The organism is Streptomyces liliifuscus (assembly GCF_016598615.1).
In the GTDB taxonomy this organism is placed as follows: Bacteria; Actinomycetota; Actinomycetes; order Streptomycetales; family Streptomycetaceae; genus Streptomyces; species Streptomyces liliifuscus.
Map to the genome: position 1 here is coordinate 286,538 of NZ_CP066831.1, position 56,924 is coordinate 343,461.

A 56,924-nucleotide genomic window follows, 5' to 3' on the forward strand; every position below is an offset into this window, starting at 1 on the left:
CGGCGCTCGCCACCCAGCTCAGCCTCGCCGCCTACCGTCTGGCCCCGACCACCGAGGCCCGCAGCAGCCTGCTCAGCACCTTCGCGACCCCCTACGCGACACGGCTCACGGGTCACACCGACAACGTGAACGCCGTGGCCTATCGCGCCGACAGCCGCACGCTGGTCACCGGCAGCAGCGACAACACCGCCCGGCTGTGGAACATCACCGACCCCTATCGCCCTCGCCCGTCGGCCACCTTGACCGGGCACACCGAGAAGGTCAGTCATGCCGCCTTCAGCTCCGACGGCCGCACCCTGGCCACGGCGAGCTGGGACGACACCGCCCGGCTGTGGGACGTCGCCGATCCGCGCAAGCCGCACCGCACGACCGTGCTGCGCGGCCACACCGGCGACGTCAACGCCGTCGCGTTCAGCCCGGACGGCACCGCCCTCGCCACAGCGAGCAGCGACAGCACCGTGCGGCTCTGGGATGTCTCCGATCCGCGTCGCCCCCGCACCACGGCCACGCTGCGCGCCGACAACAAGTCAAGCGCCGCGCTCGTTTCCGTGGCCTTCAGCCCCGACGGCCACACCCTGGCCGCGGCCGGCTTCGATCGCACCGTACAGCTGTGGACTCTCAACGCCTCCGGGGGCGCCCGCAGGTCGGCCACCCTGACCGGCCATACCGCCGCTGTCAGTTGGGTGGTGTTCAGCCCGGACGGGAAGACGCTGGCCAGCGCGAGCTGGGACCGGACCGTGCGGCTCTGGAATCTGGCCTCCCCCGGACGCCCGGTCCGGTCGGCGACCCTGACCGGCCACACCGACGGAATGCGTTCCGTCGCGATCAGCCCGGACGGACGCACGCTCGCCGGCGCAAGCCTGGACCGCACCGTGGGGGTGTGGGACATCAGCGACACACGCCGACCGAGGCGCCTGACCGTGCTGACCGGGCACACCGACGCCGCCGTCTTCGTGGCCTTCAGCCCCGACGGGCGCACCCTGGCCAGCGCCGGCGACGACCAGACGGCCCGCCTGTGGGACCTTGCCACCCCTACCGCCTACGGTCACACCGACACCGTCTGCGCGGTGGCGATCAGTCCCGACGGCCGCACCCTGGCCACCGGAAGTCACGATCGCACCGCCCGCCTGTGGGACATCACCACACCTCGCCGCCCCCGCGAACTCGCCACCCTCACCAGGCACAAGGACGCGGTGTGCGGGCTGGCGATCAGTCCTGACGGCCGTACCTTGGCGACCGGCAGTCACGATCGCACCGCCCGGCTGTGGGACATCACCGCACCCCGCCGCCCCCGCGAACTCTCCGCCCTCACCGGACACGGCAACCACGTGAACACAGTGGCCTTCAGCCCCGGCGGCACCACCGTGGCCACCTCCAGCTTGGACGGCACCGTGCGGCTCTGGGACGTCAAAGACCCACGTCGACCCCGCGAGTCGACCTCCGCGATCGAACATGCCAGGGGCGCCAACGCCGCCGCCTTCGGCCCGGACGGCGCCGTCCTCGTCACCGGGGGTTGGGACCGCAAAGTACAACTGTGGAACGTCAGCGACCCCCGCCACCCAAAGTGGCTGGACACCTCCCCGGCACTCTCCGAGGGGGTCAGCGCCGTCGCCTTCAGCCCGAATGGCGACGCCCTGGCCACCACGGAATTCGGTGGCAAGACGCGCCTGTGGAGTGTCACCGGCCGCCGCCTGCATCAGACAGCGGCTCTCGACGGCCACGTCGGCGCCGCCTACTCCCCCGCCTTCAGTCCCGACGGGAACACCCTGGCCACCATGGGCTCGGACGGGACGGCCCGCCTGTGGGACACAAGAGATCCGAGCCGCCCGCACGCGCTGGCCTCTCTCAGCAGCGAAAACTCCTACATCGCGGCAGCGTTCGGGCCCGACGGTCACACCCTGGTCACCGCAGGCGCAGACCGCACCACCCGCCTGTGGGAGACCGCCCCGAAACGCGTCGCCGAGCGCGTATGCCGACTCAGCCACCCCACCGTCACCCGCTCCGAGTGGAAGGAGCACTTCGGAAACCTGGCCTACCGGCCCCCATGCCTGTAACAGCCGGGGAGCCGAATCACGATGGTGCGCGGCAGGATGCGACATCCCGAGCAACGAGCTGGCGCATGAACAAGTTGGTGCGCCAGTAGTCAACGATCGGTCGCACGCGATCTGACAGGTCCAATGCCCACTGGCGCCGCCCTGCTCGACCAGGCCGCCGAAGGGTGCGGAATGCGCCTGGAGAAGGCCTTGGTGGACCAGGGCCTTCTCCAGGCGACTGTGAGTGGGAAGAGGCGGCGGCCTGCACCTACACCGAGGATCCGGACCGCGTCGGGGTGCTGCGGGCGGAGGCCGAGGCTGCCCGGGAGGCGGATCTGCCGACCGCGAGGTCAGGAAGGAGCTGATCGGGCGGGATCTGTGGTTGTGGCCGGGTGCGTGCCCTCCTCCCCCTGCGCGGCAATCAGCGGTCCCAATAGCCACGTGCCCGGCCCTGCCCGTCCGCCGGGGCCGGGCAGTTGTGTCGTGTCGGCCACCGTGAGCGGCTCCTGGCAGGCGTCGCAGGCCACGACCGGCGTGGTGACGTGCCCGCAGGCGTCGTGGCGGATCCGGGCGGGCGGCCCCGCGGGCCCCGCGTACCACTTGTCGCCCCAGGTCATCAGCGCCAGCAGGACGGGGTAGAGCTCCTGCCCCTTCTCCGTGGCCACGTACTCCTCGCGCGGCGGGCTGTTCTGGTACCGCTCGCGGGTCAACACGCCTTCCTCGACCAGTCGGGCCAGCCGCGCGGCGAGAACCTTGCGGGACAGGCCGAGGTCCTCCGCCAGTTCGTCGAAGCGGCGGATGCCGACGAGGACGTCGCGCATGATCAGGGCCGTCCAGGCGTCGCCGAACAGGTCGATCGAGCGGGCGATCGAGCACGCGACATCAGAGAGGGAGGTACGGGTCACCCTTCGATGGTATCGAGTGTGGGTTCCCTGAGGGAACTCACCAATGCTAGGTTCCCTCAGGGAACCTGACCCAGAACGTCGAGGGAGCCTGCCATCTCCGCCGCCCCGCACATTGCACTCGACTCGGTCGGGCCCGCGGCTGTCGACGGCCGCCACATCCGGGCCCTGACCTTCCAGTCCGTACGGATGGAGTACCTTCGGCACGTGCTGTCGGAGCTGAGCCTCGCGGCGGCTGACAGCCGGGCGCTCGTCGTCGGCAGCGGGCGCGGCCTTCTGGCCCGCGGCCTCACGCAGCTCGGTTTCGAGGTCGTCGCCGCCGATCCGTCCCCCGCCGCGACGGCCCTCGCCCTGGATGCGGACGACGGTCTGGGCGTCACGTACCTGACGACACCCGCGGAGGAACTCGACCTGCCGGACGACTCCTTCGACCTCGTCTACTGCGCCGACACCCTTGAGATCACCGAACGGCCGGACGCGGTCCTCGCACAGGCGGCGCGTGTGCTGCGCCCTGGTGGGGCCTTCGTCTACGACACGGTGAACCGCACCCCCGCGTCCCGCCTCGTCTACCTCGGCGCCTTCCAAACCCTCCCCAGCACACGGATCATGCCCCGCGGCCGTTACGCCGCACACCGGCTGCGCCGACCGGTGGAGCTCGCCGAGTCCCTCGACCGAGCGGGGCTGTCCGCGCAGGACGTCTCGGCGTTCAAGCCGCGCAACGTACGCAGCCTGGTGCGCGCGACGCGCGGGCGCAGGCGTGGCCCGCTGACCGACGATCAGCTGCCGGCGCTGGTCGACATGGTGCTCGAGCCGGAGGGCAGCCCGGTGGTGACCTATCTGGGGTATGCGGTCCACCGGGCATGAGCCACACCGCCGACCCCGGACCGGCCATCCCGGGCGCACCCCAAAATGGCATCGCCAGTTCCTACCCGGCCGAGCCCCGCTGTCAGGCCGTATCGCAATCTTGTTGAGGTGCGCTGGTCGAGCGGTGACCAGTACGACGATTGTGCCGTTCGTCAGGTGTGGGGGAATCGCTGTGGATCGTGGATGACGAACTGTGGGCGCTGATGGAGCCGTTGCAGCCCACCCGTGCAGGAGCTGCTGCACGCCCTGGATGACGCGGACGACAGCATCAACGCCTCTGCTGTGATGACCGGGTATCCGCGGGTCGCTGGGCTCCTCCCTCGTACCTGTGCCACTCCTCGGTGTGTAGTGGCGAGCCCGCTCGTCGTGGAGTGCACAGCGGGCGACTTGGAGCTCGCGGGAAATTAAGGCTTGAGTCGTCTCGGGACGTCTCCTGGGGCCGTCGCAGGCTCGTCGGCACGGCTGACAGTCGTTGTGACCGTGCAGGAGTTTCAGGCGAGGCCCTCGATGAAGCCCGAGAGCATGGTGAGCAGGATCCCAGGCTGTTCCAGGTGCAGGTCGTGGCCGGTGCCGGGGATGCTCAACGCCATGGTGGCGGGTCGCTGCCGAAGCATTTCGTCGCCTTCCTGTGCAGGGATGAAGCTGGATTGCGCCAGGACGACCAGGGTCGGGCAGGCGACCTGCCTCCACTCGTGCAGGAAGGAACGCTGGGCGTTCTCCGCCAGCGAGCGGACCATTACGTCCCGGTCGAAGCGAGGCCACCATCCGCCGTCGCCTTCTTCCAGTCCGGCCGCCCAGCCCGCTCCGACCGGTCCGCCGCCGAGGAAGGCGGCTACCGCCTCGCGTGAGGGGAACGGTGTCGGCCACGAGTCGAGCCATCTGCCGATGTCCCCGGGGCTGTTCGGATTTGGACCGCCGGAGCCGGCCTCGACGAGCACGAGCGCGCGGACAAGTCCGGGATGCGCGGCGGCGGCGAGCATGGCCGTGTGCCCGCCCAGCGACTGGCCGACCAGGACAGGCCGCTGCAGCGCCAGCTGATCGACAACGGCGATGACATCGGCGACGTAGGCGGCGCGGGAGACGTCCCGCGGGTGGCGCTCGCTGGCGCCGTGCCCGCGCTGGTCGAGGGCGACGACCCGATATCGGGGGCTCAACTTCCGTGCCAGCACGTCCCATTCACCCGCGTGACCGGCCAGGCCGTGCAGAAACACGATGGGCTGTCCCGTCCCGCCCCAGTCCCGGAAGGCAAGCCGGACGCCGTCTCGCACCACCACGTGTTCAGACCATGCCACGTCGGCTCCCAGGAAATCGGCTGGCTTTGATCATGCCGCAACCGCCTCGGGGCGTTCGACGAGCCAGCCACGTCCGAAGCGGACTCCGGCGCCCGCGAGAGCGACGAGGTGGGGTGCGTCCACAGCCCTCCACCGTTGCTGGGCGGACTCGACGAGTTTGAAGACCATGGCCAGGGCGGCTGTGAGGGAGCCGGCCCCGCAGGTGGATCGGTGAAGGCTCGATCGCCGAGCGCATGCTGATCGACTCGCGGCGCCCAGCCCTGTCCATGACTTCGTCGACCAGCCCTCTCGGGACCAGTTCCGTGGGCACCCCGATCGCCACGTGATCAGTCAACCTGCCATCGACTACGGCTCGTTGACGCTGCGAATCCCCACCAGCCATATCCAGTGGGCCAGCCCGCCCGGCCTCGCCGACTCAGCGGCATTGCCATCTGACCCGGCTCGCCTGACGGTGTCACCGCGGAATCCAGCCATCCCGCGCAGAACCCTTCGCCCCACGGGGCCGCACCCATGATCGTCCGTCCGTCCGGCCAGAGGACGACCGATACAGTGCGCGAGACAGCAGCCTGGTCAGAGGGGAAGCATGACCGACACCAGCAACACCCGACCCGCCGACAGCGAAGCGCAAGCGCCACGGCAGAGCCGACTGCTCCGCCTGATGCGCTACATCCCCCTGATCGCCCCTGTCCTGCTGTGGGCCGTGCCCTGCTGGGTGCTCCTGCACGCCGGTCAGCACTGGCCGCTTCCCGTCGCGCTGGTCGGCACCGCGCTGTTCGCCCTCGGCCTCGTTGGTATGCCGCTCGCGATGGGGCGCGGCCACGGCCGACGCCAGCAGGACCGGGCGGCGATCGTCGGTGACACCCTGCTGGGCGCCAGCTGGGTTCTGTTCACCTGGTCCGTTCTGCTCGGCGTCCTCTTGCGGCTCGCCCTGACCGTGGCCGGCGTCGGCGAAGGCCAGGACCGGGCCCGAATCGTCACGTGGGCTGTTCTCGGCGTAACGGCTGTACTGCTCGCCTGGGGGTACGCCGAAGCCCGCCGCGTGCCACGCGTGCGCCGCCTCGACGTACAACTCCCGCGGCTGGGTGCCGGGTTGGACGGCACCCGCGTCGTCCTCATCACCGACACCCACTACGGCCCGCTCGATCGCGCCCGCTGGTCGGCACGGGTATGCGAGACCGTGAACACCCTCGAAGCCGACCTGGTCTGCCACACCGGCGACATCGCGGACGGCACGGCCGAACGCCGCCGCGCCCAAGCCACCCCGCTCGGCACCGTGCGAGCCACCCGGGCCCGGGTCTACGTCACCGGAAACCACGAGTACTACAGCGAGGCCCAGGGCTGGGTCGACCTGATGGGCGAACTGGGCTGGGAGCCGCTGCGCAACCGCCATCTGCTGCTCGAACGCGAAGGCGACACCCTCGTGGTCGCCGGCGTGGACGACGTCACCGCCGAGGCCTCCGGACTGGCGGGCCACCGCGCCCACCTCGCCGGAGCCCTGGACGGCGCCGACCCCGACCTACCCGTCCTGCTCCTGGCACACCAGCCCAAGTTCGTCGACCGGGCGACAGACGCAGGCATCGACCTTCAACTCTCCGGCCATACCCACGGCGGCCAGATATGGCCCTTCCACCACCTGGTCCGCATCGACCAGCCCGCCCTCGCCGGCATGAGCCACCACGGCACCCGCACCCTCCTCTACACCAGCCGCGGCACCGGCTTCTGGGGCCCGCCGTTCCGCATCTTCGCCCCCAGCGAGATCACCCTGCTCGTGCTCCGCTCTCCGCACCTGCCCACCTCGCCCTAGCACCGGACAGGCCGATGCATCCCCTTTGAGCAATCCACGAGCCGAGGGCCGCGGCATCGACAGACGACCAGGCCCGTCTCACCGGGGACAAGATCCAAACCATCCCCGGGCCGACGGCTCCAACGAGCCGTACGTGGCCACGTTTTACGCAGGTCAGCGACACGCGACGCCTGTACCACCAGCAGACGAAGAACATTCGGCGATGTGAAATCTCAGACACTAGGCTTCCACTCGTCGTCGAGCATCGAGTGCACGACCGAGTCACGCCACCGGCCCGCCTTCTGGATGTGGGCACGAATGATGCCTTCCTGGACCATGCCTGCCGCCGTCATGGTCTTCGCCGACGCTTCGTTGAGCGGGGAGCGTGCGCCCCAGATGCGATGCAGGCCGAGGTCTTCGAACCCGAGGCCCAGGAGTAGGCGGACGGTCTCCAGGCCATAGCCGACACCCCAGGCCTCCTGGCGCAGCCCGAAGCCGAACGTGGCTGCGCGCTGCTGGTGGGGGTCCATGGCGAGTCGGCCGTACCCGATCAGCGTGTTCGTGTCCCGCTCGATGACGGCGAGCGCGTACTCGCTACGCGGCTCCGCCGTGGCCGAGGCGATGGATCGGGCGACGATCTGGCTGACCTGGTCGCGGGTACGCGGCTCGAACGACAGGTGTCCCGTTGCCTCTTGGTCGCCGTAGATGGTGAGCACCGCATCGACGTCATCGATGGTGAGCTCGCGGAGGCTGAGACGCTGGCTGAACCCACGTCCTTCTCCGCGCGGGCGGCAAGATCCTGCTCTCGCAGAGAGGCGGCTCCTACGGCTACCGGCGGTGGCATCTGCCGTCCGGCAAGCTCGACCAGGGCAAACCCTTCACCGTCGGGGCGGCCCGCGAACTGTTCGAGGAGACCGACGTCAGGGCCGACCCTGACCGCCTGGAGCTCCTGCACGTCGTACACCACCGAGCCAAGGACATCACGGACGAGCTTGCGGCCGATTTTGGCTGTGGACGGCTCGCACGGGAAGGTCTGACTGTAGGCGGGGTGGCCGGTGGGGGCGGCCGGACATCCAGGCCGGATGGGAGCAGCTGACCGCGACCGTGAAGTCACTGGTGCGGCGGGCACAACTCGGCGGCTCTCTCCGTGCGGACCTGAACAGACAGGACGTGATGCTGCTCGCTGGACCGCGTCGGGCGGGACGGCCTGGACGCGAGGCGTGATGCCAGACATCAGCTCGACTGCGTCGGCATGCTGAGCCCCGCTCAATGTGGTGCGCAGATGGAGGTGGGCAATCTGCCGCTGGCGGGTGGTCATCCCGCACTCCCAGGGTTCCCCAGACGCATCAGAGTGTCTCGCCAACGGCGTCTGGCGTAGGGCCTCGGCACCGGGATCGGATGCTCATGGCATGGCGCCCACCTCCAGTCCAGGGCCCACTCGGGGCCTGGAGGTGGTCAGCTTTTCGCGTTCATGGGTGTCGGCTTCGTTGTCGACTTCCTTGTCGCCTGGCCGGCGTGCGTGCGGTGCTCACGGATCTCGTCGTGATGGGTCGAGACCCAGTCGATCAGGGCACCGACGATGTCGAGGAGGCTGATCCCGAGGGGGGTGAGGGCGTACTCGACGCGTGGGGGGACTTCGGCGTATGCGGTTCGGGTGACGAGGCCGTCCTGGACGAGCTGCCGCAGCGTGAGGGTGAGCATGCGCTGGGAGATCCCCGGCACGGTGTGGTGCAGATCGGAGTACCGACGCACGCCCTGTTGCAGAGTGGCGATCACGAGCAGTGTCCACTTGTCGCCGACACGCTCGAGGATCTCGCGGACGAAGGCGGACTGCCCTTCCGGAATGCGGGCGCACGGCCCTGTCGGCATCGTGTCGGCGGCTACGCCGGCGGTGTCCATGACGCACATACTCCTTCGGTACAGACATGAATGTGCCTTTTGTAGAGGTCCCCATACTGCCGCATGATGGCGCTGCGCACAAAAGATAAGTTTCGCTTTCGGAGGCACCTTCATGTCCTATCTGCTGCACATCGATTCCTCCTCCCTGGGCGCCGACTCGGTGTCCCGGCAGGTCGCCCAGTCTTTTCGGGATTCCTGGCAGGGGCCGGTCGTGCACCGTGACCTCGGAGCCGCGCCGGTGCCTCACCTCAGTGCCGTCGGCATCGCCGCGCGCAGCGCGGACCAGGCCGCTCGCACCCCGGAGCAAGCCGCGGCCGCGGCGATCCAGGAAGAGCTGATCGAGGAGTTCCTCGGCGCGAGCGCCTACCTGTTCACGGTGCCGATGTACGACTACTCGATGCCCTCGGTGTTCAAGGCATGGCTGGACCAGGTCATGACCGTGGGTGCCACGGTGGCGCTTCCCGACGGGCCGCCGGCCGCGGGCCGTCCTGCCCTGGTCGTATCGGCCCGTGGCGGCGGCTACGGCCCCGGCACCCCCAACCACGGCATGGACCATGTGGTCCCCACCCTGGAAACCGTCCTGGGACACCAGCAGTCGCTCGGCCTCGACGTGAGCGTCCTGACCCCCGAGCTCACCCTCGCCCCGGTCGTCCCCTACATGTCCGAACTCATACCGCTGCACGAGGCATCCCTGGCGAACTCCCATGAGCAGGCCCGCAAGCTCGCCGAAGCCTTCCAGGCCGCCCTGTAGGCCCTGAAAGGGTCGCTCTCGGCTGCACACACGCCCGGCGCGGGACGGCCTTCCGGATTGCCCCAAGGCTGTCCGGCGCCGAGACCCGCCGTCATCCGCGGCGCCTGGCTCCCGACCCGGACCAGCCCACAGTCCCGCCTGCGGTGACGGGACGAAACCCACGCTCGCGGGCAGATCGCGCACAGGAATGAGGCTTCCATGACCACGTCCACCGCGCCGGAATCACCGACACCGGACACCAGCTCTCCTCTGGTCATCGAGTTGTGGACCGACCTGGGCTGCCCCTGGTGCTACATCGGCAAGCACCGGCTTGAGCAGGCCCTCACCACAGCTGCAGCCGGGCAGGTACAGGTGGTCCTTCGTTCCTTCCAACTGGATCAGAACATGGCCTCAACACCGGTATCGGTGCCGGAAGTGTTCGTCGCCAAGCACGGAGGCACGGCCGAGCACGCCCGCCGGATGGAATCGCAGATGGCCGCACTGGCCCGCGCCGAGGGCCTGCCGTACAGCGTGGACCGCCCGGCCGCGAACACATTCGACGTCCACCGGGTTCTGCATCTCGCCCGCGCTCACGGCGTGGCCACGCCGATGTTCTCGGCGTTGCAGCGCGGCTACTTCGCCGGCGAGCTCGACCCGTTCGACGACGACGCACTGTTGCAGGTCGCCGCCGACGCCGGAGTTCCGGCCGAGGAGACCCGCGCGCTGCTGTCCGGGGACACCTACGCACAGGCCGTCCGCGACGAACGAGCGGCAGGCCAGGCGCTCGGCATCACGGGTGTTCCGTTCGCGGTCTTCAACGGCACTCACGCCGTTGCCGGCGCCACCCATGTCCAGGGCTACGCAGCCGCCATCGCGCAGGCATGGGGAGCGTCCGCATGACTGCACCCACCACGCGCCGCACCGAGTCGGCCGACTGCGACACCCTCGTCGCGGCCGGCGACGGCGACTCCCACGACACGCCTCCACCCGCGCTCACGCTCATCAGCGCTCCGGAAGGCGCGTTCTGCGACGCTCAAGGCCACTGCTCGGATGGAGTTACAGAGATGAACCCTGCTCTGTGGCCCGGTCCCGTAGAGGTGAACCCATGCGCATAACCGTTTTCGGCGGTACCGGCCCCACCGGTCTGCTCCTGATCAACCAGGCCCTGGCCGAGGGCCACGAGGTCGTCGCCTACGCCCGTATGCCCGCGAAACTGCCCTCCCACCAGCGGCTCACGGCGATCCGGGGACAACTCGACGACGCATTGGCCACCGGTGAGGCGGTACGCGGCAGCGACGCCGTGCTCAGCGTCCTGGGCCCGGGCACCAACAAGGCGGAGATTCCCCCGCTGATCTCCGGCTACCGCAGCATCATCGCGGCGATGCGGGAACACGGGGTCGACCGTCTCGTCGCGCTGGGCACCCCGAGCATCACCGACCCGGCCGACCGCAGGGAGCTCAAAGTCGGGCTCATGGTCACTGGCATCCGGAAGTTCCAGCCCATGGCCTACGACGCCATCGTCCGCATCGGACAGACCGTCCGCGACTCCGGGCTGAAGTGGACCATCGTCCGCGTCCCGCTGCTGACCAACGGCCCGAAGACCGCCGCGATCAACGTCCGCGCCGTCGGCGACAAGGGCGGTGTCCGCCTCTCGCGGACCAACGCGGCCGCTTTCCTCCTCCAGCAGGCCGCCGACTCCACTCATATCGGCGCAGCACCGTTCATCACCGACAAATAAAGGAGCCGCACGAGCGCCAAATGAGCGTTACGAGCGTCATTTCAGCGTCAAGATATCACCCGTAACACCCACACCGCACATAACGCGCACGCGCAAAACAGCAGTTCAGAAGCCCTTTGCGGCCGGTTCAAGGATCGCAACACACTCCACATGGTGGGTCATCGGGAAGAGGTCAACGAGACTCAGCAAGGTGACTGGAGCCGGTTACCAAAAAACAGCAGGACTGCGTGACTACGACTTCGCGATCGGCACGGCCACCTGAGTACACCTCATGCCAGCGAGGAGGCCGACCGCAGCGAGGTCTCATACGTCACGAAGTCGGTGGAGGGCATTCTCGGAAGCAGTGAAGACATTCGACGGCGCCGCGGTTCAGCGAGGGAAGGCGGGCGGCGGCACGGTCCGCGTCCGGAGCGGTCCGGTGCGCGACCCGTCCCGCTCCCCTCTGTTTGGTACCTTTCACTGGACACGCAAATCGATCGGATGTTCGTTTACTGGGATCTCCGAGACGTCCGTTGTCGGCAGTAGACGCTCACGTTCTCCGACGTGCGGCGTGCCACACAATCGGACCGGGTGAAAGCTCATGGCAGGAACCGACCACGAAAAGGCGCTGGACACCGCGCTCGCGCAGATTGAGCGGAAATTTGGCAGGGGCGCGGTCATGCGCCTCGGCGAGCGGCCCAATGAGCCCATCGAGGTGATCCCTACAGGATCGACCGCGCTGGACGTGGCGCTCGGCGTAGGCGGTCTGCCCCGCGGCCGTGTGGTGGAGGTATACGGGCCGGAGTCCTCCGGCAAGACGACCCTGACCCTGCACGCAGTAGCGAACGCACAGAAGGCCGGCGGCCAGGTCGCCTTCATCGACGCGGAGCACGCCCTCGACCCCGAGTACGCAAAGAAGCTCGGCGTCGACACCGACCACCTCATCCTGTCCCAGCCGGACAACGGTGAACAGGCGCTGGAGATCGTCGACATCCTGATCCGCTCCGGCGCGATCGACTTGATCGTGATCGACTCCGTCGCGGCCCTGGTGCCACGCGCCGAGATCGAGGGCGAGATGGGCGACTCCCACATGGGTCTGCAGGCCCGGCTGATGAGCCAGGCCCTGCGGAAGATCACCAGCGCGCTCAACCAGTCGAAGACCACGGCGATCTTCATCAACCAGCTGCGCGAGAAGATCGGCGTGATGTTCGGCTCCCCGGAGACCACGACCGGTGGCCGGGCGCTCAAGTTCTACGCCTCGGTGCGGCTCGACATCCGCCGTATCGAGACGCTGAAGGATGGCACGGACGCGGTCGGCAACCGCACCCGCGTGAAGGTCGTCAAGAACAAGGTCGCCCCGCCCTTCAAGCAGGCCGAGTTCGACATCCTCTACGGGCAGGGCATCAGCCGCGAGGGCGGCCTGATCGACATGGGCGTGGAGAACGGCTTCGTCCGCAAGGCCGGCGCCTGGTACACGTACGAGGGCGACCAGCTCGGTCAGGGCAAGGAGAACGCGCGCAACTTCCTCAAGGACAACCCCGACCTCGCCAACGAGATCGAGAAGAAGATCCTCGAGAAGCTCGGAATCGGGGCGCCGGCAAAGGCCGCAGTCGCCGAGGACACGGGCGCCGTCCCGGTCCCTGGTACCGCCCGGACCTCGGCGGGAAACGCCGCCTGACAGGCACGGACGCGGCCTGGCCGGGGCAGGCTTCCGACATGTTCAGCATCTCGGCGTGCTCCACGGCCCAGATCCGCTCGCCCCCCTATTCCATGCCGAGAACCTGCTCGTGCGCGTCCGGGCGATACCAGACCATAAGCGAGGCGCAGAGGACACCGCGCTCGGCAAGGAATCGATGACCGCGTCAGGATCCGGCTGGTCGGGGGCGGCCGGATGTGTCGGGGATGCCGGGCACTTCGGGCATGGCTCTCTCCTCGTGGGGGTCGGCTGGAGGCACAGGTGACTGGGGAGCACGGGGAGTTGTGCATCCCGCGCAAGCGGAGGTGTTCCGTCGCGCAAGATCCGGACCATTCCCGGACCAAGTTGGCGGCAACACCGACAGCACTCTCGTTTTCGCAGATCAACGCAGCCGCCACGCGTGTACCAGCAGCAAACGAAGAATCTGCTGGGTAGGACAAGCACGTCGTCATGTGTCGCTACCCGCAAGGGGGCACGGCGGGCAGGCTTGCACCCTCCCGGGGATTGCCCTCAGTTCGGCGGCACACGGTCGCCACAGCGTCGGCGCTGCCCTACCGACGCTCGCCAGATCTGGCCCACATGCAGGATTTTGACGCAGCGTAGACAGCATCCGCCGGACTGCTACTAGCAGCCACTGGTGCCGACGACGCAACCGCCTACGTGTGGAGCGCCGTCACCGGGGAAAGGCTCCAGGGGCCTTGACCGGACACTGGCGCGATTTGGGGCATCGCCTTTCCATCGCAGGGTCTTCTGGCCACCACCAGCCTCGATGGCCGTACGCGTCTTGGATCCTGCCACCGGCCAGTCGGTCGGCGAGCCACCCACGGGCCATGCGGACGGCACCACCCACGCAGCGTTTCACCCCAACGGACAACTGCTCCCCACATCCAGCGACGACTGCACAACGCGCCTCTGGGGCCCACCCAGGACTGCCGGCCGGCCACTCGCGTCGCGTGGCGGCGTGAGCGTGACCGTCCAGACAGGTCAGCGCCGGACGACTGCTTGTGGCCAGTTGTGATTCGCCGCCGGCGGCCAGTCGACAGGGAGCTGTCTGGCCGTCGGCGGTGACACGCGTCGATGTTCCGGGGGGCCGGCCCGATGGTCGCCTCGGCCGGCCGGGGCTACGGGCGGAGCACGATCTTGCCGTGGGTGTGCCCCGTTTCCAGCTCACGGAACGCGTCTCGCACCTGTTCCAGCGGGTAGGTGCGAGCGATCGGTACCTCCAGCTCGCCGCGTGCGGCAAGCCGGGCCAGCTCGCCGAGCACGACCGCGCATGCCGCCGCGCCTTCACCGTAGGTTCGCGCCCCAACCTTGGCCGCGGCCTGCCAATCGCGGATCGTGTTGATCCGCTCGGACCGCACACCCAGCTCCACTGCCAGCTCCACGTAGCCGTCGCCGAACGTGTCGATGAACGCGTCGACGTTCCCGCCGGCAGCCTCCCGGATCCGTTCGGCCACGCCCTCGCCGTACACGACCGGGACGACACCGCGCTGCCTCAACCAGGCATGATTCCCCTCGCTCGCCAGCCCGATCACTGTGGCTCCCCGCCGCCGCGCGAGCTGCACGACAAAAGACCCGACGCCACCCGCCGCACCGGACACCACGACGGTGTCCGCCGGCCCGGGGTCCACCGCGAACACGCAGGCGTATGCGGTCGTGCCGGCCACGTACAACGACCCGGCCACGTCCCAGGACAGCCCCGGTGGACGCGAGACCACGTCCACGTCGTCGACCGCGACGAACTGCGCATGGCTCGCCCGGTCATGGGTGAAGCCCAAGACCTCATCGCCCACCGCGAAGCCGCGCACCTGCGGGCCGACCTCCACCACGACGCCGGCCAGATCGCTGCCCTGCCCGGAGGGGAACACGGCCGGCCAGCGTCCGTGCCGCGCGCCCTCGCGGATCATCACCTCGCCGGGCTGAATCCCGGCCGCGCGGACCTCGACCAGCACCTGTCCGGGGCCGGGAGTCGGCCGCTCCACCTCCTCCACCCGCAGCACATCGATCCCGCCGTACTCGTGGAACCGCACCGCCTGCATCGCGTGATCACCGCATTCCCTCGTTCGGACAAGCCTTGGACGGGCCAAGCCGGATGCCACGTACCGACCGCGCCATCGCATTCAACGCCTCAGGGACGAGGTTGTCTTCCCAGCGCTGTCGATGGAGAGCGTGGACACCAACCATGCGTTTCGCCCTGGGTCATTCCGATGTCTCCCGTCTCCTCGTGACGCGGACGGCAGCATCACAGGTGGTGTGACCTTCCGTCTGTCCGGGTGCGAGGGCGCCGTGTGCCGGGCGGGTCGTGGGCGCAACCCGCTTCGAAGATCACGAACTGCCGGTGATCTTCGAATGATCTGTCGCACTCTGCCGGTCCGCGAGGCCCTTGTGTCTCGCACCGTTCAGGAGGAGAGCCGGGTCGGTCACACGCGCAACAGTGCAGCCGTCAGGGCCTGACTTCGTTGGGGGCATCAGTCGCATCCATTGCGTGCCGGATGGTGTGGGCTTCGGCGAGGAAGAGGTAGCTGGCGGCGGTCCAGGTGTAGGCACGGTCGCGCAGGCCGGTGCCGGTGAGGGCGTCGAAGTTCTCTGCGAAGCCGTGGGTTTCGCACAGAGTTCGGAAACGGGCGCTGATCTCGTCGGCCAGGCGGTCGTGGCCGCTGCGGCGCAGGCCGTCCTCGACGAGAACGGTGGCAGGGGCCCAGATGGGTCCGCGCCAGTATCCGTCGGAGCGGTAGTGGGGTGAGGTCGGCAGTTCGGTGGCCAGTCCGTACGGGGTCAGGTGTGCCTCGATCCGGGTGGCCAGCGTCTTTGCGATGTTCTCGGGCAGACGCTCGCCCAGCGCGATGGGCATCAGGTCGAGGAGACTGGAGCTGTGCCGGGTGTCGCCGCTTTCGGCGCCCCGTGCGACGAACCCCTCCCCCGTCCACAGTTCGTCGAGCATGGCCGCCTGGGTCGCCTCCGCTGTGCTTGTCCAGCCGCGGGCGTCGTCATGACGGCCGAGCTCGGTGGCCAGAGCGGCGAGTTCGTGCAGTTGGAGGACGAGGAACGCGGCCAGGTCGGCGGTGACGACCACGCGTTCGGCGTCGAAGGTGGTGGCGTTGTCCCAGCCGCTGTCGTTGCCGTGCTGGTAGTGGGGAAGGGCGGTGTCCGGTGCACGACGGGCGGTGAGCCAGAAGTCCGTCCAGCGTCCCAACCGGTCGTAGGTGGCGGCGAGTTCGGTCCTGTCGAGGGGTTCGGGGAGGCGCTTGCGCAGTCGGCCCAGGGTCCAGCCGTGGATGGGCGGCTTGACGAAGTTGCGCAGGATCTCCGAGTGGGTCACCGAGTCGGGCAGGGCCCCGCTCTCGTCCTGGTGGTCGAAGGGCAGTGAGAACTGGTCCCACGCGAGCGCGGGTGCTCCGGGCGCCAGGGCGAGGGCGTTGAAGCAGTGGTCCCAGCTCCAGACCTTGTCCATCCAGTGCTTGGACATCAGCACCGCGGGCCGGGTGACGAGCCCGGCCGGGTCGACCGTGGCCGACCAGAGGACGTACACGGCGAGTTCGGCGGCCGGAGTGTCGGACGAGCGCCAGGGAGCCACGGCGTCGACGAAGGCACGAAAGGCCCGCTCGACCGCGCTGACGATCTGGCTGAACGTCGCCGAGGAGGCGTAGGGGCGGCGGGCGCTGTCCAGCTCCTCGACGGCGGCCTCCCAGACTCCGCCCGCCTCGGCGGTGATCGTGAGGCCGCGGTCCGCGGCGTTCAGGGCCTGGCTGCCGGAGGCCCCGGCCACGAGGCCCGACAGTACGGTGACCCGGTAGCGGCGTCCGGTCTCGTACGAGGTGAACACGTACGCCCCGTCCGCCGGGTCTCGGAAGAAGTAGGTGCCGGTAAAGGGTGTCAGGGTCTGTGCCGCGGCGCTGATGCGCAGGCCCGGGCCCTGCCCGCGCAGGCGCACGGTGTCCGGTGTCTCGTAGGCGAGGTCGATGCGCCCGCCCTCGTGAGTCCAGCTGAGCCGGCCAGGCGTCGCCTCCACGCGGGTCTCGACGCGGTCACCCGTCGTGGCGTCGACGGGGACGAAGCGCAGCACGCCGTGCATGCCGTTCTGGTGGGAGACCAGGTGGAGGTCTTCGGCGTAGGTCCGCTCGGCCAGTACCGGGGAGATGTCGAACCAGGAGCCGCGCGTACTGAAGGGGATGTCGTGGAGGGCGAAGGCCGGGCCGGGGCGGGCGGCGGTCATGAAAGGGCAACTCGTTTCTTCTGCGGTACCGACTCTTCTGCGAGAACGGCGGCGGTCGGTCAGTCCTTCACGGCTCCGGCAGTCACTCCGGCGGCGACATAGCGCTGGGCGAGGACGAGGATCACCGCGGCGGGCAGCGAGGCCACGACGGCGGTGGCCATGATGGCGTTCCACTCCTGGTTGTTGTTGCCGATGTACTGGTAGATGCCGAGGGTGATCGGCTGGTGGGCGCCGCCGCTCGCGAGCGTGCTGGCGAAGACGAAGTCGGACCAGGACCACAGGAACGCGAACAGCGAGACGGTGACGACGGCGTTGCGGCTCATGGGCAGCACGATCGACCAGAAGGTGCGCAGAGGGCCGGCGCCGTCCGTCTTCGCGGCCTGGAGCAGTTCCTCGGGGATGCCCGACATGAACGCGGTGAAGATCAGGACGGCGAACGGGACGGCCAGGGTGGAGTCGGCGACGATCAGGCCGGGCACGGACTGAAGGAGTCCGAGGCTGAGGTAGATGGCGTAGAAGCCCATCGCCATGATGATGCCGGGGATCATCTGGGCGACCAGGAAGAGGAAGCTGAGCACGCCGCCGCCGCGTGGACGCAGCTTGGCCAGCGCGTAGCCGGCGGGTGCGGCCAGCGCCACGGTGAGCGCGACGGTGCCCAGGCCGACGACGAGACTGGTGCCGAGGTAGGGCAACTGCTGGTCCACGACGGCGCGATAGCCCTCCAGCGTGCCGTGGACGGGGAACAGGCCGGGCGGGCTCTTGCGCATGTCCTGTTCGCGGGTGAAGGACACGTTGAGCATCCAGTAGACCGGGAAGAGCATGACGGCCGTGAGGACGAGACCGGTCACGGTCTTCCACCAGGTGCCGCGTACCCGGTGTGCGGGGCGGGGCGTGATAGCGGTCGTCATGAGGCGTACTGCTTTCGCTGGACCCTCAGGTACACCAGGCCGAAGGCCAGGGCGGCGACGACGAGCAGGTTGCCGACGGCCGCGCCGGGGCCGAAGGCGGGCAGCAGGTTGCCGAAGCCGAGTTGGTAGGACCAGGTGGCGAAGGTGGTGGACGAGTCCGCCGGGCCGCCCTTGGTCATGATCCAGATGATGTCGAAGACCTTGAGCGTGTAGACGAGGCCCAGCAGCAGGGTGATGGCGGACACCGGGCGCAGGAGCGGGAAGGTGATGTTCCAGAAGCGCCGCCAGGCACCCGCGCCGTCGAGGGCGGCCGCCTCGTACAGGCTGCCGGGAATCGACTGCAGTCCGCTGTAGAGCACGACGAGGTTGAACGGGACGCCGATCCAGATGTTGGCGATGATCACCGAGGTCAGCGACCATTCCGGTGACGTCAGCCAGTTCACGGAGTCGATGCCGACGGCGTTCAGGACGGAGTTGACGATGCCCGAGTCGCTGTTGAGCATCCACGACCAGGTGGAGGCCGACACGATGAGTGGCAGCAGCCAGGGCACCAGGAACAGGGCGCGCAGGGTCGCGGAGAGCCGGAAGTGCTGGTGGAAGAAGACCGCGAGGGCCAGGCCGATGGCGTACTGGAAGAGCAGGCAGACGGCGGTGAACGTCACGGTGTGTGCCAGGGCGGGGCCGAAGGTCGGGTCCTGGAAGACGGTTTCGTAGTTCTTGAGGCCGGTGAAGGGCGCGTCGCCCTGGACGAAGGAGCGGACGGTGTAGTTGCGCAGGCTCAGGTCGAGGTTGCGGTAGAGGGGATAGGCGTAGAAGAGGACGAGGTAGAGGGTGACCGGGGCGAGGAAGGCCCAGGCGGCCCACTGCTGGGAGGTCGGGCGGCGGCGTGGCGCGGTGCGGTCCGTGGGTGGGGCGGCGGTGGCCGCCCCGGTCCGGTCGAGCGTGGCCCGGCGGTCCGGCGGGTGTGTCGTGCGGTTCATCAACAGCCCCTGGGCTTCGGCTACTTGACGGCGTCCTGGGCCGCGGAGAGCGCGTCCTTGGGTGACTTGGCTCCGCTGAGCGCGGACTGGACGGCCTTCCACATCTGCTCGGAGATCTTGGGGTACTTGGTGCCGAGGTCGTCACTGGTGCGGCCCCTGGCGGCCTTGACCGCCTCGACCCAGGGCTTGAGCTTGGCGTCGGCGGCGACCTGCTTGTCCTGGACCTCGGTGGTGGGGGCCACGTAGGAGAGGGTGGTGTCGGTGGCGTACAGGTTGTCGGTGCTGGTCAGGCAGGTCACCAGCTTCTGGGCGGTGGTGTAGCGGCCGGTGTCGCCCTGGACGGGGAGGGTGACGAACTCGCCGCCGGTAGGTGCCGCGGCATTGCCACCCGCGGAGGCCGGGATGGGGAGGACGCCGTAGTCGAAGCCGGACTTCTCGGCGTTGGCGAGCTGCCAGGTGCCGTTCTCGGCGAAGGCGTAGTCGCCGGTGGCGAACTCCTGCCAGCTGGTGGTCTGGGTGTTGTTGATGACCGAGTTGGGCGCGTAGCCCTTCTTCAGCCAGTCGCTCCACAGGGCCAGCGCCGACTCGCCCTGGGCGGAGTCGAGTTCGGTGAGCTTGGCTCCCGATCCCCAGAACCAGGGCAGGAACTGGAAGCTGCCTTCCTCGGTGCCGATCGCGGAGAAGGTGATGCCTTTCTTGCCGGCCTTCTTCACCTTGTCCAGCGCTGCCGTCAGCGACTTCCAGTCCTTGATGGAGGAGACGTCGACGCCCGCCGCTTTGAGGACGTCCTTGTTGTAGTAGAGGGCCAGGGTGTTGGCACCGATGGGCGTGCCGTACGTCTTCCCGCCGGACTGGCCGGCCGCGAGCAGGTTGGGGTCGGCCTTCGAGGTGTCCAGCTTGTTGTCGTCGGTGGTGGTCAGGACACCGGCCTCGGCCAGGGTCGACACCACGGGGTTGTCGACGATGAGCACGTCCGGGGAGTTGTCCTGCTGGGCGGCCAGGAGCACCTTGTTCGTCAGGTCGCTGGTGTCGAAGGCGGTCCGCTTGATCTTGACGCCCGCCTTGCTGCCGCAACTGTCGAGCAGCTTCGCCCACGCCGAGCCCTTGGCGAACTGCGGGTACGGGTCCCAGATCGTGTAGGTGCCGTTGTCCTCGCCCTTCGCGGACGAACTGCCGCCGGACGAACAGGCGGCGGTGCCCGTGGTGAGGGCGACGACGGTCAGGGCCGCGGCCGTGAGCCGCCGTCCGGTGAATCCGTTCATGGCACGTTCCTTTGTGTTTTCGGCAAGGGCATGCCGAAGAAGCAGTCGAGGAGCAGCCGGCCGGGCAGGGCCGGTGAAGGGCGGCGGATGGTCTGCAAAGGCCGCTGAGATAAGGGGAGTCGGGGTGTCAGTCGTCGGAGCCGGAAGCGGGCTCCGTGCGCAGGTGGGCGGGCCCGGTGCTGGCCCGAAGGGAGATGGGCGGCGCGAGCAGGTGGTGGCGGGGCGGGGCGTCGGGCCGGCCGAGCCGTTCGACGAGCAGTTCGACGGCGAGGCGTCCCATCTCCTCCGCTGGCACGTCCGCCGCCGTGAGCTGCGGGGTTACGGTCTCCGCCCACCGGCCGGCCACGACACCGGTGACGGAGAAGTCGCGCGGAACATGGCGGCCCGCCACGGACAGGCCCCGGTACAGACCGCCGAGAGCGGCCTCGTTCAGGGTGACCAGTGCGGTGGTGGCCGGGTCGTCGTGCAGGATCCGCTCCAGACAGCCCTGACCCGAGGGAGCGTCGTCGCCGCAGCAGTACGAGCGTACGGTGAGCCCTCGCTCGGCGGCCGCCTTCGTGAAGCCGTCGAAGCCGCGGTGCGCCGACTCGTATCCGGCCCGTAGCAGGTGTTCGGGCCGGTTCACGAAGGCGATCCTGCGATGGCCCAGGTCGGCGAGATGGTGGACACAGGCCTCCACCAGCCGGGCGTGGTCCAGGCCGACCCACCAGTCACCGTCAGGGTGCGCGGTCCGGCCGATGCAGACCGCGGGGAAGTTCTCGGCGACCAGGTGATCGACCCGGTCGTCCTGGAGCCTGATCTCCATCAGGATCGCGCCGTCGACCCGCCGTTCGGCCAGCAGGCGCTGGAACGAGCGGTCGCTGTCCACGCCGCTCGGGGAGAGCAGCACGTCGTAGTCCCGGGCGGCCGCAGCCTCCACCACACTGCCGATGAAGTCGAGCTGCATTCCGGTGTAGTGGTTGCCGGCCGGCGGGAAGACCAGGCCGATGGTGCTGGTGCGGCCGTTGGCCAGGGCACGCGCGCTGGCGTTGGGCCGGTAGCCCAGTTCGTCGATGACCCGCTGGATCTTCCGCCGGGTCTCGTCCGACACCTGGCGCTTTCCGCTCAGTGCGTACGAGACGGTGCTCCGCGAGACACCGGCCCGCCGGGCGATCTCACCGATGTTCACGGCACTCCTTCTTCGAACCGGTTCGAAAGCGGACCGTTCTGTCGAACCGGTTCGCGTGATGGGAAGTTAAGAGGACTCCGCGCGGGTGTCAATGCCCCGCGCACACTTCGTGAAGTCCGTTGTCCAATGTGCGTCGGAGGTATTGCTGGGCCGATTCCGGCGGTGTTAGCTTCCGGCGAACCGGTTCGACAGAGCCGCACGGGACCACCAGATCCCCTCACTCCAGGCCGCACCGTTCCAGGTCCGCCCTGCTCCACAGCCGTCGAACCGGTTCACATCACGTACGGGACGGATCCACCACACGGAGACCTCAGTGCGACGCAGACGCAACAGACGAACAGCCGGCGCGGGTGCCACAGCCGTGGCAGCCCTCGCCGCCCTCCTCGCCGTGCCCACGGCCGGCACGGCCCGCGCCGCGGAACCGGAACAACTCACCATCGACCTCGCCACCGACACGGGCGCCTTCCACGGCGGCGCCTCCGGATCGCTCTACGGCGTCTACGGCGACGGCGTGCCCAGCCGCAACGTCCTCGAGGGCATGCACGTCCGCACAGTGTCGACCAAGGCACAGGACGGGCCCCAGCACCCGGGCGCGGACGCCCTGGAGATGCTGCCGCCGTTCGTGGACTCCGGCGGCAAGGACGTCTACATCTACATGACCGACATCTACCGCGGCTTCCCGTACCAGTGGCCGGGGGCCGACGGTCCGGCGCGGCTCGCCGACTTCAAGGAGAAGATCAAGAAGCAGGTCCAGCAGGTCCTGACCATGGACGACTACAAGGACCACGTCGTCTACGTCCCCTTCAACGAACCCGAAGGGAACATGTTCGGCACCGGCGAGTGGAGCTACGACAAGGTCTCCTGGCTGAACGACCCGAAGGAGTACTTCGCGGCCTGGAAGGAGGTCTACCACCTCATCAAGGGCCTCGACCCGGACGCCCGCATCGCCGGCCCCAACACCAGCATCCTCTACGACCAGGTCAAGGGCTTCCTCCAGTACGCCAAGGCCAACGACGTGGTCCCGGACGTGATGACCTGGCACGAGCTGTCGTCGCCCGCCGCGGTCCGCACGAACGTGGCGAAGTACCGGCAGATGGAGAAGGACGTCGGTGTCGGCCCGCTGCCGATCAACGTCAACGAGTACGGCCACAACTACCACCTCTCCGTCCCCGGCCAGGTCGTCCAATGGGTCTCCGCGATCGAGGAATCCAAGATCGACGCCGACCTGGCGTACTGGAACATCGACGGCAACCTCAACGACTCGGCCGTCGAGGCCAACAAGGGCAACGGCCAGTGGTGGCTGTTCAACGCCTACGGGCAGATGTCCGGCCACACGGTGCAGGTGACCGCCCCTCACCCCAACCAGCAGTACACGCTCCAGGGTGTCGCCACCCTCGACAAGGACAAGAGGCAGTCCCGGGCGATCTTCGGCGGCAAGAGCGGTGACGCGGACGTCGTCTTCAAGAACATCGATCGCAAGCTGTTCGGCAGGACCGTGCACGCCACCGTCCAGGAGATCCCGTGGACCGGGCAGGTCGGCGACTCGGCCCAGCCGCTGCGACTGGCCGACCGGGAACTCGTGGTCGGCACGGACGGTGCCGTGACTCTGCCGATGGCCGGCATGAACGAGATGTCGGCGTACCAGGTCATCCTCTCCCCCGGCGGGAAGGGCGGCACGCAGGCCGAACCCTCCGCCGGCTGGCGCAAGACCTACGAGGCGGAGAACGCCTCCTACACCGGCGGCGGTTACTCGAAGAACGGCCCCGAGGGAACGCCCTCCAACGTGGGCGGTTTCGCGACCTCCGGCGCGTACAACGTCGGCGGTCTGCGCACCGGCTCCGACGGTGTCCTCGCCTTCGACGTGGAAGTGCCGCAGGACGGTACGTACGACCTGAGCGTGTTCGCCAACTCCTACAACCTGTACGACCTGGTGAAGGAGCAGGGGCCCACCAACGTCTTCCTGCGTGTCGACGGCGAGGACCCGCAGGAACTGCGGCTGCCGCTCGGCTACAAGTGGGTGGTCTGGGGGCACACCGACACCACGGTGAAGCTCACCGCGGGCAAGCACCGGATCACGCTCGCCGCGAAGGACCCTGATCTGGGTGTCACCAAGGGCGACGCCATCATCGACAAGGTCGACCTCGCGCTGCGGGACAAGAACGTGACCGCTCCTGCGGTCTACGAGGCCGAGTACGCCACACTCTCCGGAACCCGGCCCAGCTACACGCGCCCCGGTGCCTCGGGCCCCGGCGCGGTGCCGCTGGCCAAGGGCGACACCGCCACCTTCTGGGTCCACTCCCCCACCGACGGTGAATCGACCGTGTCCGTCGACCACTTGGGCGGCGGCAGGGCGAACCTCTCCCTCAACGGCGAGAAGCTCGACGTCCCCAAGGTCGGAGGGGACAAGAAGGGCACCGACCGGGTCCGGATGTTCCTGTCCGGCGGCATCAACAAAATCACCGTCACCGGTGCCTCGGGCCAACTGACCCTCGACCGGCTCCGGGTCGCCCCGTCCAGCGGCACCCTGCCGACCAAGGTGTACCAGGCGGAGGAAGGCACCCTTACAGGCGCCGCCAAAGTGACCGACGCCTACACCTTCGCCTCCGGAGGCAAGGCGGTCACGGCAGTCGGCGACGGCAAAGCCAACGCCCTCACCGTCGACGTCGACGCCAAGCGGGCGGGACGGCATGCCGTGACCATCCGCTACTCCAACGCCGAACAGGCGCCCGCCACCCACTACAACCCCGACCCGATCGCCCGCCACACCGACCTCTCCGTCAACGGCGGACCGGCCCGCAGGGTGCTCTTCCCGACCACCTTCCACTTCAACAACTTCTGGGAGCTGACCGTCCCGGTAACGCTGAAGAAGGGCACGAACCGGCTCACGTTCACGGCGGAGGAGCTGCCCGACTTCAACGGCGACACCTACAACCAGTACGACCAGCGTTCCCCGTACGCGCCGGTCATCGACAGGATCCGCGTCACCCCGCTCGCAGAGAAGTAGCCCGGCGACGGCCCGGGCCGCCGGTGGCCCGGGCCCCTCCTTCGCCCGGGCCACGGACGGCCCGGGAACACCCCCGAGACCCGGGAGAGCCGCTCATGCACCTGCGTTCACCACGCCTGCTGACCAGAACCGCCGTCCTCCTTGCGACCGTTGCCGCGAGCCTGCTGCCCGCCACCACCGCGCACGCCGCCGACACCAGCGTCACGGTGGACTTCGCCACCGCAGGCGGCGCCCCCGCCCACCGTGCCTCCGGAATCATCTACGGGATGAGCCCGGACGGCTCGCTCCCCCAGGACCACTTCTTCAAGGACATCAAGTGGCACTACATGCGAGCCGGTGGTGCCCAGCTCGACAACGGCGGCTACGCCACCAGCCTCGCCGCCTACCAGACCCGCTGGAACGCCACCCTGGCCCAGTACAAACGCACCGTCGCCCTCGGCGGCACGTTCGTCCTGCTCCCCCACGACCTGTGGGGCGCCGACGGCACCACCAGCCAGGGCTGGCCCGGTGACAACGGTGACTGGACCAAGTTCGACAACTTCGTCACCCAACTCATCAGCGACGTACGCGCCAACAACATGACCGTCCAGTGGGACCTGTGGAACGAACCCGACCTCAGCATCTTCTGGGGCGCCCCGCAGAGCCAGTACCTGCAGATGTGGTCACGGTTCCACGCCCGAGTGCGGGCCGCATTCCCCAACCAGCTCATCGTCGGCCCCAGCACCGCGAGGCAGCCGAACTCCTCCAACGGTTGGTGGACGACCTTCCTCACCCACGCGAGGACCAACAACGTCGCCCCGGACATCTGGAGTTGGCACGACCTGCCGGGCGACCCGGTCGCCGACGTCGGCCGAGCCGACTCGACCCTCGCCGCGGCCGGGTTGACCAACACCCGCCCCTACCAGATCAACGAGTACGCCCCTCTCGACATGCAGCACCCGGGCGGAGGCGCCTGGTACATCGGCCGCCTGGAACGAGCCGGAGCCGACGGACTGCGCGCCAACTGGGCATCGGGCCGCAACCTGCACGACTACGCGGCCAACCTCCTGACCAGGAACAGCGCCGGCCAGTACGTGCCGCTCGGCGAGTGGTTCATGTACCGCTACTACGGCTCCCAGACGGGCAGCATCGTCAACCTGGTCCCGGGCACCGGCACCGACGGCCTGGCCACCAAGGACAACTCGGCCAGGAACGCCAAGCTGCTGCTCGGCAGCAACGGCAACACCGGCACGGTCACGGTCAACCTCACCGGGCTCAACACCACTTCGGTGGTGGAGAACAGTCGAGTGCGCGTGGTCGTCCAGCGCGTCCCGTACAACAACGGGACGGCGGTGTCGGGTCCGGAGACCGTCACCGATACCGCCCTTTCAGTGAACGGGAACTCCGCCTCACTGTCCATCCCCTGGTCGAACGCCAAGGATGGCTACACCGTCACCTTGCTGCCGCCGTCCAACACCACCGTGTCCACGGTCGCCGTCAGCCAGAACAGTGGCCAGTGCCTGGACGACACCGACCTCAGCACCGCCAACGGCACCCAGTACCAGCAGTACTACTGCGAGGGCGGCTACCAGCAGATGCTCGACCTCAAGCCGGTCGCCGGCCGGCCGAACACCTACGCCGTCGTCAACGAGCACAGCGGCAAGTGCCTGGACGTCGCTGCCGCCTCCACGGCCGACGGCGCCGCGATCACCCAGTACACGTGCAACGGCCAGACCAACCAGATGTTCACCCTCAATCCGGTCAGCGCGCTCGGCAACAGCCACGACTACCAACTCGTCGCCGCGCACAGCGGCAAGTGCGTCGACGTCTCCAACGTCTCCACCCAGCCACGGGCCCTGATCCACCAGTGGACCTGCGACCCCGCGAGCGCCCTCGGCACCAAGAAGAACCAGATCTGGCGACTCCACGGCAAAGCCTGAGACTTCGCCTGCCCCTGCTCACCGACGCACCCGGTGAGCAGACGGCAGGCATCGGGCATCTCGCCGCCGCTGCTCGGATCCAGATGGATCCCCGACGGCAACGCCGCAGACGGGCGTACCCACTGATCTCTTCGGAGTGTTGTCGGGGGTGAGGTGTGCTGATCCCTGCTCAGGCCGGTGTTGTGCGGTACGCACAGGGTGCCGGACCGACCGCCGAGCGGCGGCGGTTGCGCAAGCGGATTCGGTACGAGGCGAGCGAGCGGTTCGCCCGCGTGGGAGATCCGCGGTGATCGCGAAGGATCTGCGGGTCAGTGAGCGTTCGCTGGAACGCCTCCGGCGTGCCTGACGGGAGGCCAGAGAGATGCTCTCGCCTCCACGGATCCGCCGAGACTTCCGAAACTGTGCGACGGTCAGTTCGCCGAGCTGGAGAAAGAGCTCCGGCCGCCCTCACCCAATTATGTAACGTCGGGGACGTGGTGGAACACCGGATGCCCCTCAACGACCGTACTGCCCCGCCTTTGTGGGCTACGCAAAGTTTTCGGTGGCTTGCCGCGAAGGTGACCGCAGGCACTCATTGCGGATTGCTCGGTGGAACCGAGCGGTGGATGGCAGGGCCGCGCCGCTGCCAGGGGCCTACCGCACCGCCCGCTCTCATGTCTGACCCACCCCCTCAGCGCCAACGGCTGTACCAGTACCGAGACCGCCGGTTCATACACTGACAAGGGTGGAGGACCATACGACCATCAGGAGCGAGGCACGTCCGGCGCCCGCCTTGCGGCGGTACGTCAGCTCGTATGTCGGTTTCGACCTTCGCGGGTTCCCGGCGGGGGTGCACTGCGGTCCGCCGGGCCACGTGCTCACTGCGGTGATCACCCTGTCCGGCCCTTTGGAGGTGGCGGCGGGCGTTGACGACGGGTCACCGGTCACCCGATTCAGCAGCGTGGCCGGCGGTCTGATGTGCCGGTCCGTCGCGATCCACCACGACGGACGCCAGCAAGGCGTGCAGGTGTCGCTGACACCGCTCGGGGCTCGGGCCGTCTACGGCATGCCCGCCGCCGAGCTCGCCCACCGGCTGGTCCCACTTGACGAGCTTCTCGGTGCGCTTGGCATCGAGCTGGTCGACCGGCTCCGCGCGGTGACGACCTGGGCCGCGCGGTTCGCCGTGCTGGACGAGTTGCTCCTGCGAGCCGTCGGCCGCGGCGCCGGCGTCGACCGCATGCCCCGGGTGCGCCCCGAGGTGGCCGAGGCCTGGCGCCGCCTCGTCGCCGCGCGGGGCCGCGTCCAGGTTGGGGCGGTGGCCGCAGAACTGGGCTGGAGCCGTCGGTACCTCACCGAGCGGTTTCGCGGTGAGGTGGGCCTGTCGCCGAAGACCTTCGCCCGAGTTCTGCGCTTCGAGCACGCGCACGAACTGGCGACGGCGCACGACCCGCTCCCGTGGGCCGATGTGGCGACCGTCTCCGGCTACGCCGACCAGGCCCATCTCGTTCGGGACTGGCGCGAGTTCACGGGCCGATCACCGACGGTCTGGCGTCGCGGCGAAGTCCTTCTCGGGACCGGGTAGTCGCCGCCCGGCTGTCCGTCGCGTCGGCTTCCGTTCCCTTTCCTTCAAGACCACCCGGTCGCTGTCCTGTGACGATCGTCGGCATGAGACTCGTCAACCACGAACGCAACGCCATCGACCTGCGGACCACCCCCGTGCACCTCGGGCTGGGATCGAGAGCGAACCCCGTCGAGGGCTTCGCCTGGGACCCGGAGGTGCTCCAGGCCTACAGCGACGCGGTCGCGGCGGACGGCGTCGAGGGCCGGATGGTGACGATCTTCGATGGCGACGGCCTCGGCGACCATTGGGAGCGCCACCCCGCCGGCGACGAACTGGTCGTCTGCCTCAGCGGGTCGGTGACGGTCACCCGCGACGTGGACGGGGTGCCCGACCGCGTTGTGCTCGGGCCGGGCGAAGCCACAGTCAACCCGGCCGGGGCATGGCACGCGGTCGACATGGCGGGGCCGGCGTCCATCCTGACCATCACCGCCGGCCTCGGCACCGACCACCGTCCCCGGACCGACACCCGCCCGACCGAGCACGTCGGCACGTCCGGCCCCCAAGCACCGTGACGACACGCGTCGCGTGCCTCGGCGACAGCCTCACCCGCGCACAGCTCAGCGTCGACTACCTGGACCTTCTCGAACGACGCCACCCTCCCGGCGATGTACGGCTCGCCCGCTTCGGCGCCAACGGCGACTTCGCCTACAACCTCTCGCGGCGCCTCGATGCCGTCGTCGCGGACCCACCCGACGTGATCACCGTGTTGATCGGGACCAACGACGCCCGAGCGAGCCTCGCCGGCTACCCCATCGAGCGGGCCATGAAGCGCAAACAACTCCCCGAGCGCCCATCGGCCGGCTGGTTCCAGCAGTGCCTGGGAACCATCGTCGAACGGCTGCGAACGGAGACCGGCGCAACGATCGGTCTGCTGTCGCTCCCGGTCCTCGGCCAACAACTCGACGGAGCAGCGGCGCAGGCATCGCAGGCGTACAGCCGGATGATCGCCGAGATTGCCACCACCAACGCGGCGACCTACCTTCCGCTCCACGAACGCCAGATCGAGGAACTACGCCAAGCGGACCCGCCCCCGATCCCGTACCGGGAGCTGACGCCCGTGGCGGGCGCCAGCGTCCTCGCCCGGCACGTCGTGCTGCGCCGCAGCCTCGACACGATCTCGCGGCGCCGAGGTCTTGTGCTCACGACCGACCACATCCACCAGAACAGCCGCGGCGCCGCCCTTGTCGCCGAGGTCATCGACACCTTTCTGCCGGCCCGGAGCACGTAGCCGGTTCCGGCGGCGGCCCCTTTCCTGCGTATTCGGTTCCCACCCCTACCGGGGGGGCGACGACGACCGCACCATCTCGAACGCTCTCGGCTACCACGACAAAACCACTACCCGCCTGCTCAACGAGACCGGCGGGACCTGGAGCCGATACGCCGCTGGGGATCGCTCAAGACCACCGGCAGGTTGGGTTCCACGGGGAACTGGCGACAGTTGATTACGAGAGTCCACCAGTAGGCACAGTCCAAGTACTTCAACACCCGGCAGTTGAACCGGCCCGCTCTCGCCGCCGAAGTCCGCTACCGCTACGAACAACACCACAGCGCCTCAATCAGCGAACTCGCCCGGCAACTGCACTTTCCCGCGGAGTCATCCGGGACCTCCTGATCGAGGCAGGTGCTTCCCTGCGCCCCCCGATCCGTCAAAGCCGCCTCAGCCCACAGGAGAGAGATCGCCACAATCATCGACGCCTACTCGAACGGCGCCACCACCCCTCAGCCGGCCAAGCGTTTCAACATCAGCGCCACCCACGTCACCCGTCTGCTTGACGCAGCGGGCATCACCATCCGCAGTCGAACGGGCCGATGACACAGAACAACCCGCAATCGCCTATCCGCGCGATCTCTTAGGAGCGGGATCTGCCGCACCCGCGATTTCCGCGACCTGCAGGATCCAGGGGATCTACCGCAGCGCCAGCGCGTCAAGCAGCTGCGCGAGCGCGCCAGCGACCTGCGCCGCGAAGCCCTCGAACTGATGGGGATCGCCCGGAAGATCGAGCAGCAGATGGAGGGTCGCCGACAGCGACGACGACCTGCAACCCCTGCCCTGACGGCGGGGGTCAAGGTCGTGGGCGGCTGCGGGGCCGTCCCGTAGAACACCGCCCGCAAGCCCCTGATGGTCTCCTGCACCGCCGCCTCGCTCTGGTCCTCCAGGCACGCATCCATCAACTTCTGTGCGGCCGCCGCGAGGTCCGGATCGGGCACCATGCCCAGCGGCAGACCGACCGCGGCGGCCCGGGCAGCATGTGGGGCGAGCGCGGCGACTTCCTCGACGCTGCGCTGCTGCCACAGGTCGATGCCCCGGGCCGACGGGGCCAGCGGAACACCGCGCACTCCCAGCTGCCGCCGTGGGCACGCCAGTCAGAGAGCCTCTTCTGCCGGGTCGGCACGGCCCGGCCCGCCCGGCAGGCAGACCGCTGTACAGCCGCCCTCGTACTCGTTGCGCCCGCCCACCTCGCGGTCGTACAGGGCGTAGGTCCAGGATCCGCGACTCCGTTGGCAACAAAGGGAGTTCGTCGGCAGTGGCTTGGCACATCCGCGCTTCTGTTGGCAATGGATCTCGTGACCTGCGCATTCGCCAGTCACGGCGGCTGCGACAGCAGGTTCCGTTGAGATTGCGCAGCGGATGGGCACGTCCGGGTTTGGATGGGCACGATCACGCTTCGGGCAGCGAGCTGGATCACGGGAGCGTGATGAGGGCGATGCTTTCTGCCTGTGCGATGGCCAGCCGGGTGCCGTCGGGGTGGAGGGCGGCCACGGGAGAGGGGATGTGGGTGACGCCGAAGCATGTGGCCTTGACGGGTACGCCGACCTCGGGCCATTCCGCAACGAGGCGCCCGGTAGCCGTGTCGAGCAGTCGCGGGTGGCCGAGGAGTGAGATCACGTGATCGCCGCGGGGCAGGAGCAGGACACCCGGCTCGGCATCGGCGATCAGGTTGCGGTGGAGCCACCGTCCCTCGGACACCGACCACACACCGAGGTGGCGAGCCGGAAGCGTGGAATCCTCTTCGCCGCTTCGCCCTTCGCCCCCCGTCGCCAGTACCAGCCGATCGCCGTCGAGCCAGCAGCCCGCTGTCACCTCGCCGTTCATGACCGCCTCTGTCGGCAGCAGACCCTCGCCGTCCAGAGTTGCGGGGTCGGTGAGCGCGAGCGCCGTGTCGTAGACCATGGCGACCCCGAAGGGATGCCAAAACCATCCGACCGCGAGCAGGTACCGGCCGTCCGGGCTCAGGCTGAGCCTGGAGTGGAAGACGTCCCTCGGCTCACGCGTGCCGGCGGTCAGCCGCTCGCCACTCGCCGCATCCTCGATCTCGAGCATGTTGTACTCGTCGGGGCAGTGCACGACGACCTCGCGCCCGTCACCCAATGCGCCCAGGGCGAGCGGGTAGTCGTAGTTCTCCGCCTGGTAGTCGCTGCGGTTCAGCTCCCGCACGACCCGTTCTCGTTCGAGCAACACCCCCTCGATGCCACGTTCCTGGTACACCGCGGAGTACGGCCCTGAGACCGAGGTGATCCCGGCGTCGAACGGAAAGCTCCACGCGGAGGCCACCGTCCGCTCCACCCCGTCGCGGCCCCAGCGCCGACCGCATCCGGAGACCAGTTCGTCGCCTTGCCATACCAGCGCTTTCGGCTCAGCCTCTACCGGTATCGACTCCACGGTCATGGACGACCACCCCATTCCAAGAACCCTGGACAGGCCCCTCGCCAGGAATTTACGGGACTCCCGCGGCGGGACAGCGGCCGGGGCCACACGGATGGCTCACTTGCAAAGTGTCGCTGCTGTCGCTGCTGTCGCTGCTGTCGAGGACATGCTCATGGTCCGAGTGACAGGTCACGGACAGAGAGCCGTGAACTGGCCACGCCATCACGGGAATTACCCCAGTGGGCCGGATGGGGTTCGCCTTGAGAGTCGTCCGGCCGAGTCGGGTGACAACAGGTCGGTGGTTGCGGTTCAGATCGACTTGAGGACCCGGACCCGATCGGCGATGGCACGCCGCGCGACGTCGGAGTCGAAGGCGATGGAGTCGAACTCGTGCGGGGCGCCGGGGTGGAGGTGGAACTCCACCGGCACGCCGGCGCGGCTGAGCTTGGTCGCGTAGGCGGTGTCCTCGTCGCGGAAGACGTCGAGCTGGCCGACCTCTATGTAGGCCGGAGGCAGGCCGGTCGCGTCCCCGAGCCGGGCCGGGGCCGCCGTGGCCGGGACGTCGGGCCCGCCTGCGGCCTCGCCGAGCAGGGCCGGCCATGCGGTGAGGCTGTCGTCGTAGGACCACAGCGCGTAGGACGCGATGTGCGGATCGGGGGTGGTGGTGCGGTCGTCGAGCATCGGCATGAGCAGGATCTGCCGGGCGATCCGCGGGCCGCCGCGCTCGCGGGCGAGGATCGTCAGTGCCGCGGCCATACCGCCTCCGGCGCTGTCGCCCATCACGCCGATGCGGTTGGCGTCGACGCCGAGTTCGGCTGCGTGCTCGTGCAGCCAGCGCAGTGCGGTGTAGGCGTCTTCGAGCGGAGTCGGGAAGGGGTGCTCGGGGGCGCGGCGGTACTCGACCGACAGCATCGGCACGCCGCTGGAGGACACGTAGCGGGAGACCGGGCCGTCGAACAGGTCGATGTGCCCGAAGATGTATCCGCCGCCGTGGAAGAACAGCACGGCCGGGCCGGGCTTGGCGCCGTCCTTGACGTACCAGCGCATTCTGATGTGTGTGCCGTCGTCGGCGGTCGTGTGGTGCTCGCTGGTCTTCACGTCGGCCGGGATCGGTTGGGCCGTTCCCGCAGCGCCGATGATGGGCTCCCACATGGCGCGCCGCGCCGGGATGTCCCCCACTGCCGGTGGTGTGGCGTCCGCCATCGCGCCGGCCATCGGGGCCAGCGCCTCGGCGATTTCGGGATCCAGACTGAGTGCCATGGCCTGTTCCTTTCGGTGGAGGATCGGCGTCAGGCAACAGGCGGGACGACGATGACCTTGCCGTGCACCGCGCCTTCGGCGGCCCGGGCGTGGAGCGCCGAGAGCTCGGCCAGCGGCACCCGCTCGGCAACGTCGACGCGCAGCTCCCCGCGGTCGATCAGCGCTACGAGCCGCGACAGCTGGTTGGCGTCGCTGCGGACGAACAGGTCGATGCCGCGTACGCCGCGCTCCTCGTCGGTGGGCGCGGGCATCCACACCGTCGTGTTCACCACGACGCCGCCCGGACGGACCAGCGTGACGAGCGCGGCCAGCTCGGCCGGGTCGACCGGTGCGAGGTTGAGCACGACGTCGACCGGCTCGGTCACCGCCGCGGTCACCCCGGTGGTGGTGTGGTCGATGATCTCGTCGGCGCCGGCCGACTCGACCGCCTCGCGGCTGCGCGGGCCGACCGTGGCGATCACATGGGCATCGGCTCCCTTGGCCAGTTGCACGGCGTAGCCGCCGACCGCTCCACCGGCGCCGTTGATCAGCACGCGTTGCCCGGCCGTCAGCTTGGCGTGGTCGAACAGCGCCTGCCACGCGGTGAGGCCCACGATCGGCAGGGCGGCGGCGTCGGGCAGGGGGACGCTCTTGGGAGCCGGCGTCAGGACCTCGGCCGGCGCGAGGACGTACTCCGCGGCAGCACCGTTCCCGTCCATCGGCAGGAAGCCGATGACGTCGTCGCCGACCGCTATGCCGTCCACGCCCTCGCCCAGCGCGTCGACCGTGCCGGCGACGTCGATGCCGGGAGTGTGCGGCAGCACCACCGGGATGGGGCCACGCATGAAGCCGCCGCGGATGTTGCCGTCGACGGGGTTGAACGACGTCGCCGCGACGCGGATCCGGACCTCACCGGCCCCGGGGACGGGCTGCTCCACGTCCTCGTAGCGCAGGACGCCGGGGTCGCCGTACTCGTGGAAACGTACTGCCTTCATTTCGGTTCTCACCTTCACTGCGATCCGATGTACTTCGAATTCGAAGCACCTGCCGATGACACTACCTCTGCTTCGAATTCGAAGCAAGTGCTGTCGGTCACTGCCGGTGCGAGCGCATCGCCTCGGCGAGTTCGGCGGCGGCCTGGTCGATGCAGGCGCGCAGCCGCGTCGCACGCTGCGAGCCGTGGCCCGCCAGTCGGTGGGGCCCGCGACGACGACCGTGGGCACGGGGTCGGCATGCACGTCGGTCAGGCGCCCGCGCATCACCTGCGCGAAGTCGGGTGGCTGCCGGCGAGAGCCGCTGTCGAGCGCCGGCAGCACCGGCATGCCCCACAGGTCCGATGAGGCTGGTACGGCGGCACGCCACACTCTTCGAATTCGAAGCAGTAAACTCCGGTCATGCCTGATTCACCGCCGTCGCTCGACCCCGTGCAGCTCGGTGCCTACTTCGACCTCGTCGAGGTGACCAGCCTGCTCCGGCATGCGGTCGAGCAGCAGCTGCGCGAGACCGGCGATCTCAGCTATGTGCAGTTCCAACTGCTGGCCCGCCTCGGAGACTCGCCGACGGGCAGCCATCGCATGACCGACCTGGCCGACGGCGTCGTCTACAGCCGCAGTGGCCTGACCTACCAGGTAGGTCTGCTCGAAAAGGAGGGCCTGGCCGTCCGCGCTCCCTCGCCCGACGACGAGCGGAGCATCACCGTCACCATCACCGATGCCGGGCGCGAGCTGCTTGCGAAGGTGCTGCCGGGTCACGTCGAGGTGGTCAGCGGCCTCCTGTTCGAGCCGCTTTCGCGCGACGACGCCAAGACTCTCGCAGGCCTGCTGGCCCCGGTGCGCGACCACATGCGCTCGACGCCACCTCGCTCGGCCGCGCCTCGCCGCCGCAAAGGTGGAGCATAAGGACTCGACGCGCGTCGGAGCCCCGAGGACCGCAGCGGATCAGAACGAGTGCGATCAGCCGGGCGACAGGCTCGATCCACCGGCCGACGAACCATCGGCGAGGAGACGAGAACCCACGGACGCGCGGTGACCTTCACAGTCTTCGAAGACGCCGACCGGTGGGGCAGTACCTCGCCGAGGCCGGGATGCCGCAGGTCGCGGCCGTCGACGTCGACGAGACGCGACACCACGTCTTCGGCCGGGACTGGCGACGGCAATCAGTGGAGCAGTTGGTGCAACACCGGGCTCGCGCAGCACTCACGCCCGTAGCGACACGGCACGCAACCGCCTCCGCGAGTGGCCCGGGCGACCGGTTGCCGCGCGCCACGTTCGAGGACGGCGTGCTCAAGGCACTGCGCACCTGGCACACCCCGCGCGAATTCGCGACCAGCGTGCTGCTGCACTCCCCTCTCGTTCCGCCGGGTTCCCCCGACCCGGTCGCGGACCTGCGCGGCGCCATCATCACCGCCCTCGACGCGCTGCAGATCTACCCCGCGGGCGTCAAGGCGCACGAGGCTCTCACCGCCACCTGCATTGCGGCCTCGCCCACCCACAAGGCCGCCGCCCGACAGCTGGGGGTGCCCTACGGCACCTACCGGCGTCACCTCGCCCTGGCCAAAGAACGCCTCATCGAACACCTGCTGCGACGACCAGCCACGACATCCACACCGGCCCCACCACACTCTTTGCCGCAGGACTGAGATCTCTGCGGAACCGCTGGGCAAGTTGGCCTCGGCGGTCACCAGCACGTCGATCACGCTGGTCAGCTCCGACTTTCGAGATCCCCGTCAGCGTCAGGCACTGAACGCCTGCATCGCCAAGTGCTCCTCGATTACAGCGACTTCGCTCTCCCCGGACCGGGAGAAGTGCGGAACGTACGCCCGACGAAGACGCACTGATCCGCAATCCTGCAACCCCACACGGCTGTTCAGTCTCCCTCGCGCCCCAGTACGTACAGGTGCGGCAGGTTGACCACGATCGCCTCCTGGGTGCTGCGCGCGATGACGACCACCGCCTCCTCGGCGGGATCGGGGTTCTCCTCGCGGTGCGGGACGAACGGGGGGACGAAGATGTAGTCGCCCGGGGAGGTGCGCAGCCGTACCTCTTCGGGCTGTGGGCCCGAGTCGTCGAGGAAGACGAACTCGGGGTGTCCGCTGACGACATGGATGGCTGTCTCGGACTCACCGTGGTGGTGGTCGGAGGACGAGGTGGAGGGGGCGACGTGGGTCTGGCCCATCCACAGCTTCTCGGAGCCGACCGTGTTGCCGCTGATGGCGGCGAAGCGGCGCATCCCGCCGGTCTGGGCGGTGTCGCCGTCGAGCGCGTCGGCGCGGATGTGGTGCAGCCGGGTGCGCAGGGGCGTTGCCTCATGCCCCGCGGTGTCGTGCAGGTGAGGGTGGAATCCTTCGCCGGGGGTCGTCAACGGCTCGCTCATGGGTCGGACGTTAGAGCTGTCCGGAAAAAGATGTCAAGAGGTGTCCATTGCGCTTCACCTGCGGCAATGTTCCCGCAATGGAAGGGGAGAAGTAGTGGACGCCGTCGCTGCCGCTGTCCCGTCGGGCATCATGTGCGCATGCATATCTCCGCGAAGGCGGACTACGCCACGCGGGCCCTCCTGGAGCTCGCCCGCGAACCTGCCCGCCCCCTCACGTGCGAGGCCATCGCCTCCTCGCAGCAGATCCCGTTCCGCTTTCTGAAGTCCGTGGTGGGCGAGCTGCGGAAGGCCGGTCTGGTGCGCAGCCAGCGCGGCTGCGAGGGCGGTTACTGGCTCGGCCGGTCCGCCGACGAGATCACGCTCCTGGATGTGGCGCGCGCCGTGGACGGCGAGTTGATCACCCTGCGGGGAGAGTCACTGACCGGGCTCGACTATCCCGGTCCCGCCGCCGGTCTGCCCGGGGTGTGGCGTCGGATCGAAGCGGATGCCGCGGCGATCCTCGGCGGAACCACGCTGACCGCGCTGCTGCCCACCGACGCGGGGAGTCAGTTGAGCCGGAAGGGAGCGGCGTGACCGGCATGGCGGGTGATCCGTCGGTGGAGGTGGTGGAGTACACCGATCCGCTGTGCCCTTGGTCCTGGGGGTCGGAGCCCGTCCTGCGCAGGCTCCGTGCGGCTCTGACCGGCCAGGTCCGCTGGCGCCGCGTGTACTGCATTCTCTTCGACCACGACGACGACCCCGCACCCGACGCGGCGGCGGAGACCGCCTGGTACTCCCGTTACGTCGAGGACATCAGCGGCCACACACACGCGCCCAGGGCGCTGCGACTGAGCCGGGTCGCGGCGAGTTCATGGCCGGCCTCACTCGTCGCCAAGGCCGCCGAACTGCAAGGTCCCGAGGTGGCCGAGCGGGTGCTGCGCCGATTGCGGGAAACCGTTTTCGTCCTCGGCGAACCGGCCGACACACCGGTGCTCGCCCTGTCGGCCGCACGGGGTGTCTTCGGCCTGGATCCCGCCCGGCTGGCATCCGACGCGGCATCAGCCGGCGTACTGGAGCGGGTGCGTGCCGACCACGCCGAGGCACGTCGCCCGGTCCGCGAGTTGTTGTCCGCGCAGGACGGATCCCCGCATCCCGGCGCCGCCAAGGAGACCCCCGACGGCAGGTACCGGTACGCGCTGCCCACGCTGCTCCTCCGTTCGCCCGCAGGTGTTCGAGCGGTGCCCGGCTGGCGGTCGTACGAGGACTACGCCGTCGCGGTCGACACGTTGGCGCCGGGGCTGCTGCCGGACCCTGTGACGCTGGAAGCGGCGCAGGCCCTCGATCGGTACCGGAGCCTGACCGGCCCCGAGCGCGAGCTACTGACACATGGCCCGTGGCCGCCTGCCGGTGCCGTGCGGATCGACACCGGCAACGGCCCGCTCTGGCTGCATCCGGCGGAGGCCGCGACGCACCCGGCCACCGGTCGCAGCGCTCCCGCCGCGCCCTGACAGGCCTCTGATCAGCGGTCAGAGGCCGTCCCGCCCAATGAGACACCAAAAGGTGTCCATTGACAGCCGCTGACGAACGGCCCCAGGATGTGCAGCATGCTTACGACGCACCCCGGTGTGGTGTGCCGCTACGTGGACCTGCGGCGCACGTGCAGCGCTCTCTGTCGCTGACCGACCGCCTCCCACGGCCCACAGGCGCCTGACCGCTCCCGCCGGCACCGGCTTCCCGCCGTACCACCGTCCTGCGTTCGTCATCTCGCGCCCTTTCCTTCGCGCCTCGTCGCCTCCCCTCCTCACGCCTCACGGCTCTCCCCCGCGAAACCGCCGACGCCTCATGCCTTGAGTTCGGCATGCCCCTGTGCGCACCGCTGCGCGCCGGCATGCCTGCCCCGGGATGCGCCGACGACCGACGCGGCGGGGGAACCGCCCTCGTGCACCGGCCCGCCGTCCTGCCACGGACCGGTGCCCTCGAAGAAAGAACTGAGATGTCCGGACGACTCACGCCGCATCACCCCAGGCCCAACCTCCGCTCCGCCCAACGACCCGAGCGGCTGCGCGCCGCGGCCCTGGGAACCGTCCTCGTCACCCTGCTCGCCCCCGCCCTCAGCGCCTGCGGCGGCGACGCCGCCTCCGCGGGCGGCAGCTCCACCCTGAAGTGGACCTCCTCCTACTTCCCCACCCACTGGGACCCGGTGGTCGGCGGCAGCGGTGCCCAGTTCCGCGAACTCGCCCTGGTGTACGCCTCGTTGACCCGCACCGACGAGTCCGGCAAGGCCGTCCCGGACCTGGCCAAGAGCTGGGAGTACAACGCCAAGGGTGACGAGATCACCTTCCACCTGCGGTCCGGCCTGAAGTTCAGCGACGGCGAACCGGTCGACGCGACCGCGGTGAAGGCGGCCATCGAACGCGCGAAGAAGCAGAAGAACTCGGCGCTCTTCGGCGACCTGACCTCCATCAAGTCCGTGGACGCCAAGGGGCTGGACGCGGTCGTCCATCTCAGCCAGGTCGACTACCAGATCCCGCAGCTGTTCGGTCAGCGCGTGCTCCAGATCGCCAGCCCCAAGGCGGCCAAGTCCCCGGAGAAGCTGGACCAGAACCCGGTCGGCGCGGGCCCGTTCACCGTCACGCAGATCGTGCCGGGCACCAAGGCGGTCCTGAAGAAGAACCCCGACTACTGGGACGCCGAGAACATCCACATCGACAACGTCGAACTGACCTCGGCCCCCGACTCCTCCACCGTCGTCTCCGGCCTGCAGACCGGTGTCTACAACTTCGCCGACATCGACCCCAGCCAGGCGGGAGCCGCCAAGAAGGCCGGGCTCGACGTCTTCGTCCAGCCAGGCTTCAACGCCTCCAACCTCAGTCTGAACGTCAACAAGGCACCGTTCGACAACGACAAGGTCGTCGACGCGGTCCGCCACGCGATCAACCGCCAGGAGTTCGTCGACAAGCTGACCTTCGGCTACGGCTCGGTGACCAACCAGCCGTTCCCCAAGGGGTACGTGGCCTACGACCCGGAGTCGGAGAACAGCTACCCCTACGACCCGGCGAAGTCGAAGAAGCTCCTCACCGAGGCGGGATACAAGCCGGGCAAGCTCAAGCTGAACCTGGTGATCCCGGCGGAGGACCCGCAGGCGGAGATCGTCCAGTCCCAGCTGGCGAAGGTCGGCATCACCGTCACCATCAAGATCGACAAGAACTGGGCGACACCGTTCTTCGCCAAGGACCTCACGTTCTCCCTCTACGGGACGACCGGCCGTGACTCCGCCGCGCAGACCCTCACCGCGCACTTCGGCCCCAACGGCCCGCTCAACCTCAGCTCGCCGTACGAACCGGCGGGCTTCGAGGCGGCCATCGCCAAGGTCCGCCAGACCCCGCTGGACTCGCCGGACTACGCCAAGGTCCTCCAGGCAGCGACCCGGGCCGGCCTGGAAAGCAAGGCGCTGGTCTTCACCTACTCCCAGCCGAACCTCATCGCCAAGAGCAAGTCCATCTCCGAACTGCCCAAGAACCCGGCCCACATCGACTGGACCGGCGTGACCATCGACGGCAACTGACACTCCGTCACCACTGAGAGTCCACCACTGAGAGGGGGCAACCCATGACGACGACGGAGGCTCAGGCCACACCCGACGTCCGTCGCACGGTCGCCGCGGCCAGGACGCGGCACACACTGGGCCGCATCCTGGTCACCCTCGCCCGGTCGATCGCGATCTTCGTGCCCGTCTTCCTGGTCGCGACGTTCGTGACGTTCGCGCTGCGATCGCTGAGCGGGCTCAGCCCGGCGCGGATCCAGCTGGGCGAGGAGGCGACACCAGAGGCCATCGCCCGAGTCGAGGCGCAGTGGGGCCTCGACCGGCCCTTCCTCGTCCAGTACGGGGACTGGTTCAACGGCGTCCTGCACGGACAGCTCGGAGCGAGCTGGACCAACGGCGCCGACATCTCCACACTGATCGGCCTCGGCCTCGGCGTGAGCCTGTCGGTGGCGACCTTCGCCCTGCTCATCGGCGTGGTCGCGGGGTTCGGCCTCGGCACGCTCGCGGCGCTGCGCCGCACCACCTGGATCGACCGCGCCATCACCGGCTTCGTCACGGCGATATCCGTGATGCCGGCCTTCGTCGTCGGCATCGTGCTCGTCGCGGTCTTCGCCGTCGGACTGAACCTGTTCCCCTCCGCCGGATACGTACCGGCGGAGCAGGGGTTCGGTCCGTGGCTGGCCCACATCACCCTGCCCGCCGTCGCGTTGAGCTTCGATGTCGTCGCCGACGTCGCCCGTCAGCTGCGCTCCAGCCTTGTCGCGGCCTACTCCGAGAACTATGTGACCGGCGCCGTGGTACGGGGATTGAGCAAACGCCGGATCTTCTTCGGCCATGTGCTGCGCAACGGTCTCGGCCCCGCGCTCGCCACCCTCGGCCTGAAGTTCCCCTCCCTCGTCGGCGCCTCCGTCGTCACCGAGTGGATCTTCGGCCTCCAGGGGTTCGGCCGGTTCGCGAACGACTCGGCCCAGGCCGGCGACGTACCCGCCGTGCAGGGGGTGCTGGTCGTGTCGATCGTGCTGGTCGTCGTGTTCAACCTGGTCGTCAACCTGGTGCTGGCGCGTGTGACGCCCGCATCCCAGCGGGGAGTGTGAACCATGGTGCGTCGTGTACTCGCCCTGCCGTCCGGCCGGATCGCCGTGGTCATCCTCGTCGGGATCGCCCTTCTGGCCGCTTTCGGTCCGCTGCTCGCTCCCCAGAATCCGCTGGCGACCAGCGACAACACCCTTGCCGGCACCTCGGGCGCCCACTGGCTGGGCACCGACTACCTCGGCCGGGACGTGTTGAGCCGGCTCCTCGACGGCTCCCGGATCAGCGTGCTCGGATCCCTGGAGGTCGCGCTCACGGCGCTGGTGGTCGGCGCGGTGCCCGGCATCCTGTCGGTCTACCTCGGCCGGGCCTTCGAATGGATCACCCTGCGGCTGGCCGACACCCTGGTCGCGTTGCCGTTCCTGCTGTTCGCCGTCGCCGTCATCGCCCTGCTCGGCAACGGCCTCACCCAGGCGATGCTCGTCACCGGAGCGCTGGTCTCCCCCCTGTTCTACCGGGTGTCCCGCGCCGCCACCCTGGCGGTGGCCCGCTCGCAGTACGTGGAGGCCGCTGTCATCTCCGGCGCCTCCATCGGGTGGGTCGTACGCCGCCATGTATGGGTCAAGGTGCTGCCGCCGATCGCGGTCGCGCTCGCGCAGACCATCGGCGTCGGCTTCGTGATCGTGTCGAGCCTCACCTTCCTCGGGATAGGCGTCCAGCCGCCCGCGCCCACCTGGGGCGGTCTGCTCGCCTCCGACCTGGGCTATCTCAACCAGCGGCCCTGGGCGCCGATCGCCCCCGCACTGCTGATCATGATCACCGTCTGGGCCTGCAACCTCCTCGCCGACGCCATCCGCGACGTCTCGGGCGAGGCGGGCCGTGCGCTGGTCAACAACCGCAAGGCCCGCGCCAACCGGCTCGACAAGGCCGACCCCGCTCCCGCCGGAGGTGCGTGATGACGACGCTGTCCGAGAAGCTCCACGTCCAGCCCGGGGAGACCACGCGGGCCCCTTCCGCAGACTTGCCCGCCCCGTCGGCACCCGTGCTGTCGGTACGCGACGTACGCATCAGCGACCGGGCCGGCGACCGCGAGATCGTCCACGGCGTGAGCTTCTCCCTCACCCCCGGCCGGGCCGTCGGCATCGTCGGCGAGTCCGGCAGCGGAAAGACCCTCACCTGCCGTGCCGCGCTGGGCATCCTGCCCGCCCACTTCGAGGTCACCGACGGTTCGATCGAGATCGACGGCCGCGACATCACGCACCTTTCCCAGACCCAGTGGACGGCTCTGCGGGGTGCCACCATCAGCGCCGTCTTCCAGGACCCGGCGTCCTACCTCAACCCCTCGATCCGCGTGGGCGTCCAGGTCGCCGAGGTCATCCGGGTCAAGAAGGGTGTCAGGCGGCGCGAGGCACGCCGGCAGGCGATCGACCTGCTGCGTGCCGTGCATCTGCGGGACCCGGAGCTGGTCTACGGCCAGTACAGCTTCGAGCTGTCCGGCGGCATGCTTCAGCGGGTGCTGATCGCCGCGGCGATCGCCGCAGGCCCCCGGATCCTCATCGCCGACGAGGCCACGACCGCGCTCGACGTCACCGTCCAGGCGGAGATCCTCGACCTGCTGGCCGACCTGCGCGAACAGACAGGGCTCGCCCTCGTGGTGGTCTCCCACGACCTGGCCGTCGTCGCCCAGCTCTGTGACGAGGTCCTCGTCCTGCGCCAGGGCGAAGTGGTCGAACAGGGCCCGACCCGGCAAGTGCTGCACGACCCGCGGCACGAATACACCCGGCTGCTGATCGCCGAGCACGAGCAGTATGGCCTGGAGAAGTTCCTCGTACCGAAGGAGGACGCGTGAGCACCGATCTGTCCCGTCAGCCCGGCTCCGACCCGGTCCTGAGCGTGGAGAACCTGGACGTGCACTACGGGCTGCGCCGACAGCGCCGCCGCGTCCTGCACGGGGTCTCCCTGAACGTCGCGCCGGGCGAGACCGTCGGAATCATCGGCGAGACGGGCTCGGGCAAGTCCACGCTCGCACGGGCCGTGCTCGGACTCGTCCGCGCCTCGGCCGGGTCGATCGTCGTCGGTGGCGAGGACATCAGCGCGTACGGCACCCGCCAGTGGCGCGCCCTGCGTCGCCGGGGCGTGATCCAGTACGTCTTCCAGGACCCTCTGCGCAGTCTCGACCCGGACCTCACGATCGAGGCCTCGCTGGCCGAACCCCTGCTCCTGCAGGGCGTGTCCCGCGAGGAGGCCGCGACCCGGGTGCGGGCCTTCCTCTCCAGGGTCAAGCTCTCCGAGGAACTGCTCGACCGGCTCCCCGGCGAACTCTCCGGAGGACAGCGCCAACGCGTCGCGGTGGCCCGGGCACTGGTGACCGACCCGCGTCTTGTCATCCTCGACGAGCCGGTCAGTGCACTGGACTCCGCCAACCGCGTCCAGATCCTGCAGATCCTCAAGGAACTGCGCGCCGACGGCGTGGCCCTCGTCTTCATCTCCCACGACCTCGGATCCGTCGCCGGGATCGCCGACCGCATCGCGGTGCTGTACCAGGGCGAGCTGGTCGAGGTCGGCACCGCCCGCGACGTCATCGGCGCCCCCCGGCACCCCTACACACGGCTGCTCGTCGGCTCCGCCCCCACTCTGCACACCCCGGCGGCCGACCGGGCCGAACGCGCCGCCCTGCGTGCGCTGTTGCACGCCTGAACCCCGCGCCCGTCTCAGCCCCGCTGAACCATCTCAGCTCCGCTCCGCATCCGAGCCCCGCTCCACGCCGAGCCCTCGACAGACAGGAACAGCCATGCCCCGCACCATCCATCTCGCCCTCCACCCCTACGGCGTCGGCGGCCCGGGCCAGCACGGCCTGTGGAAGGACCCGCGCGTCGCGAAGAACTCCAGCATCGACATCAACTACTACATCCGGCTGGCCCAGGCGGCCGAACACGCCCTGTTCGACGCCCTGTTCATCGTCGACAGCCAGTTCATCAACGCCACCTACCCGGCGCACTACCTCAACCGCCTTGAGCCACTGACCCTGTTGTCGGCCGTGGCCACCCACACCAAGCACATCGGCCTGGTGGGCACCGCGAGTTCGACGTACAACTCACCGTTCAACCTCGCCCGCCGATTCGCCTCGCTCGACCACATCAGCGGCGGACGCGCGGGCTGGAACGTGGTGACCAGCTTCGACACCGGCACGTCGAAGAACTACGGGCTCGACGAGCACCTCGACTACACCACGCGCTACGGCCGTGCCCTGGAGTTCGTCCAGGTGGCCCGAGGGCTGTGGGACTCCTACGAGGACGACGCGTTCCCCGCCGACGTCGAGCGGGGCGTCTTCCTCGACCCGACAAAGCTGCACGAACTCGACCACGAGGGCGAGCACTTCAAGGTGGCAGGACCGCTGAACCTGTCTCGCTCCCCGCAGGGCCAGCCGGTGATCTTCCAGGCCGGGGTCTCCGAGGAGGGCCGCGACCTCGCCGCGCAGGTCGCCGAAGGCATCTACGCACCCGGCGGCTCACTGCAGCAGGCACAGGAGTACTACGCCGACATCAAGAAGCGCACCGCCTCCTACGGCCGCGACCCCGGCCACATCAAGATCTTCATCCACGGGGGCCCGGTCGTCGCCGCCACGGACGAGGCCGCCCGGCGCCGCGAACGGGAGATCTTCGAGGAGGACAACGACTTCGACCGCAACCTCGCTCTGCTGGGCCGTTCCTTCGGTGCCTACGACTTCAGCGCGCACGACCTGGACGCGCCCTTCCCCGATGTCGCGCACCTCGCCGAGAAGGGCGGCCGCACCGGCGCCGCGAAGCTCATCGAACGGGCCCGGACCGAGAACCTGACACTGCGTCAAGTAGCGGAGTCCATCAACCAGTTCCGGCAGTCACCGTTCGTCGGGAACCCCCGGACCGTCGCCGACACCATCGAGCAGTGGTTCGACGCCGGCACCTTCGACGGCATCAACCTCGCCTTCCGCACCGAGGAGGAGATCAACCTCTTCGTCGACGGAGTCGTCCCGATCCTGCAGAAGCGCGGACTGTTCCGCACCGAGTACGCGGCCGACACCCTGCGCGGCAACCTCGGCCTGCCGATCCCGGCCAACCGTCACGCCCGCGAGCCTCAGCTCGTGAGCGACTGAGGGCAGCACCGTGAGCGAACTGTCCGTGCCCGAGCTGTCCGCGACCGAGCCGTCGGTGACCGAGCTGTCGGTGACGGGGGGCCGTGATGTCCACACCGTCCGCTTCCCGTCCACCACTCCCCCGGCGGCGGTGGACGTACTGATCGTCGGCGCGGGCCCGGTGGGCCTGTCCGCGGCGGTCGAACTGACCGCGCGCGGAGTCCAGGTCGCCGTGGTCGAGCGCGCCCGCACCGCGACCCTTGTGCGGGCGGGCGCGATGGGCCACACCCCGCGGGTGGTGGAACATCTGCGCCGCTGGCGACTGCTCCAGCGCGTCCGCGACGCATGGACCTATCCGCCGGAGTGGCACCAGGGCACCAGACTGGTCACCTCCCTGGTCGGGCACGAGCTGGTGCCCGCACCCCGCCCGGTCTTCAGCGACCGCGGCAGCCGTCCCGGACACTCCTCGGACGAGGCGCTGCGCCGCCCGCAGACCGTCCTCCAGCAGGTCTTCCTCGACCACCTGACGGAGCAGGACGTCAGCGTGGCCGGCGGCTGGGAACTGACAGCGCTGCGCGAGGACACCGACGGGATCGCCGCCGAGGTCCTCGACGTGGCCTCGGGCGTGTCCCGTACCGTCCGTGCTGCCTACGTCCTGGGCACCGACGGAGGCGGCAGCACCACCCGGCAGCTGGCCGGCATCGGCCGGGAAGGGGAACACGCCGCCGAGAAGCGGCTGCGTCTGGTCGTACGCACCGGGAACATCGCCCAGCGGGTCGGGCCGGCGCCGAGCGCCACCAACGTCGTCGTCAACACCGGCGCGTCGGGCTTCCTCCCCACCATCAGCTCCCGTGAGTGGCGGGTGTACGCCGGGCCGTACCCGCTCGACCACCAGCCGAGCGAGGGCGAGCTCCTGGAGGTGGCCCGGGCGGCGTTCGGGTTCGACGCACACCTCGAACTGGCGTCGGCGACGACCTTCTACCACGCGACCCGCATCGCCGAGACCTTCCGGCGCGGACGCGTACTGCTCGCCGGTGACGCCGCCCATGTGCGCACGCCCGGCGGCAACCTGGGCGAGGGCATCGGCGATGTGGTCAACCTCGGCTGGAAGCTCGCGGCCGTCATCGGCGGCCACGCCCCGCAGGCCCTCCTGGACACCTACGACCAGGAGCGCCGACCGCACAACTGGCGGGTCGCCGACCACTCCCTGGCACGGTCACGCCGTACGCAGGCGACCCTGGAGGAGATCCGTGCCGGCGGCATTCCCGATGACGCGGACCGCAGCGCCGAGGCGGATCAGCGGCGTACGGAGATCGCCGAACGGCTGCGCGAGGACCGTTTCGGCTCCGACGGGATCGCTTTCGACGAGCGGTACGACGCCTCGGCGGCCGTCTGGTACGAACCCGGACAGCTCGACGACGAGCCGCCCTGGCGTGCCGACGTCTACGAGGACGACCCACGCCCCGGCCACCGCGCACCGGACGGCCCCGTCGACCCGGGCGGCGGGACGCTCTACGACCGACTCGGCACCTCCTTCGGCCTGCTCGTCCTCACCGACGACCGGACGGTCGAGCAGGCCCTCGCCGGGGAGGCCGCCACCCGCTCCCTGCCCTTCACGGTCATCCATCTCACCGACGCGGCGGCACGCGCGGTGTACGGCACCGCCAACGTCCTGATCCGCCCCGACCAGCACGTCGTCTGGCGCGGTACGCGGCTGCCCGACGGCGGTGCCGCCGCAGTGCTCGACCGGGTGCTGGGGGAAACCGCCTCGGATGCCGCGCGCACGGGCGTACGCACCGCGGCCGCGGTCACGACCGCGGCCTGACACGAAAGGCGACCATCGATGACGAGCGAACGACCACGCTTCCGGCTCGGTTTCCTCACCCACGTCCAGGGGCGCGACGGCGACATCGCTCGCACCTACCGCAACGCTCAGGAACTCTTCGTCGTGGCCGACGAACTCGGGTTCGACGTGGGCTGGGTCGCACAGCACCATGTTCCTCTCGGGGGCGGCGGACTCTCCTCACCGTGGACGTTCCTCGCCCATGCCGCGGCGCGGACGACCCGGATCAGGCTGGGCACGGCGGTGACCGTCCTTCCGCTGGAGGACCCGGTCCGTCTCGCCGAGGACGTCGCCACCGTGGACACGCTCAGCGGCGGCCGTGTCGAGATCGGCGTGGGCAGCGGGGCGAACAGCCTGGAGTACGCCGCGTTCGGCCAGGACGCCGCCCGCAAGCGGGAACTGACCAGCCAGCACCTGGACCTGCTGCGCCAGGCGCTGGCCAACCGCGAGGTCCGTACACCCGGCTTCCGGATCCAACCGGAGGCCGGCGACTTCCACGACCGCGTCTGGCAGGGCGTGTTCAGCGCACCAGGAGCCGCCTACGCGGCGGAGGGTGGCTCCAACCTGCTGCTCAACCGCGCCGCCTACGGTTTCGACGCCCCCACCGACGAGGTCCAGCGACCATGGGCCGACGCCTACCTCGCCGCCTGGGACCGGCCACGCCACCCCCGCATCGGCCTCTCCCGGTTCATATTCCCGGCCAAGGACCGACGCACGGCGCTCAGGCACATCAGTGAGGACGTCCACCGGGCGGCGCTGCGCATGGCCGACAGCGGCGCATTCCCCAAGGGCCTGGACGCCGACGAGGCACTGCGCCGATTCCACTCCTTCTACGGCCACCCCGAGGAGATCATCGCGGCACTGCGGCAGGAGAAGGTCCTGCCGGTCGCGACCGACCTGATCACCCAGTTCAACCCCGCCGTTCCCGACCATGACGCCGCGATCCGTGCCCTCGAACTCATCGCGACCGAGGTGGCACCCGCGCTGGGCTGGACGCCCGCGCGGGTGCCACCTCGCTCACCCGCGCGCCGGACCGAGCCCGCATCCGCAGGAGTGTGAAATGACCGACTACAGCGACTACTTCGGCCCCGAGGGCCTCAGTGTCCGCGGCACCGTCGTCGTGGTGCCCGGCCGGGGCGAGACCCGGGCGACCTATGCCCGCTTCGGCAGGCGGCTGGCCGCCGACGCCTATCGCGTGCGGGTGATCGACGCCCCGGTCCTCGACTACGCCGACCTCAGCACTTCGTTGACCGCGTTCGGCACCCAGCTCACCGACGCCGTCGAGGGCACCGCTCCCGGAGACCGGGTCGTCCAACCCGTCGTCCTCGTCGGAGCCGACTCGGGAGCCGCCGCGGTCGCCGCCCTCCTCGCCCGGGCGGAGCTGCCGGCCACACTGCGGCCCGACGCCCTCGTCCTCGCCGGCCTTCCCGGCCGGGCCGCCGACGCCGTGGGCACCTGGGACGACGAACTCGACGTCCGCACCTCCTGCCCCGCCCACCGCGGCACGCTCACCGACGATCCCGGGGTCCGGCGCGGCTCGCTCGGCGACACGGTCCCGGACGCCGTGCTCAACGCCGTCCACGGGGGCGCGATCGACGTCCCGGCCCTGCTCCTCGTCGGGGACGCCGATCCCCTCGCCGACCACGAGGCACTGGCGGGCGCCGCCAAGTCGCTCCCCCGCGCACGCCTTTCGGTCGTCCACGGTGCCCACCACGACGTACTCAACGACCTCCAGCACCGCTCGGTGGCCGCCGAGGTCGTCTCCTTCCTCGAAACGCTGCGCAACGAACTGCGGCCATTGATCACGGTGCGGTCGAGCGCCTGGTGACTCCTCCTCGCACCAGCCGCACCGTGTCCCCTCGCTCCGTCTGAACCCCGATCCCGGAAGGTCCCGCCATGGCTGCCATCCTGTCCGTCTCCGGAAGCCCCTCGCCCACCTCCCGCACCTCCCGGCTCCTGCGCCACCTGGACGACCGGCTGCGCCTGCAGGGCCACGACGTAACTCCACTGGACGTGCGCACCCTGCCCGCCCAAGCGCTGCTCGGCGCGGACTTCCGCCACCCGGCGATCGTCGCCGCCACGGACCTGTTCACGCAGGCGGACGGCGTGGTGATCGGCACCCCGGTGTACAAGGCCGCCTACTCGGGCCTGCTGAAGTCGCTGCTCGACCTGCTCCCCCAGTACGCGCTGTCCGGCAAGACCGTGCTGCCCCTGGCCACCGGTGGCAGCACGGCCCATGTCCTTGCCATCGACTACGCGTTGCGTCCCGTACTGAGTTCCATGGGGGCGTCCCACATCGTGCCCGGCTGGTTCACACTCGACAAGGACGTCGCCGCCGACGACCACGCCACACAGATCGTCACGCCTGCCGCCGCCGAGGCGCTGGAGCAGGTCACGGACCACTTCTCCGCCACGTTGGGAGGGCGTACCGGGGCACTCCGGCGCACAGCATGAGCCGGTTCATTGCCATCAGTTGTGGCCCGCTGGCCGGGGTCCAGCGCTGGGCGCCAGCGACGTCCTCGCGGTGATCGCATCGGCCATTCATGGCCACTCATGATCCGCCGCCTGCCCTGACCAGGCACCAGGCCCGAAATGCGACGCCGGACCGCTGGAGCAAGGGTGAGGGGCAGCCGGTGCCATCCGGCTACCCCTCCCGGCGTCTCACAGCGTCACGTGTCATCGGACACGAGGACGCCAGTTTTCGTCGGTGTGCGTCAGATCCTGCCGCAGCCGCTGAGGCCCCAGTGCTTCATGACGCCTTGGGTCTGAGGGCCGTAGTAGCCGTCGGCGTGGGCCTCCCCGAGGTAGGCCGCCTGGATGGATCTCACAGCGAGGAAGGTCTTTTCGCCGTAGTAGCCGTCGACCGCAAGGTCGAAGTTGTGGCAGTTGTTCAGGCTGGTCTGGAGGACTTTCACGGCCTCGTTGGACTTGCTGGTGTTGAGGACGAGGTTGCAGGTCAGGCTGGGAGTCGGCTGCCCATAGGCGGGAACCTTGTGCCCACTGACGTTCTTGTACGTGTTGCAGGTCGGGTAGGGGTCGACCGCCGCGGCTGAGGGCGCAAGGGCCACACCGGTAAGAGCGACAGCGGCGAGTGCACCGGCCGTGGCGGTGGCCGCGAGACGAGCCCTGATCAGGCGAGAGCGCATGGCTCCCTCACTTTCCGTACGTTGCCAACGGAACTCACCAGTTGGCATGAGCTGGTTGAAGCCCTGGTGGGAGAGCGGACCGCGGCGCGTACGCGGTCCGCGGATCGGCTCAGCAGAGGTGCGAGAACCTGTCGGCGTAGTTCGCGAACGCGTTCTTGGTGCGTGTTCCGGCGATCCCGTCGACGTCAAGGTCGTAGCCGAGGTTGCGAGAGTTCAGGTAGCGCTGCAGCGCCTGGATCGTGTTGGGGCCGACGATTCCGTCGACGGTACCGGCGTTGAAGTTCAGGCTGTTGAAGAACCTCTGAGCTGCCTTCCAGCTGTCGGTACCCAACTGCCCGTCGATCGTGCCGGGGTTGTAACCCAACGCGCGCAGCCAGCACTGCCAGTCCTTCGCCTGGGCGGTGTTCAGCCCCAGGTTGACCACGGCGAGCGGCGCGACCTCGGCGCTCGCCGTCTGCTGCTGGTCCGGCGCCGGAGCCGCAATGGCCGTGCCCGCGGTGGCCAGGCCGCCGGCGGCGATCCCGACCGCGGTGGTGACACTGACCAGTGCCTTCGTCAGAACTCCCATGCTGTTCCCCTCCGTTGACGTGCGACAGGCGGAACCGACCGCAACCGTCGGCTCCGCAACGACACTGCGGGTTCGGCGCGCAGTCCGGCCAGAGTTGACGCAGGAGTGGCCTCATCCTGGGACGTCCAACACGCTGACCTGCTGGAACGTCGCCCGCTGAGTCGCTACGGCGGGACGACTGCAAGCGAGGACGGCCCATGCTGCAGGGGGGCGGGGCGGCCCCACTCAGTGGCTGCAGTGACAGCTGATGCAGAATGTGGCCGGGACACGTGGGGCCGGACCGGCGGTCCGGAACGCGGGTGGGGGAATCATGTCGCGTTGGAAAGAACTGCCCGCCGAACTGCACGTGGACGTTCGCCAGTTCATCGTGCGATTGCGCAGGTTGAAGGACCGCAGCGAACTGAGTACGCGTCAACTGGCAGCGAAGAGCGGGTACAGCGTCAGGTCGTGGCAGCGCTATCTGAACGGCAGGTCGCTGCCGCCCCCGGAGGCCGTCGAGGCGATGGCCCGCATCGGCGGTGACGATCCGACCCGGCTGCTGGTGCTGCACGAGATCGCCGCCGAACAATGGGCGGAGGGCCGTGTGGTCACCACCGGTGCACCGCAGAGCACTCCCGCACACACACCCACGGAGCAGCAACCGTACGGGCGTTACCCGCGCGCTCTGATCACGGCGGGAGCGGTGGCCCTGGTGCTGTCCGTCTCCGCGGCGCTCCTGCTGGCCGTGCGGCTCGCCGACACCCGCGCCCAGCTCGCGGACGCCCGCGCCGCTGCGGTCCCAGCGGCGCCAGCGGCCCCGACCATCGTCTCCGAATCCCTGGTGCCGGTCATCTACACCTGCCGGCTGGATCAGCGTAACGGCCGCTGGTACGCGGGCTTGAGCCGCACCACGGACGCCATCCTGGCCTACACCTACGTGGGGCCGGAAGTGGCCGAGGCGCAGTGCCTGCTGCGTCGGGCGGGCATGGCGCCTGGTGACATCGACGGCGTCTTCGGCCCGAAGACGCAACGCGCGGTCGAGCGCATTCAGACTCGGGACGGGCTGGTCGTGGACGGTGTCATCGGCCCGCACACCTGGAAGGCCCTACGGGAGGCGGTGCCGAAGTGAGCGCGGAACACACCCGGCTGACCGCGGCGCTGCGGGAGCTGCGGGCCCGTACGGGCCTGAGCCTGGCGGCGCTGTCGGAACGCACGGCGTACAGCAAGTCCTCATGGGAGCGCTACCTCAACGGCAAGAGCCTGCCCCCTCGTCAGGCCGTCCAGGACCTGTGCCAGGTCGCGAACGAACCGGACGGACGCCTGCTGGCCCTGTGGGAGATCGCCGAATCACACTGGAGCAGACGCGCGGCGGCCCCCGGCCCTGCCACCGACAAGCCGCAGCCGCGACCGCAACCGCAGGAACCGCTCCGGCCCTCCGGAAACGGGCGACCACGCGGCCGCAGGGTCAGGTTCATGGTGGTACTGGCCTCGGCCTACACCGTGATCGTCGCTGGTGTGGCGTTGATCCTCTTCCTGCTGCCGGACGGGGACGCCCCGACGGACGAACCGCTGTCGGCCTCCGCCCCGTACTCTCTCGCCCCCCAATGTCACGGAGCCGCCTGCGAGGGCCGGGACCCGATGCGCATGGTCTGCGGCATCGACCCCGACAACCTCACCACGTACCGCACCGCCACCGGCGCTCACGTCGAGCTGCGCTACAGCAAGAAGTGCGGCGCGAGTTGGGCCCGGGTCTGGGGAACCCGGATCGGCGACCGGATAGAGGTCACGGCGGGCGGCCCGACCCACGACGTGCGCATCAGGAACAAGAACGACACGGACACCTACGTCTACACCGAGATGGCCGAAGCCCACCCCGGCAGCACGGTCCGGGCCTGCTTCCGCCCCGCGTCGGCCAACGGTGAACAAGAGTGCGTCGAGGCCCGAGTGGGCGGGGCCGGCAGCACGACCCGGCCACCCTCACCTCAGTAGCGTCAGGCCCTCGGGCGCATCGATGCAGAAGTCCCCCGCCGGCACCCTGTTCTTCGGTAACCGGGCCAACGAGTGGAGGACGGACACGCCCTCCGGTTCATCGCGAAGACGGGCAAAGCCACCTGGTCAAGTCCCCTGCCGACGCGGGGGGCGACTCTTTTCGGACTTTCGCGCCACAGGCCGCGGGAAACGGCCTCGACAGCCTCCGGCGACTCTATGCTTCTACATGCTTGTAGAGGGAGAACGGGAGGGCTTTGCGGCTTGTTCCCGGGCACCTGCCTGCTCACCCTCGTCTTTCGTTACGAGTTACACACGCACATGAAGGAGTGGACGCCGCGATGGTGTTCAAACGACTGCTCGGCTCGCTCGGCGTGGGCGGGCCCACGGTGGACACGGTCCTCGACCCTGGTGCGGCCCAGCCCGGCACCAGCCTGTCGGGGCAGGTCCATCTCCAGGGCGGCGACGCCGACTTCGACATCGAGCACATCACCCTGGAGCTGGTGGCACGGGTCGAGGCCGAGCACGAGGACGGGGAGCGCGAAGGCGCGGTCGTCTTCGACCGGTTCACAGTGGGTGGCGGTTTCCGGCTCGGCGCGGGCGAGCAATACAGCGTCCCGTTCAGCGTGACGCTGCCCTGGGAGACCCCGGTCACCGAGTTGTACGGGCAGGCGCTGGGCATCGTGCTCGGCGTGCGCACCGAACTGGCCGTGGCCGGCGCGAAGGACAAGGGCGACCTCGACCAGCTCAGGGTGCGCCCGCTGCCCGCACAGGAGGCGATCCTCGAAGCTCTCGGCCAGCTCGGGTTCGGCTTCCGGTCCGCCGACCTGGAGTACGGCCGGATCGGCGGGACCGGGCAGCAACTGCCCTTCTACCAGGAGATCGAGCTCACTCCGGCACCGCAGTACGCACACGCCGTGAATGAGATCGAGCTGACCTTCCTCGCCTCGCCGGGCGGCATGGAGGTCGTCCTGGAGGCCGACAAGCGCGGCGGCCTCTTCTCCTCCGGCCACGACGCCGTCACCCGTTTCACCGTCGATCACCACGACGTCGAGCACCGCGACTGGAACACCGAAGTCGACGGCTGGATCAGGCAGTTGGTCGAGGGCCGGGCCTCGCACGGCTTGCACGCCGCGTACGGCCACGGCGGCCACCACGGGCACGACGAGCACGACCACGACGGCCACCGCTCCGGCCCCGGAATGGGCACCGCCATCGCAGCCGGTGCCGCCGGACTCGCGGTCGGTGTGGTCGGCGGCATGGTCGCGGCCGAAGTCGTCGACGAGGTCGGCGACTTCTTCGAAGGCGACGAGGAAGAGGAAGAGTGATCGGGGTGGGCGTGAAGCCCGCGGCACTTCACCCCCACCCCGGCACCCTGCCCTCGTCACCCCACCCTGATATCTTCTACATTGCTGTAGAAGAATGCGGCGGTCGGGTCCTCCACGGGCTCGGATCCACCTCTGAAACGTACGGAGTTCTCATGGCCCTGTGGGACCGCATCAAGGATTCTGCGTCGACGATGCAGACCCAGCTGGTGACGAAGAAGAACGACCTCAAGAGCGGCGCCTTCCGCGATGCCAGCATGGCGATGTGCGCGCTGGTGGCGGCCGCCGACGGCACGATCGACCCGGCCGAGCGTCGCCGCGTCGCGCAACTCATCACCACGAACGAGGTTCTGCAGAACTTCCCTGCCGACGACCTCCAGCGCCGTTTCGACAACAACCTCGACAAGCTGGTCGCCGACTTCGACTTCGGCAAGGTCAGCGTCCTTCAGGAGATCGCCAAGGCGAAGAAGAAGCCCGCCGAGGCGCGTGCCGTGATCCAGATCGGCATCGTCATCGGCGGCGCCGACGGCGACTTCGACAAGACCGAGCAGGCCGTTGTCCGCGAGGCATGCTTCACGCTCGACCTGCCGCCGCACGAGTTCGACCTCTGACCGGAGTACCGTGCGCATGCCGGGCCGCTGCCGCTGGGGCAGCGGCCCGGCATGTCGTTTTCGGCGGGAGCCGACCTGGCGCATGGTCAGGCCAGGCGGGCGGATCCAGCAGGCGCAGAACCCGGTCAGGGCCAGGCCGAGGTAGAGCCCGGTCTCGACCCATTGAAGGGCCCAGAAGTTGCCGGCGGGCTGGTACGTCACCTGCTGCTGGTGGCCCTGCGCGCCGAGGCCGGCTAGGGAGCGGTCGAACTGCTGCAGGGTGGGCGGGCCCGACTCGATGTGCAGGCAGTCGGCGAAGGACGACGGCACGGGGACCGGCCGGCCGACGGCGTCCAGTGTCTGTTGGGAGGTGACCCATGCACCGGGCACTTCGGGGTGCGTGACGATCTCCTCGGCGCCCTCCTGGATGCTGATGGGGGCGCTGTCGGGCTCGATCGGCACGGTGATCCGGTCCGTGGCGGCCAGGAAGGGCCGGATCCACATCGGAGGGGAGATCTAGACAGCGGTGCAGACGACGAGTGTGGTTGCCATCGCGGGCAGGGTGCGGCGGATGACGAGGCCGAGGGCGACGCCCAGGACGAAGGCGAAGGCGGCATGGGCCATGGGGACGACACCCCGTGCGGCGAAGGCCACGGGGTCGAACCACGGGAAGTACGTGTCCGTCGCGCCACCGCCATTGACAGCCCGGTCGATGGGACTGCTCCACCAGCTCACCGCGAGCGAGGCCAGTCCGGCGGCGGTCATGGCGGCGGCCGTACCGAGGCCCAGCTTGGTCGCCAGCCGGCGTGTGCGGGTGACGCCCTGGTTTTACGCAAGGTAGTGGGTGCCGGTCTCCAGCACACGGGAGATCAGCGGCGCGCCCCAGAACATCCCGATGACCACCGGCACGGCAAGCACAGCCACTGCCGGTCTGTGTGGCTTGCGGAGATGACGTACTGACCGGCCGGCAGCGTGTCCTGGTCCCTGCGCTGTATGAGATCCAGGCCCAGCCTCCGGATTCGCTCCTGCGCCAGGGTGTCGTCCCAGCCGGGGTTGAGACGGGCACCCAGCCGCACGTGGTCGGCGATGCTCAGGGCGGCGTAGGTCGGGGGTGTCCTGGGCGACGAAGCCGACCTTGGCCAACTGCGCGGGGCCGGTGGCGGGGCGGCCGCCGCACACTTCGATGGTCCCGGCACTCGGAGTCAGCATGCCGGAGGCCAGGTTCAACAGGGTTCACTTTCCCGCCCCGTTGGGGCCGACGAGGCCGACGACCCGTCCGGCGGGCACGTCCAGGTCGCAGTTCTGCAATGCCCAGCGCTACTTGTACTGCCAAGGGCTGTCCCTCAAGTGCGGCCGTGCTCTGGACCTGAGACCGACTCGATAGGGTCAGGAGCGCAGCCGACGGAAGAGGATCGCTCGATGGCGACGTACGACCAGCTGACCGAGTGGGCCGGTCCGGGTCATGTCACGCGGGCCGGATGGGACGTTGTGGCCGGCTGGCGGATTCCGGACTTCATGAAGGCACAGCTCGCTGAGGTGGGCATCCCCGCAGCTCCGCGCCTCATCGAGCGAGTCGTGATGCAGAGCGAGGCTGATCCGGTCCTCCTCACGTCTCGCGGCCTGCTCTACCGTCTCACCGAACAAGTGGACCCCGATGAGGCGGAGGAGCGGTCGTCGTTCGGCGTCGAACCGGAGACCGGGGCGGTCTACTTCGTCATGCCGGACGGGGAGGCATGGTTCGCCAACTCGAGTGTCGAGGTGTGGCTCGACGTCCTTCACTGTTACGGCAGTCGCGTCACCGCCTCACAGCTTCTCAGCGAGCCGGACGGCCCTGAGGAGTACCTCTCCGAAGAGGAGGAAGAGCGGGCTTTCGCCGAGCTGAGTCGGCTGGCCGAGGCGCTGAAGGAGATCGACCCTGCGGCCTTCAAGGGATACGAGGGGTTTCTCTGGCCGGGGCTCCTGGATCGATGGCTCTACTGACCTCGGCCCGGCAGAGCCACGGCCCGTACATCTGAAGCGTGCAGGAACGCCGGGCCAACCACTGAGATGATCTTCGCGTGGGGCTGTGATCACGGCGTCCGAGTCGTCATGGATAGCGCCGTACTCGGGCTGAGTCCGAAGCAGTTCTGGACGCTGATCACCGTGCTGCGGCGCGGAGGCCCGCACCTGGTTTGCAGGGACCGTCCGTGGAGTCTGCCGCTCGAAGACCGGGTTCTGCTGGTCGCCGCGTACTGGCGGACGAACCTGACCTTGCGGCAACTGGCTCCCTTGTCCGGGATCTCGAAATCGGCCGCAGGCCGGATCGTGAGCCAGCTCGGGCCCTTGCTCGCCCTGCGGCCGCGCAGTTGCCCGGAGCCAAGCACTCGGTCGGCAAGACCACCGTGATCGCAGATGTCGGCTACCGCGGCACCGGCCCGGTCATCCCACACCGACGAGAACGCGGCCAGGTCGAGCTGTCGGCCTGGCAGGAAGCCCACAATGCCTCCCACCGCAAACTACGTGCAGGAGTCGAGCACACCTTCGCCCGCATGAAGACTTGGAAGATCCTCCGCGACTGCCGTCTGAAGGGTGCAGGCGTCCACCACGCCATGCTTGAC

At 69.2% G+C, this 56,924-nt stretch carries 51 protein-coding genes and 3 pseudogenes (2 of these 54 running past the window's edge); 35 read left to right on the forward strand and 19 right to left on the reverse strand.

What is annotated here, in order from left to right; all coding sequences use genetic code 11:
• Positions 1-2,054, forward strand: partial view of an nSTAND1 domain-containing NTPase gene (locus tag JEQ17_RS01235; protein WP_200393411.1) — the 3' portion only. It extends 1,777 nt beyond the left edge of the window; the window shows 2,054 of its 3,831 coding nt (coding positions 1,778-3,831); the start codon falls outside the window, past its left edge; the stop codon is at positions 2,052-2,054.
• Positions 2,055-2,383: 329 nt separating this feature from the next.
• Here JEQ17_RS01235 and JEQ17_RS01240 read toward each other — a convergent pair whose 3' ends face one another.
• Positions 2,384-2,938 carry a winged helix-turn-helix transcriptional regulator gene (locus JEQ17_RS01240; RefSeq protein ID WP_200393412.1) on the reverse strand — a complete coding sequence of 185 codons (555 nt, stop codon included), beginning with the start codon at positions 2,936-2,938 and terminating at the stop codon, positions 2,384-2,386.
• Positions 2,939-3,049: 111 nt separating this feature from the next.
• On the opposite strand from JEQ17_RS01240, the gene JEQ17_RS01245 reads away from it, so the two are divergent.
• Positions 3,050-3,799: a class I SAM-dependent methyltransferase gene (locus JEQ17_RS01245; RefSeq protein ID WP_267924834.1), complete on the forward strand. Its 750-nt coding sequence runs from the start codon at positions 3,050-3,052 to the stop codon at positions 3,797-3,799.
• Positions 3,800-4,290: 491 nt separating this feature from the next.
• Here JEQ17_RS01245 and JEQ17_RS01250 read toward each other — a convergent pair whose 3' ends face one another.
• Both JEQ17_RS01250 and JEQ17_RS49825 read right to left on the reverse strand, forming a co-directional pair.
• The gene (locus tag JEQ17_RS01250) at positions 4,291-5,091 is read right to left on the reverse strand and encodes an alpha/beta fold hydrolase (protein ID WP_200393413.1); all 801 of its coding nucleotides are present in this window, start codon (positions 5,089-5,091) and stop codon (positions 4,291-4,293) included.
• A 30-nt stretch (positions 5,092-5,121) separates the two neighbouring features.
• Positions 5,122-5,295 (reverse strand): annotated as a pseudogene (locus tag JEQ17_RS49825) (IS256 family transposase); the annotation flags it as partial.
• Between the two features lie 379 nt (positions 5,296-5,674).
• Here JEQ17_RS49825 and JEQ17_RS01255 point away from each other — a divergent pair.
• Positions 5,675-6,895 carry a metallophosphoesterase gene (locus JEQ17_RS01255; RefSeq protein WP_200393414.1) on the forward strand — a complete coding sequence of 407 codons (1,221 nt, stop codon included), beginning with the start codon at positions 5,675-5,677 and terminating at the stop codon, positions 6,893-6,895.
• 212 nt (positions 6,896-7,107) lie between these two features.
• Here JEQ17_RS01255 and JEQ17_RS01260 read toward each other — a convergent pair.
• Positions 7,108-7,632, reverse strand: a pseudogene (locus JEQ17_RS01260) (GNAT family N-acetyltransferase); the annotation flags it as partial.
• Positions 7,633-7,673: 41 nt separating this feature from the next.
• Here JEQ17_RS01260 and JEQ17_RS01265 point away from each other — a divergent pair.
• On the forward strand, positions 7,674-7,970 hold the full coding sequence (locus JEQ17_RS01265; RefSeq protein WP_234048674.1) for an NUDIX domain-containing protein: 297 nt from the start codon (positions 7,674-7,676) through the stop codon (positions 7,968-7,970).
• A gap of 359 nt (positions 7,971-8,329) precedes the next feature.
• Here the strand turns inward: JEQ17_RS01265 and JEQ17_RS01270 are convergent, their stop codons facing one another.
• Complete coding sequence (locus JEQ17_RS01270; protein WP_200393415.1) at positions 8,330-8,773, reverse strand: winged helix-turn-helix transcriptional regulator; 444 nt, start codon at positions 8,771-8,773, stop codon at positions 8,330-8,332.
• A 112-nt stretch (positions 8,774-8,885) separates the two neighbouring features.
• Here JEQ17_RS01270 and JEQ17_RS01275 point away from each other — a divergent pair, with 112 nt between their 5' ends.
• From JEQ17_RS01275 to recA, 4 genes are all read left to right on the forward strand, one after another.
• A complete protein-coding gene (locus tag JEQ17_RS01275; RefSeq protein WP_200393416.1) occupies positions 8,886-9,524 on the forward strand; it encodes an FMN-dependent NADH-azoreductase in 639 nt (212 codons plus the stop codon).
• 198 nt (positions 9,525-9,722) lie between these two features.
• Positions 9,723-10,403, forward strand: a complete 681-nt coding sequence (locus tag JEQ17_RS01280) for a DsbA family oxidoreductase (RefSeq protein ID WP_200393417.1) — start codon at positions 9,723-9,725, stop codon at positions 10,401-10,403.
• Positions 10,404-10,608: 205 nt separating this feature from the next.
• A complete protein-coding gene (locus JEQ17_RS01285; RefSeq protein WP_200393418.1) occupies positions 10,609-11,241 on the forward strand; it encodes an NAD(P)-dependent oxidoreductase in 633 nt (210 codons plus the stop codon).
• A 580-nt stretch (positions 11,242-11,821) separates the two neighbouring features.
• Positions 11,822-12,898, forward strand: a complete 1,077-nt coding sequence (gene recA / locus JEQ17_RS01290) for a recombinase RecA (protein ID WP_200393419.1) — start codon at positions 11,822-11,824, stop codon at positions 12,896-12,898.
• A 1,139-nt stretch (positions 12,899-14,037) separates the two neighbouring features.
• Here recA and JEQ17_RS01295 read toward each other — a convergent pair.
• The 6 genes from JEQ17_RS01295 to JEQ17_RS01320 all read right to left on the reverse strand — a co-directional run bounded on the left by JEQ17_RS01295 (position 14,038) and on the right by JEQ17_RS01320 (position 21,447).
• Positions 14,038-14,955 (reverse strand): NADP-dependent oxidoreductase, encoded by a 918-nt coding sequence (locus JEQ17_RS01295; RefSeq protein ID WP_200393420.1) that lies wholly within the window; start codon positions 14,953-14,955, stop codon positions 14,038-14,040.
• 404 nt (positions 14,956-15,359) lie between these two features.
• Positions 15,360-17,129, reverse strand: a complete 1,770-nt coding sequence (locus tag JEQ17_RS01300) for an amylo-alpha-1,6-glucosidase (RefSeq protein ID WP_200393421.1) — start codon at positions 17,127-17,129, stop codon at positions 15,360-15,362.
• Positions 17,130-17,188: 59 nt separating this feature from the next.
• Positions 17,189-18,037, reverse strand: a complete 849-nt coding sequence (locus JEQ17_RS01305) for a carbohydrate ABC transporter permease (protein WP_200393422.1) — start codon at positions 18,035-18,037, stop codon at positions 17,189-17,191.
• On the reverse strand, positions 18,034-19,017 hold the full coding sequence (locus tag JEQ17_RS01310) for a carbohydrate ABC transporter permease (RefSeq protein WP_200393423.1): 984 nt from the start codon (positions 19,015-19,017) through the stop codon (positions 18,034-18,036). The genes JEQ17_RS01305 and JEQ17_RS01310 overlap by 4 nt, the downstream gene beginning before the upstream one ends.
• A gap of 20 nt (positions 19,018-19,037) precedes the next feature.
• On the reverse strand, positions 19,038-20,279 hold the full coding sequence (locus JEQ17_RS01315; RefSeq protein WP_200393424.1) for a sugar ABC transporter substrate-binding protein: 1,242 nt from the start codon (positions 20,277-20,279) through the stop codon (positions 19,038-19,040).
• 127 nt (positions 20,280-20,406) lie between these two features.
• Positions 20,407-21,447 (reverse strand): LacI family DNA-binding transcriptional regulator, encoded by a 1,041-nt coding sequence (locus tag JEQ17_RS01320; protein ID WP_200393425.1) that lies wholly within the window; start codon positions 21,445-21,447, stop codon positions 20,407-20,409.
• Positions 21,448-21,808: 361 nt separating this feature from the next.
• On the opposite strand from JEQ17_RS01320, the gene JEQ17_RS01325 reads away from it, so the two are divergent.
• The 6 genes and pseudogenes from JEQ17_RS01325 (at position 21,809) to JEQ17_RS01345 (ending at position 29,198) form a co-directional block, all read left to right on the forward strand.
• A complete protein-coding gene (locus JEQ17_RS01325; protein WP_200393426.1) occupies positions 21,809-24,451 on the forward strand; it encodes a carbohydrate-binding protein in 2,643 nt (880 codons plus the stop codon).
• Positions 24,452-24,546: 95 nt separating this feature from the next.
• Complete coding sequence (locus JEQ17_RS01330) at positions 24,547-26,370, forward strand: RICIN domain-containing protein (RefSeq protein WP_200393427.1); 1,824 nt, start codon at positions 24,547-24,549, stop codon at positions 26,368-26,370.
• A 182-nt stretch (positions 26,371-26,552) separates the two neighbouring features.
• Positions 26,553-26,808: pseudogene (locus tag JEQ17_RS51030) on the forward strand (IS630 family transposase); the annotation flags it as partial.
• Between the two features lie 286 nt (positions 26,809-27,094).
• Positions 27,095-27,931, forward strand: a complete 837-nt coding sequence (locus tag JEQ17_RS01335) for an AraC family transcriptional regulator (protein WP_200393428.1) — start codon at positions 27,095-27,097, stop codon at positions 27,929-27,931.
• 83 nt (positions 27,932-28,014) lie between these two features.
• The gene (locus tag JEQ17_RS01340; protein WP_200393429.1) at positions 28,015-28,482 is read left to right on the forward strand and encodes a cupin domain-containing protein; all 468 of its coding nucleotides are present in this window, start codon (positions 28,015-28,017) and stop codon (positions 28,480-28,482) included.
• Complete coding sequence (locus JEQ17_RS01345) at positions 28,479-29,198, forward strand: SGNH/GDSL hydrolase family protein (RefSeq protein ID WP_200393430.1); 720 nt, start codon at positions 28,479-28,481, stop codon at positions 29,196-29,198. The genes JEQ17_RS01340 and JEQ17_RS01345 overlap by 4 nt, the downstream gene beginning before the upstream one ends.
• Positions 29,199-30,653: 1,455 nt before the next feature.
• On the opposite strand, the gene JEQ17_RS01350 is transcribed toward JEQ17_RS01345, so the two are convergent.
• The 3 genes from JEQ17_RS01350 to JEQ17_RS01360 all read right to left on the reverse strand — a co-directional run bounded on the left by JEQ17_RS01350 (position 30,654) and on the right by JEQ17_RS01360 (position 33,850).
• A complete protein-coding gene (locus tag JEQ17_RS01350; RefSeq protein WP_234047988.1) occupies positions 30,654-31,637 on the reverse strand; it encodes a WD40 repeat domain-containing protein in 984 nt (327 codons plus the stop codon).
• 288 nt (positions 31,638-31,925) lie between these two features.
• Positions 31,926-32,876 carry an alpha/beta hydrolase gene (locus tag JEQ17_RS01355; RefSeq protein ID WP_200393432.1) on the reverse strand — a complete coding sequence of 317 codons (951 nt, stop codon included), beginning with the start codon at positions 32,874-32,876 and terminating at the stop codon, positions 31,926-31,928.
• Between the two features lie 29 nt (positions 32,877-32,905).
• Entirely contained in the window at positions 32,906-33,850 is a 945-nt protein-coding gene (locus JEQ17_RS01360; RefSeq protein WP_200393433.1) for an NADP-dependent oxidoreductase, read from the reverse strand.
• Positions 33,851-34,249: 399 nt separating this feature from the next.
• Here JEQ17_RS01360 and JEQ17_RS01365 point away from each other — a divergent pair, with 399 nt between their 5' ends.
• Positions 34,250-34,753, forward strand: a complete 504-nt coding sequence (locus JEQ17_RS01365) for a MarR family winged helix-turn-helix transcriptional regulator (RefSeq protein WP_200393434.1) — start codon at positions 34,250-34,252, stop codon at positions 34,751-34,753.
• A gap of 158 nt (positions 34,754-34,911) precedes the next feature.
• Positions 34,912-35,493, forward strand: a complete 582-nt coding sequence (locus tag JEQ17_RS01370; protein WP_200393435.1) for a hypothetical protein — start codon at positions 34,912-34,914, stop codon at positions 35,491-35,493.
• Positions 35,494-35,720: 227 nt separating this feature from the next.
• Here JEQ17_RS01370 and JEQ17_RS01375 read toward each other — a convergent pair whose 3' ends face one another.
• Positions 35,721-36,227, reverse strand: a complete 507-nt coding sequence (locus JEQ17_RS01375) for a cupin domain-containing protein (protein WP_200393436.1) — start codon at positions 36,225-36,227, stop codon at positions 35,721-35,723.
• 138 nt (positions 36,228-36,365) lie between these two features.
• Here JEQ17_RS01375 and JEQ17_RS01380 point away from each other — a divergent pair, with 138 nt between their 5' ends.
• The 12 genes from JEQ17_RS01380 to ssuE all read left to right on the forward strand — a co-directional run bounded on the left by JEQ17_RS01380 (position 36,366) and on the right by ssuE (position 49,187).
• Positions 36,366-36,800 (forward strand): RrF2 family transcriptional regulator, encoded by a 435-nt coding sequence (locus JEQ17_RS01380; RefSeq protein WP_200393437.1) that lies wholly within the window; start codon positions 36,366-36,368, stop codon positions 36,798-36,800.
• A 5-nt stretch (positions 36,801-36,805) separates the two neighbouring features.
• Positions 36,806-37,714: a DsbA family oxidoreductase gene (locus JEQ17_RS01385; protein WP_200401232.1), complete on the forward strand. Its 909-nt coding sequence runs from the start codon at positions 36,806-36,808 to the stop codon at positions 37,712-37,714.
• A gap of 485 nt (positions 37,715-38,199) precedes the next feature.
• Positions 38,200-39,771, forward strand: coding sequence for an ABC transporter substrate-binding protein (locus JEQ17_RS01390; protein ID WP_200393438.1), 1,572 nt, complete (start codon positions 38,200-38,202; stop codon positions 39,769-39,771).
• Between the two features lie 44 nt (positions 39,772-39,815).
• On the forward strand, positions 39,816-40,844 hold the full coding sequence (locus JEQ17_RS01395; RefSeq protein ID WP_200393439.1) for an ABC transporter permease: 1,029 nt from the start codon (positions 39,816-39,818) through the stop codon (positions 40,842-40,844).
• A gap of 3 nt (positions 40,845-40,847) precedes the next feature.
• Positions 40,848-41,735, forward strand: a complete 888-nt coding sequence (locus JEQ17_RS01400) for an ABC transporter permease (RefSeq protein ID WP_200393440.1) — start codon at positions 40,848-40,850, stop codon at positions 41,733-41,735.
• Positions 41,735-42,628: an ABC transporter ATP-binding protein gene (locus JEQ17_RS01405; RefSeq protein ID WP_200393441.1), complete on the forward strand. Its 894-nt coding sequence runs from the start codon at positions 41,735-41,737 to the stop codon at positions 42,626-42,628. The genes JEQ17_RS01400 and JEQ17_RS01405 overlap by 1 nt, the downstream gene beginning before the upstream one ends.
• Complete coding sequence (locus JEQ17_RS01410) at positions 42,625-43,476, forward strand: ABC transporter ATP-binding protein (RefSeq protein WP_200393442.1); 852 nt, start codon at positions 42,625-42,627, stop codon at positions 43,474-43,476. The genes JEQ17_RS01405 and JEQ17_RS01410 overlap by 4 nt, the downstream gene beginning before the upstream one ends.
• 94 nt (positions 43,477-43,570) lie before the next feature.
• Positions 43,571-44,911 (forward strand): NtaA/DmoA family FMN-dependent monooxygenase, encoded by a 1,341-nt coding sequence (locus JEQ17_RS01415; protein WP_200393443.1) that lies wholly within the window; start codon positions 43,571-43,573, stop codon positions 44,909-44,911.
• Between the two features lie 10 nt (positions 44,912-44,921).
• A complete protein-coding gene (locus JEQ17_RS01420) occupies positions 44,922-46,715 on the forward strand; it encodes an FAD-dependent oxidoreductase (RefSeq protein WP_234047989.1) in 1,794 nt (597 codons plus the stop codon).
• Positions 46,716-46,733: 18 nt separating this feature from the next.
• Positions 46,734-47,792 carry an LLM class flavin-dependent oxidoreductase gene (locus JEQ17_RS01425; protein ID WP_200393444.1) on the forward strand — a complete coding sequence of 353 codons (1,059 nt, stop codon included), beginning with the start codon at positions 46,734-46,736 and terminating at the stop codon, positions 47,790-47,792.
• Between the two features lies 1 nt (position 47,793).
• A complete protein-coding gene (locus tag JEQ17_RS01430; RefSeq protein ID WP_200393445.1) occupies positions 47,794-48,561 on the forward strand; it encodes an alpha/beta hydrolase in 768 nt (255 codons plus the stop codon).
• A gap of 68 nt (positions 48,562-48,629) precedes the next feature.
• Positions 48,630-49,187, forward strand: a complete 558-nt coding sequence (ssuE, locus tag JEQ17_RS01435; protein ID WP_200393446.1) for an NADPH-dependent FMN reductase — start codon at positions 48,630-48,632, stop codon at positions 49,185-49,187.
• A gap of 260 nt (positions 49,188-49,447) precedes the next feature.
• Here the strand turns inward: ssuE and JEQ17_RS01440 are convergent, their stop codons facing one another.
• Positions 49,448-49,879 carry a peptidoglycan-binding domain-containing protein gene (locus JEQ17_RS01440; protein WP_200393447.1) on the reverse strand — a complete coding sequence of 144 codons (432 nt, stop codon included), beginning with the start codon at positions 49,877-49,879 and terminating at the stop codon, positions 49,448-49,450.
• Between the two features lie 109 nt (positions 49,880-49,988).
• Positions 49,989-50,447, reverse strand: a complete 459-nt coding sequence (locus tag JEQ17_RS01445) for a peptidoglycan-binding domain-containing protein (protein ID WP_200393448.1) — start codon at positions 50,445-50,447, stop codon at positions 49,989-49,991.
• A 310-nt stretch (positions 50,448-50,757) separates the two neighbouring features.
• Between JEQ17_RS01445 and JEQ17_RS01450 the strand changes: the two genes are divergently transcribed.
• From JEQ17_RS01450 to JEQ17_RS01465, 4 genes are all read left to right on the forward strand, one after another.
• Entirely contained in the window at positions 50,758-51,555 is a 798-nt protein-coding gene (locus tag JEQ17_RS01450) for a peptidoglycan-binding protein (protein WP_200393449.1), read from the forward strand.
• A complete protein-coding gene (locus JEQ17_RS01455) occupies positions 51,552-52,415 on the forward strand; it encodes a helix-turn-helix domain-containing protein (protein ID WP_200393450.1) in 864 nt (287 codons plus the stop codon). The genes JEQ17_RS01450 and JEQ17_RS01455 overlap by 4 nt, the downstream gene beginning before the upstream one ends.
• 338 nt (positions 52,416-52,753) lie before the next feature.
• Complete coding sequence (locus JEQ17_RS01460; RefSeq protein ID WP_200393451.1) at positions 52,754-53,740, forward strand: sporulation protein; 987 nt, start codon at positions 52,754-52,756, stop codon at positions 53,738-53,740.
• 152 nt (positions 53,741-53,892) lie between these two features.
• On the forward strand, positions 53,893-54,348 hold the full coding sequence (locus JEQ17_RS01465) for a tellurite resistance TerB family protein (RefSeq protein WP_200401234.1): 456 nt from the start codon (positions 53,893-53,895) through the stop codon (positions 54,346-54,348).
• A gap of 495 nt (positions 54,349-54,843) precedes the next feature.
• On the opposite strand, the gene JEQ17_RS49830 is transcribed toward JEQ17_RS01465, so the two are convergent.
• Entirely contained in the window at positions 54,844-55,092 is a 249-nt protein-coding gene (locus JEQ17_RS49830) for a hypothetical protein (protein ID WP_234047990.1), read from the reverse strand.
• A gap of 468 nt (positions 55,093-55,560) precedes the next feature.
• Positions 55,561-55,614 carry a hypothetical protein gene (locus JEQ17_RS49835; protein WP_234048675.1) on the reverse strand — a complete coding sequence of 18 codons (54 nt, stop codon included), beginning with the start codon at positions 55,612-55,614 and terminating at the stop codon, positions 55,561-55,563.
• A 132-nt stretch (positions 55,615-55,746) separates the two neighbouring features.
• Here JEQ17_RS49835 and JEQ17_RS01480 point away from each other — a divergent pair, with 132 nt between their 5' ends.
• The 3 genes from JEQ17_RS01480 to JEQ17_RS50660 all read left to right on the forward strand — a co-directional run.
• A complete protein-coding gene (locus JEQ17_RS01480; protein ID WP_200393452.1) occupies positions 55,747-56,307 on the forward strand; it encodes an SUKH-4 family immunity protein in 561 nt (186 codons plus the stop codon).
• Positions 56,308-56,415: 108 nt separating this feature from the next.
• Positions 56,416-56,712 (forward strand): helix-turn-helix domain-containing protein, encoded by a 297-nt coding sequence (locus tag JEQ17_RS50655; protein WP_325176325.1) that lies wholly within the window; start codon positions 56,416-56,418, stop codon positions 56,710-56,712.
• Positions 56,673-56,924, forward strand: partial view of a transposase family protein gene (locus JEQ17_RS50660; RefSeq protein ID WP_325176230.1) — the 5' portion only. 36 nt of this gene lie beyond the right edge of the window; the window shows 252 of its 288 coding nt (coding positions 1-252); its start codon is at positions 56,673-56,675; the stop codon falls past the right edge of the window. The genes JEQ17_RS50655 and JEQ17_RS50660 overlap by 40 nt, the downstream gene beginning before the upstream one ends.

What these genes read in the sequence shown, in the direction of transcription:
- JEQ17_RS01255 (WP_200393414.1), top strand. Translation starts at nt 5,675, where the DNA reads ATGACCGACACCAGCAACACCCGACCCGCCGACAGCGAAGCGCAAGCG.
- JEQ17_RS01270 (WP_200393415.1), bottom strand. Translation starts at nt 8,773, where the DNA reads ATGGACACCGCCGGCGTAGCCGCCGACACGATGCCGACAGGGCCGTGC.
- JEQ17_RS01275 (WP_200393416.1), top strand. Translation starts at nt 8,886, where the DNA reads ATGTCCTATCTGCTGCACATCGATTCCTCCTCCCTGGGCGCCGACTCG.
- JEQ17_RS01280 (WP_200393417.1), top strand. Translation starts at nt 9,723, where the DNA reads ATGACCACGTCCACCGCGCCGGAATCACCGACACCGGACACCAGCTCT.
- JEQ17_RS01285 (WP_200393418.1), top strand. Translation starts at nt 10,609, where the DNA reads ATGCGCATAACCGTTTTCGGCGGTACCGGCCCCACCGGTCTGCTCCTG.
- recA (WP_200393419.1), top strand. Translation starts at nt 11,822, where the DNA reads ATGGCAGGAACCGACCACGAAAAGGCGCTGGACACCGCGCTCGCGCAG.
- JEQ17_RS01295 (WP_200393420.1), bottom strand. Translation starts at nt 14,955, where the DNA reads ATGCAGGCGGTGCGGTTCCACGAGTACGGCGGGATCGATGTGCTGCGG.
- JEQ17_RS01300 (WP_200393421.1), bottom strand. Translation starts at nt 17,129, where the DNA reads ATGACCGCCGCCCGCCCCGGCCCGGCCTTCGCCCTCCACGACATCCCC.
- JEQ17_RS01305 (WP_200393422.1), bottom strand. Translation starts at nt 18,037, where the DNA reads ATGACGACCGCTATCACGCCCCGCCCCGCACACCGGGTACGCGGCACC.
- JEQ17_RS01310 (WP_200393423.1), bottom strand. Translation starts at nt 19,017, where the DNA reads ATGAACCGCACGACACACCCGCCGGACCGCCGGGCCACGCTCGACCGG.
- JEQ17_RS01315 (WP_200393424.1), bottom strand. Translation starts at nt 20,279, where the DNA reads ATGAACGGATTCACCGGACGGCGGCTCACGGCCGCGGCCCTGACCGTC.
- JEQ17_RS01330 (WP_200393427.1), top strand. Translation starts at nt 24,547, where the DNA reads ATGCACCTGCGTTCACCACGCCTGCTGACCAGAACCGCCGTCCTCCTT.
- JEQ17_RS01340 (WP_200393429.1), top strand. Translation starts at nt 28,015, where the DNA reads ATGAGACTCGTCAACCACGAACGCAACGCCATCGACCTGCGGACCACC.
- JEQ17_RS01350 (WP_234047988.1), bottom strand. Translation starts at nt 31,637, where the DNA reads ATGACCGTGGAGTCGATACCGGTAGAGGCTGAGCCGAAAGCGCTGGTA.
- JEQ17_RS01355 (WP_200393432.1), bottom strand. Translation starts at nt 32,876, where the DNA reads ATGGCACTCAGTCTGGATCCCGAAATCGCCGAGGCGCTGGCCCCGATG.
- JEQ17_RS01360 (WP_200393433.1), bottom strand. Translation starts at nt 33,850, where the DNA reads ATGAAGGCAGTACGTTTCCACGAGTACGGCGACCCCGGCGTCCTGCGC.
- JEQ17_RS01365 (WP_200393434.1), top strand. Translation starts at nt 34,250, where the DNA reads ATGCCTGATTCACCGCCGTCGCTCGACCCCGTGCAGCTCGGTGCCTAC.
- JEQ17_RS01375 (WP_200393436.1), bottom strand. Translation starts at nt 36,227, where the DNA reads ATGAGCGAGCCGTTGACGACCCCCGGCGAAGGATTCCACCCTCACCTG.
- JEQ17_RS01380 (WP_200393437.1), top strand. Translation starts at nt 36,366, where the DNA reads ATGCATATCTCCGCGAAGGCGGACTACGCCACGCGGGCCCTCCTGGAG.
- JEQ17_RS01385 (WP_200401232.1), top strand. Translation starts at nt 36,806, where the DNA reads ATGGCGGGTGATCCGTCGGTGGAGGTGGTGGAGTACACCGATCCGCTG.
- JEQ17_RS01390 (WP_200393438.1), top strand. Translation starts at nt 38,200, where the DNA reads ATGTCCGGACGACTCACGCCGCATCACCCCAGGCCCAACCTCCGCTCC.
- JEQ17_RS01395 (WP_200393439.1), top strand. Translation starts at nt 39,816, where the DNA reads ATGACGACGACGGAGGCTCAGGCCACACCCGACGTCCGTCGCACGGTC.
- JEQ17_RS01400 (WP_200393440.1), top strand. Translation starts at nt 40,848, where the DNA reads ATGGTGCGTCGTGTACTCGCCCTGCCGTCCGGCCGGATCGCCGTGGTC.
- JEQ17_RS01405 (WP_200393441.1), top strand. Translation starts at nt 41,735, where the DNA reads ATGACGACGCTGTCCGAGAAGCTCCACGTCCAGCCCGGGGAGACCACG.
- JEQ17_RS01415 (WP_200393443.1), top strand. Translation starts at nt 43,571, where the DNA reads ATGCCCCGCACCATCCATCTCGCCCTCCACCCCTACGGCGTCGGCGGC.
- JEQ17_RS01425 (WP_200393444.1), top strand. Translation starts at nt 46,734, where the DNA reads ATGACGAGCGAACGACCACGCTTCCGGCTCGGTTTCCTCACCCACGTC.
- JEQ17_RS01430 (WP_200393445.1), top strand. Translation starts at nt 47,794, where the DNA reads ATGACCGACTACAGCGACTACTTCGGCCCCGAGGGCCTCAGTGTCCGC.
- ssuE (WP_200393446.1), top strand. Translation starts at nt 48,630, where the DNA reads ATGGCTGCCATCCTGTCCGTCTCCGGAAGCCCCTCGCCCACCTCCCGC.
- JEQ17_RS01440 (WP_200393447.1), bottom strand. Translation starts at nt 49,879, where the DNA reads ATGCGCTCTCGCCTGATCAGGGCTCGTCTCGCGGCCACCGCCACGGCC.
- JEQ17_RS01445 (WP_200393448.1), bottom strand. Translation starts at nt 50,447, where the DNA reads ATGGGAGTTCTGACGAAGGCACTGGTCAGTGTCACCACCGCGGTCGGG.
- JEQ17_RS01450 (WP_200393449.1), top strand. Translation starts at nt 50,758, where the DNA reads ATGTCGCGTTGGAAAGAACTGCCCGCCGAACTGCACGTGGACGTTCGC.
- JEQ17_RS01460 (WP_200393451.1), top strand. Translation starts at nt 52,754, where the DNA reads ATGGTGTTCAAACGACTGCTCGGCTCGCTCGGCGTGGGCGGGCCCACG.
- JEQ17_RS01465 (WP_200401234.1), top strand. Translation starts at nt 53,893, where the DNA reads ATGGCCCTGTGGGACCGCATCAAGGATTCTGCGTCGACGATGCAGACC.
- JEQ17_RS49830 (WP_234047990.1), bottom strand. Translation starts at nt 55,092, where the DNA reads ATGACCGCCGCCGGACTGGCCTCGCTCGCGGTGAGCTGGTGGAGCAGT.
- JEQ17_RS01480 (WP_200393452.1), top strand. Translation starts at nt 55,747, where the DNA reads ATGGCGACGTACGACCAGCTGACCGAGTGGGCCGGTCCGGGTCATGTC.
- JEQ17_RS50655 (WP_325176325.1), top strand. Translation starts at nt 56,416, where the DNA reads ATGGATAGCGCCGTACTCGGGCTGAGTCCGAAGCAGTTCTGGACGCTG.